This is a genomic window from Marinobacter suaedae (assembly GCF_030519635.1).
Classification (GTDB): domain Bacteria; phylum Pseudomonadota; class Gammaproteobacteria; order Pseudomonadales; family Oleiphilaceae; genus Marinobacter; species Marinobacter suaedae.
Window position 1 is genome coordinate 1,445,962 of record NZ_JAUMIS010000001.1, and the last position, 57,671, is coordinate 1,503,632.

The 57,671-nt window shown below is 60.3% G+C and carries 47 protein-coding genes, 1 tRNA gene and 1 riboswitch (2 of these 49 only partly in view); of the genes, 25 read left to right on the forward strand and 23 right to left on the reverse strand.

Features of this window, described 5'->3' with window-relative positions; genetic code table 11:
• The 3 genes from recB to QVZ43_RS06620 all read right to left on the reverse strand — a co-directional run.
• On the reverse strand, positions 1-3,589 hold the 5' portion of the coding sequence (recB, locus tag QVZ43_RS06610) for an exodeoxyribonuclease V subunit beta (RefSeq protein WP_302909309.1). Its footprint begins 140 nt before the window's first position; only the first 3,589 of its 3,729 coding nucleotides appear in the window; the start codon lies at positions 3,587-3,589; the stop codon falls past the left edge of the window.
• Complete coding sequence (gene recC / locus QVZ43_RS06615) at positions 3,586-7,161, reverse strand: exodeoxyribonuclease V subunit gamma (RefSeq protein ID WP_302909310.1); 3,576 nt, start codon at positions 7,159-7,161, stop codon at positions 3,586-3,588. Before recC ends, recB begins: the two co-directional genes overlap by 4 nt.
• Positions 7,162-7,363: 202 nt before the next feature.
• Positions 7,364-7,654: a DUF6482 family protein gene (locus QVZ43_RS06620; protein ID WP_223795082.1), complete on the reverse strand. Its 291-nt coding sequence runs from the start codon at positions 7,652-7,654 to the stop codon at positions 7,364-7,366.
• Between the two features lie 141 nt (positions 7,655-7,795).
• Between QVZ43_RS06620 and QVZ43_RS06625 the strand changes: the two genes are divergently transcribed.
• Both QVZ43_RS06625 and QVZ43_RS06630 read left to right on the forward strand, forming a co-directional pair.
• Complete coding sequence (locus QVZ43_RS06625) at positions 7,796-8,236, forward strand: DUF4864 domain-containing protein (protein ID WP_302909311.1); 441 nt, start codon at positions 7,796-7,798, stop codon at positions 8,234-8,236.
• A gap of 279 nt (positions 8,237-8,515) precedes the next feature.
• Positions 8,516-10,054, forward strand: a complete 1,539-nt coding sequence (locus QVZ43_RS06630) for a phospholipase D family protein (RefSeq protein ID WP_302909655.1) — start codon at positions 8,516-8,518, stop codon at positions 10,052-10,054.
• 54 nt (positions 10,055-10,108) lie between these two features.
• Here the strand turns inward: QVZ43_RS06630 and QVZ43_RS06635 are convergent.
• From QVZ43_RS06635 to def, 8 genes are all read right to left on the reverse strand, one after another.
• Positions 10,109-10,185, reverse strand: a tRNA-Pro gene (locus QVZ43_RS06635).
• Positions 10,186-10,199: 14 nt separating this feature from the next.
• Positions 10,200-10,778, reverse strand: a complete 579-nt coding sequence (gene gmhB / locus QVZ43_RS06640; RefSeq protein WP_302909312.1) for a D-glycero-beta-D-manno-heptose 1,7-bisphosphate 7-phosphatase — start codon at positions 10,776-10,778, stop codon at positions 10,200-10,202.
• Between the two features lie 30 nt (positions 10,779-10,808).
• A complete protein-coding gene (gene glyS, locus QVZ43_RS06645; protein WP_302909313.1) occupies positions 10,809-12,890 on the reverse strand; it encodes a glycine--tRNA ligase subunit beta in 2,082 nt (693 codons plus the stop codon).
• Positions 12,891-12,892: 2 nt separating this feature from the next.
• On the reverse strand, positions 12,893-13,918 hold the full coding sequence (glyQ, locus tag QVZ43_RS06650) for a glycine--tRNA ligase subunit alpha (protein ID WP_223795088.1): 1,026 nt from the start codon (positions 13,916-13,918) through the stop codon (positions 12,893-12,895).
• Positions 13,919-14,049: 131 nt separating this feature from the next.
• Complete coding sequence (gene trkA / locus QVZ43_RS06655; RefSeq protein ID WP_223795089.1) at positions 14,050-15,423, reverse strand: Trk system potassium transporter TrkA; 1,374 nt, start codon at positions 15,421-15,423, stop codon at positions 14,050-14,052.
• The gene (gene rsmB / locus QVZ43_RS06660; protein WP_302909314.1) at positions 15,420-16,721 is read right to left on the reverse strand and encodes a 16S rRNA (cytosine(967)-C(5))-methyltransferase RsmB; all 1,302 of its coding nucleotides are present in this window, start codon (positions 16,719-16,721) and stop codon (positions 15,420-15,422) included. Before rsmB ends, trkA begins: the two co-directional genes overlap by 4 nt.
• 1 nt (position 16,722) lies before the next feature.
• Entirely contained in the window at positions 16,723-17,658 is a 936-nt protein-coding gene (gene fmt, locus QVZ43_RS06665) for a methionyl-tRNA formyltransferase (protein ID WP_302909315.1), read from the reverse strand.
• Between the two features lie 102 nt (positions 17,659-17,760).
• Positions 17,761-18,264: a peptide deformylase gene (gene def, locus QVZ43_RS06670; RefSeq protein ID WP_223795092.1), complete on the reverse strand. Its 504-nt coding sequence runs from the start codon at positions 18,262-18,264 to the stop codon at positions 17,761-17,763.
• Positions 18,265-18,666: 402 nt separating this feature from the next.
• On the opposite strand from def, the gene QVZ43_RS06675 reads away from it, so the two are divergent.
• From QVZ43_RS06675 to aroE, 5 genes are all read left to right on the forward strand, one after another.
• On the forward strand, positions 18,667-19,689 hold the full coding sequence (locus QVZ43_RS06675) for a LysM peptidoglycan-binding domain-containing protein (protein WP_223795093.1): 1,023 nt from the start codon (positions 18,667-18,669) through the stop codon (positions 19,687-19,689).
• Between the two features lie 73 nt (positions 19,690-19,762).
• Complete coding sequence (gene dprA, locus QVZ43_RS06680) at positions 19,763-20,932, forward strand: DNA-processing protein DprA (RefSeq protein ID WP_223795094.1); 1,170 nt, start codon at positions 19,763-19,765, stop codon at positions 20,930-20,932.
• 43 nt (positions 20,933-20,975) lie between these two features.
• On the forward strand, positions 20,976-21,548 hold the full coding sequence (gene tsaC, locus QVZ43_RS06685; RefSeq protein ID WP_302909316.1) for an L-threonylcarbamoyladenylate synthase type 1 TsaC: 573 nt from the start codon (positions 20,976-20,978) through the stop codon (positions 21,546-21,548).
• 8 nt (positions 21,549-21,556) lie between these two features.
• Positions 21,557-22,486 (forward strand): oxygen-dependent coproporphyrinogen oxidase, encoded by a 930-nt coding sequence (gene hemF / locus QVZ43_RS06690; RefSeq protein WP_302909317.1) that lies wholly within the window; start codon positions 21,557-21,559, stop codon positions 22,484-22,486.
• Complete coding sequence (gene aroE / locus QVZ43_RS06695) at positions 22,476-23,303, forward strand: shikimate dehydrogenase (protein WP_302909318.1); 828 nt, start codon at positions 22,476-22,478, stop codon at positions 23,301-23,303. Before hemF ends, aroE begins: the two co-directional genes overlap by 11 nt.
• Positions 23,304-23,319: 16 nt before the next feature.
• Here aroE and QVZ43_RS06700 read toward each other — a convergent pair whose 3' ends face one another.
• Positions 23,320-24,459, reverse strand: a complete 1,140-nt coding sequence (locus QVZ43_RS06700; protein ID WP_302909319.1) for an ABC transporter substrate-binding protein — start codon at positions 24,457-24,459, stop codon at positions 23,320-23,322.
• On the reverse strand, positions 24,446-26,152 hold the full coding sequence (locus tag QVZ43_RS06705; protein WP_302909320.1) for a chloride channel protein: 1,707 nt from the start codon (positions 26,150-26,152) through the stop codon (positions 24,446-24,448). Before QVZ43_RS06705 ends, QVZ43_RS06700 begins: the two co-directional genes overlap by 14 nt.
• 237 nt (positions 26,153-26,389) lie before the next feature.
• Between QVZ43_RS06705 and QVZ43_RS06710 the strand changes: the two genes are divergently transcribed.
• On the forward strand, positions 26,390-28,960 hold the full coding sequence (locus tag QVZ43_RS06710) for a GcvT family protein (protein WP_302909321.1): 2,571 nt from the start codon (positions 26,390-26,392) through the stop codon (positions 28,958-28,960).
• Between the two features lie 136 nt (positions 28,961-29,096).
• Positions 29,097-30,209 (forward strand): choline metabolism transcriptional regulator GbdR, encoded by a 1,113-nt coding sequence (gene gbdR / locus QVZ43_RS06715; protein WP_302909322.1) that lies wholly within the window; start codon positions 29,097-29,099, stop codon positions 30,207-30,209.
• Here gbdR and QVZ43_RS06720 read toward each other — a convergent pair.
• The 3 genes from QVZ43_RS06720 to QVZ43_RS06730 are packed head-to-tail and all read right to left on the reverse strand — an operon-like array spanning position 30,201 to position 34,268.
• A complete protein-coding gene (locus QVZ43_RS06720) occupies positions 30,201-31,937 on the reverse strand; it encodes a formate--tetrahydrofolate ligase (RefSeq protein ID WP_302909323.1) in 1,737 nt (578 codons plus the stop codon). The two genes, gbdR and QVZ43_RS06720, sit on opposite strands and share 9 nt — an antisense overlap.
• The gene (locus QVZ43_RS06725) at positions 31,921-32,856 is read right to left on the reverse strand and encodes a methylenetetrahydrofolate reductase (RefSeq protein ID WP_302909324.1); all 936 of its coding nucleotides are present in this window, start codon (positions 32,854-32,856) and stop codon (positions 31,921-31,923) included. Before QVZ43_RS06725 ends, QVZ43_RS06720 begins: the two co-directional genes overlap by 17 nt.
• 50 nt (positions 32,857-32,906) lie before the next feature.
• Complete coding sequence (locus QVZ43_RS06730) at positions 32,907-34,268, reverse strand: glycine cleavage T C-terminal barrel domain-containing protein (protein WP_302909325.1); 1,362 nt, start codon at positions 34,266-34,268, stop codon at positions 32,907-32,909.
• A 214-nt stretch (positions 34,269-34,482) separates the two neighbouring features.
• On the opposite strand from QVZ43_RS06730, the gene QVZ43_RS06735 reads away from it, so the two are divergent.
• Positions 34,483-34,800: a PA4642 family protein gene (locus QVZ43_RS06735; RefSeq protein WP_302909326.1), complete on the forward strand. Its 318-nt coding sequence runs from the start codon at positions 34,483-34,485 to the stop codon at positions 34,798-34,800.
• A 37-nt stretch (positions 34,801-34,837) separates the two neighbouring features.
• On the opposite strand, the gene QVZ43_RS06740 is transcribed toward QVZ43_RS06735, so the two are convergent.
• Both QVZ43_RS06740 and QVZ43_RS06745 read right to left on the reverse strand, forming a co-directional pair.
• The gene (locus QVZ43_RS06740; protein WP_223795106.1) at positions 34,838-35,287 is read right to left on the reverse strand and encodes an Hsp20/alpha crystallin family protein; all 450 of its coding nucleotides are present in this window, start codon (positions 35,285-35,287) and stop codon (positions 34,838-34,840) included.
• Positions 35,288-35,463: 176 nt separating this feature from the next.
• The gene (locus tag QVZ43_RS06745; RefSeq protein ID WP_302909327.1) at positions 35,464-36,006 is read right to left on the reverse strand and encodes a gamma carbonic anhydrase family protein; all 543 of its coding nucleotides are present in this window, start codon (positions 36,004-36,006) and stop codon (positions 35,464-35,466) included.
• Positions 36,007-36,103: 97 nt separating this feature from the next.
• Here QVZ43_RS06745 and prlC point away from each other — a divergent pair, with 97 nt between their 5' ends.
• The 4 genes from prlC (at position 36,104) to QVZ43_RS06765 (ending at position 43,024) form a co-directional block, all read left to right on the forward strand.
• The gene (gene prlC / locus QVZ43_RS06750) at positions 36,104-38,149 is read left to right on the forward strand and encodes an oligopeptidase A (protein ID WP_223795108.1); all 2,046 of its coding nucleotides are present in this window, start codon (positions 36,104-36,106) and stop codon (positions 38,147-38,149) included.
• 56 nt (positions 38,150-38,205) lie between these two features.
• The gene (locus QVZ43_RS06755; protein WP_223795109.1) at positions 38,206-38,457 is read left to right on the forward strand and encodes a YheV family putative zinc ribbon protein; all 252 of its coding nucleotides are present in this window, start codon (positions 38,206-38,208) and stop codon (positions 38,455-38,457) included.
• 205 nt (positions 38,458-38,662) lie between these two features.
• Positions 38,663-38,875, forward strand: a riboswitch (cobalamin riboswitch).
• 110 nt (positions 38,876-38,985) lie between these two features.
• Complete coding sequence (locus QVZ43_RS06760) at positions 38,986-41,754, forward strand: ribonucleoside-diphosphate reductase subunit alpha (protein ID WP_302909328.1); 2,769 nt, start codon at positions 38,986-38,988, stop codon at positions 41,752-41,754.
• 208 nt (positions 41,755-41,962) lie between these two features.
• Positions 41,963-43,024: a ribonucleotide-diphosphate reductase subunit beta gene (locus QVZ43_RS06765; RefSeq protein WP_223795111.1), complete on the forward strand. Its 1,062-nt coding sequence runs from the start codon at positions 41,963-41,965 to the stop codon at positions 43,022-43,024.
• A gap of 123 nt (positions 43,025-43,147) precedes the next feature.
• Here the strand turns inward: QVZ43_RS06765 and QVZ43_RS06770 are convergent, their stop codons facing one another.
• Complete coding sequence (locus QVZ43_RS06770; RefSeq protein ID WP_223795112.1) at positions 43,148-43,378, reverse strand: DUF1653 domain-containing protein; 231 nt, start codon at positions 43,376-43,378, stop codon at positions 43,148-43,150.
• Between the two features lie 157 nt (positions 43,379-43,535).
• On the opposite strand from QVZ43_RS06770, the gene QVZ43_RS06775 reads away from it, so the two are divergent.
• The gene (locus QVZ43_RS06775) at positions 43,536-45,359 is read left to right on the forward strand and encodes a diguanylate cyclase (protein WP_302909329.1); all 1,824 of its coding nucleotides are present in this window, start codon (positions 43,536-43,538) and stop codon (positions 45,357-45,359) included.
• A gap of 64 nt (positions 45,360-45,423) precedes the next feature.
• Here QVZ43_RS06775 and QVZ43_RS06780 read toward each other — a convergent pair whose 3' ends face one another.
• The 3 genes from QVZ43_RS06780 to QVZ43_RS06790 all read right to left on the reverse strand — a co-directional run bounded on the left by QVZ43_RS06780 (position 45,424) and on the right by QVZ43_RS06790 (position 48,087).
• The gene (locus QVZ43_RS06780) at positions 45,424-45,810 is read right to left on the reverse strand and encodes a DoxX family protein (RefSeq protein ID WP_302909330.1); all 387 of its coding nucleotides are present in this window, start codon (positions 45,808-45,810) and stop codon (positions 45,424-45,426) included.
• A gap of 89 nt (positions 45,811-45,899) precedes the next feature.
• Entirely contained in the window at positions 45,900-46,550 is a 651-nt protein-coding gene (locus QVZ43_RS06785; RefSeq protein WP_223795115.1) for a hypothetical protein, read from the reverse strand.
• A gap of 208 nt (positions 46,551-46,758) precedes the next feature.
• Positions 46,759-48,087, reverse strand: a complete 1,329-nt coding sequence (locus QVZ43_RS06790; RefSeq protein ID WP_302909331.1) for an MATE family efflux transporter — start codon at positions 48,085-48,087, stop codon at positions 46,759-46,761.
• A 203-nt stretch (positions 48,088-48,290) separates the two neighbouring features.
• On the opposite strand from QVZ43_RS06790, the gene coxB reads away from it, so the two are divergent.
• The 4 genes from coxB to QVZ43_RS06810 are packed head-to-tail and all read left to right on the forward strand — an operon-like array spanning position 48,291 to position 52,580.
• The gene (gene coxB, locus QVZ43_RS06795) at positions 48,291-49,415 is read left to right on the forward strand and encodes a cytochrome c oxidase subunit II (protein ID WP_302909332.1); all 1,125 of its coding nucleotides are present in this window, start codon (positions 48,291-48,293) and stop codon (positions 49,413-49,415) included.
• Positions 49,416-49,472: 57 nt separating this feature from the next.
• A complete protein-coding gene (gene ctaD / locus QVZ43_RS06800; protein WP_223795118.1) occupies positions 49,473-51,056 on the forward strand; it encodes a cytochrome c oxidase subunit I in 1,584 nt (527 codons plus the stop codon).
• Positions 51,057-51,073: 17 nt separating this feature from the next.
• Positions 51,074-51,676, forward strand: coding sequence for a cytochrome c oxidase assembly protein (locus QVZ43_RS06805; RefSeq protein ID WP_302909333.1), 603 nt, complete (start codon positions 51,074-51,076; stop codon positions 51,674-51,676).
• Between the two features lie 16 nt (positions 51,677-51,692).
• Positions 51,693-52,580, forward strand: a complete 888-nt coding sequence (locus tag QVZ43_RS06810) for a cytochrome c oxidase subunit 3 (RefSeq protein WP_223795120.1) — start codon at positions 51,693-51,695, stop codon at positions 52,578-52,580.
• An 11-nt stretch (positions 52,581-52,591) separates the two neighbouring features.
• On the opposite strand, the gene QVZ43_RS06815 is transcribed toward QVZ43_RS06810, so the two are convergent.
• On the reverse strand, positions 52,592-52,795 hold the full coding sequence (locus tag QVZ43_RS06815) for a twin transmembrane helix small protein (RefSeq protein ID WP_223795121.1): 204 nt from the start codon (positions 52,793-52,795) through the stop codon (positions 52,592-52,594).
• 82 nt (positions 52,796-52,877) lie between these two features.
• On the opposite strand from QVZ43_RS06815, the gene QVZ43_RS06820 reads away from it, so the two are divergent.
• The 6 genes from QVZ43_RS06820 to hrpB all read left to right on the forward strand — a co-directional run.
• Complete coding sequence (locus QVZ43_RS06820; protein ID WP_302909334.1) at positions 52,878-53,633, forward strand: SURF1 family protein; 756 nt, start codon at positions 52,878-52,880, stop codon at positions 53,631-53,633.
• Entirely contained in the window at positions 53,614-54,255 is a 642-nt protein-coding gene (locus tag QVZ43_RS06825) for a hypothetical protein (RefSeq protein ID WP_302909335.1), read from the forward strand. The genes QVZ43_RS06820 and QVZ43_RS06825 overlap by 20 nt, the downstream gene beginning before the upstream one ends.
• Positions 54,256-54,320: 65 nt before the next feature.
• Positions 54,321-55,376, forward strand: coding sequence for a COX15/CtaA family protein (locus tag QVZ43_RS06830; RefSeq protein ID WP_302909656.1), 1,056 nt, complete (start codon positions 54,321-54,323; stop codon positions 55,374-55,376).
• Positions 55,373-56,293 carry a heme o synthase gene (gene cyoE / locus QVZ43_RS06835; protein ID WP_223795124.1) on the forward strand — a complete coding sequence of 307 codons (921 nt, stop codon included), beginning with the start codon at positions 55,373-55,375 and terminating at the stop codon, positions 56,291-56,293. The genes QVZ43_RS06830 and cyoE overlap by 4 nt, the downstream gene beginning before the upstream one ends.
• A 19-nt stretch (positions 56,294-56,312) precedes the next feature.
• Entirely contained in the window at positions 56,313-56,978 is a 666-nt protein-coding gene (locus QVZ43_RS06840; protein ID WP_302909336.1) for an SCO family protein, read from the forward strand.
• Between the two features lie 69 nt (positions 56,979-57,047).
• Positions 57,048-57,671: the 5' end (the start) of an ATP-dependent helicase HrpB gene (gene hrpB / locus QVZ43_RS06845; protein ID WP_302909337.1), read on the forward strand. The gene runs 1,866 nt beyond the window's last position; the window shows 624 of its 2,490 coding nt (coding positions 1-624); the start codon lies at positions 57,048-57,050; its stop codon lies off the right edge, out of view.

The following is a 57,671-nucleotide window of genomic DNA, read 5'->3' on the forward strand; positions in this document are numbered from 1 at the left end:
CCATATGCTCGTCGTAGCTGTAGTCTTTCAATCGGTCCTTCAGCAACCGGTGCAGGGCCAGCAGGTACAGCAGGTATTGCAGGTCGTAACGCTTGTCGAGAATGGCCTGGCCCATGGCCTGCTGGGTATAGGCGTTGTCGTCCTCACCCAGATGGTTGGATTTGTAATCCAGCACGTAATACCGCCCCTCGTGTTCAAACACCAGATCAATAAATCCCTTCACCATGCCGTTAAACCGGTTCTCTTCCGCCCGTGGGCGGTCGGCACCGTCCAGGGTGTTCTCGGTGGCAAGTTGGTCCAGGCGCCTGATCGAGACGTTCCGGCTTTCAAACCAGAACTCCAGTTCCGGCCGCACCGTGCCCAGATCCGTCAGGGCGGCCCGGGTATCGGTGGTGCGATCGAGTGGCAGGGGCGTCTGGATCAGCTCCAGCATCCATTGACTCAGGGAGTCGGCCCATTCACCCCAGCCCCGGGTGGTACAGCGACGGGTCACGTACTGACGAAAGTTTTCCGGATCACGCGCCACAACGGCAAAACCCTGTTCGCAGCACCATTCCAAAAGTTCGTGCAGAAAGGTCCCGGCTCCGGCTCCCCGGGGAAAGTGGTGCTGGCTGTAGGTGGAGATCGCCGGTTGAGCATCGACATTATCTACCTTGCCTTCTTCACGCAGGTTCTGGCTCTCCGCATCTTCCACCTCGCCACCAAACACCACGCCACTGCCGGACAGGCCGGTGTATTCGATAGTGGAATAACTGGCAATCCACCAGTCTTCCCGCGCCTCGCGCAGGGACTCCAGCGCGGGGCCCAGGGCATCCGGCGCCTGCTCGGTGTATTCCCCGTGGCTGGGTTCCGGTAACGGCATCAACTGGATGGCGGGCTCAGGTTGAACCAGGGGTTCGAGGCACTGTGCGAGCGGCTGATCCTTGTTGTTATCGCCACCGATCAGGTACCCCAGGCCACTGTCGGTCCAGTCCTTGATGGCTGCCACACCCACCCAGGTTGCATGGCGGGCACGGGTCAGGGCCACGTAGAGCTTGCGGATGTCTTCCCCCAGCCGTTCCCGGTCGGCCCTGGCCAGAAGTTCGGCAGACGGATCAAAGGCCGTCACCAGTGTGCCCTGCTCGTCGTGAAAACGAACATAGGCCCGGCTGCCACTTTCTGCCCGGAAGGCGGTGCCGAACGGCAGGAATACCAGTGGGTACTCGAGGCCCTTGGATTTGTGCACGGTGATGACCTTCACCAGGCCCGCATCGCTTTCCAGTCGCAGGCTCCGGTGCTCGTCCTCTTCGTCGGCCGCTCGCAGGATCTGGGTGTAGTGATGCACCAGGGCGTGCTCGCCGTCCATCTGCAGGCTGTCTTGTTGCAGCAGCTCGGCGATGTGCAGAATGTCGGTAAGTCTTCGCTCACCGTCGGCCCGCTGCAGGAGCTGGGCGGGAACCTCGAAGTCCATGAGCAGGCTACGGAGCATGGGCAGGACACCCTGGGTCTGCCACTGGTGATGGTATTGCTCGAACCGCTTGATTTCCCGTTCCAGAGCGACTTCATCGGTAAGCAGCCGGTCCAGGTCCCGCCAGGAGCGCGCGAGGGTTGGTGTGGCCAGGGCGGCACGGGCCAGCGACAGTTGCCCGGGCTCGGCAACTGCCTTGAGCCAGCACAGAACTTCCTGGGCTTCCCTGGACCGCAGGACCGAATCCCGGTCGGACAGGTACACGCTCTTGATTCGCCGACGACCCAGGGCGTCACGAACCGCCGCGGCTTCGTTGCGGTTATTGACCAGGATGGCAATGTCCTGTGGCTTGACCGGTTCCAGATCCTCCGGATCCTCATGCAGGGCAAATCCGGCCCGCCCCACTTGCCCCAGGCTCAGCACGCGTGCCACTTCACTGGCACAGGTCTCGGCAACCTGGTCGGTGGCTCGTCCCTTGGCCAGAGGCTTGGGAGCACCGTTTTTGTCTTCCTCGTCACTGTCGAGCGTCCAAAAGCTCAGGCTGGGCTGGGCCTCGCCATCAATGCACCACTGCCGCCTGGTGCCCTGTGCGTCGACGCCCTGAAACGGCAGCGGCGTGGTGTCGCCCCTGCCGAACAGGAACGCACCGTCGGAACGGTTCTGATCGGCGTAGTCGAAAACCCGGTTGACCGCCGCCACCATGGCTTCGGAGGACCGGAAGTTACGCCCCAGGGTCCAGGTTCGCTCCTGAACACCCTGGCGCGCTTCCAGATAGGTATAGATATCCGCCCCACGGAAACCGTAAATCGCCTGTTTCGGGTCACCGATCATCAGCAGGCAGGTGTCGGCGTCGTTGTCCTCGACCCGATAGATCCGGTTGAAGATCCGGTACTGGGTCGGGTCGGTATCCTGGAACTCATCAATCAAGGCCACCGGGAACTGCCGGCGAATGGTAGCCGCCAACTGATCGCCCCGGGGGCCATGCAGGGCGGTGTCGAGCCGGGTGAGCAGGTCATCAAAGCCCATTTCGGAACGTTTCTGTTTTTCCGATTCCAGTCGATCGGCGACCCAGACACTGGCGTGTTTGAGAATATCCGACCGGGCACTGCCGGAATCCCGGGCAAAGTCCTTCAGCTCGGCGATGGCGTCGAAGGCGGGATGTTCCGGGACCGGTCCTTCGCCCTTCAGAACGCCGGCCAACCCGTCCGGGGTCTGATTGGTGAAACCGGCGGACTCGATTTTATCGGGCAGCGCGTCCCCGGATTCGGCCCAACCGGTGAGCAGCCCCCAGGCCTTGACCATGGCATTCTTGCTGGCACCGTGCAGACGTTTGCCCTTATTCAGGTCGTCCAGTAGCTGCACTACCTCTGCCTGCCACTGCTGCCAGGGCAGAGCTTTCAGTTCCTGGGACCGTTCGCGCCGTTGCCGGACCAGCCGATCAATGGCCTCGCCCGGGTTGCCGGCGGGTGCTGGCAGCTTGTTCGCGTCCGATAACAGTCCCCGGATCGACTGCCTGAGGTCTTGCGGGGTTTTCCAGTGCCGCAGGGCTTCGTCCATCAGGCCTGTGTCCAGCGGGTAAATGAATGTTCGCCAGTAATCCCGAACCACATCGTCCAGCAATTCACCCTGGTCGGTTTCCAGGGTCAGCTTGAACAGGCTGCCACTGTCAAAGGCGTGTTCGCTGAGCATCCGGTTACACCATCCATGGATCGTGGACACCGCGGCCTCGTCCATCCATTCCGCCGCCAGTAACAGTTTCTTTCGGCATTCCGGCCAGGTGTCCGGGTCGGGATAGCTGTTGTCCCGAAGCTGGTACAGCAGCCTGGTTTCCGCGGTCGGTTCCTGAACCTCACCGGCGTCGGAAAACACCTCGGCGGCCTGGGTCAGCCGGGCCCGGATACGGTCCCGCAGTTCCTTGGTGGCGGCGTCGGTAAAGGTCACCACCAGCAGGTTCGGCGGCAGTATGCCGCTGGCCAGCGGGTTGCCGGCTGCCTGGCCGTGCCCCAGTACCAGGCGTACGTAGAGGATGGCGATGGTAAAGGTTTTGCCGGTACCGGCACTGGCCTCAATCAAGGTACTGCCGTTCAGGGGCAGGGTCAGGGGATCGAGGTTCGGACTCGTCTGGTTTGTCTCTGTGCTCATGCCTTCCCCTTGCTGGATTTCTTGGCGTGTTCCCACAGCGGCATATACAGGGCCCTGGCCAGGGGCTCGAATTCACTGCTGTCGAGAATGGCGTCGGGGTGATCAAAGCTGGCCGCCAGGTATCCCCTATCCCGCTCAAGGGCATTGAGGTAGGCCACTTCTGCCTCGGACCGGGCGCGCTCAGGATCTTCTTTCTGCAACCAGGGAATCCAGGCAAAGGCGGTTTCGGCGTGCACTGGCAAAGCCCGGGTGGTGGCCGCCATCCAGGCCGAGATCAGGGCCTGGAAATGGCGCCGGGCGGTCTCAGGCGGTAACGGCTCGAACCGGAAACTGTTGTTTTCTTCCTTGCCGAGGATGCGGGTTTCGAACGGCCGGTCTGACAGCTGGCCGGCCAGGTGAATCACCCAGTCTTTCAGCAGGTTGGGGTAGCGGATTTTGCCCGTTCTCCCGGCACCGGAAAGAAGACTGGAACCGGCGATTACCAGACGACACCGCTGGCCGCGTTCGTTTTGCCGCAGGTCGGCAATCAGGTCAGCAATCTCCACTTCCGCCTTCACCCCGCCCTCGTCGTTCTCAAAGGTGCTGGTGAATTCCTCCGGCTCGGCCAGCACCGCAGGCCAGTTGGCCAGTTCCCGTTGATAGCGATCGAACAGATTGGGCAGGCGAGGCTTCAATTCACTGCGCAGCCGGTGTTCGGTTACCCCCATACCCAGGTCGCCGCGCCGGGCCATCCGCGCCAGGGCCTGTTCCAGCCGGGCGTCCAGTTCTTCATGGCAGCCGGCTTTCAGCACCGCTTGCTGGATCAGTTCGTTGTCCAGTCGCCAGCGGTCCAGACCGGTCAGGTCAAAGGCTTCGTTGTCGGTGTCTTCCTCGGCCACTTCGTCGAAAAACACCTGCAGCCGCCGCTGGTAGAAGGTCTCGATCGGCCGTTTCAGGAAGTTGGCCAGATCGTTCAGGCTGATGGGCTCTTCTGGCTTCTGGTAAGGCAGGGGACCCGACGTGTCAGTACGGTTCTGCACACCGTGGGCGGTGCGCCACTCCCGCTCATAGGTAAACAGATTGCCCGCCTGCAGAATCGCCTTGAGGGGGCTGACAGGCTTCTCCTCGTGCCCACCCTGTTCATTGGCCAGCGGGAAATACGCCCGGCTGAAGGGTTGCAGAGGGTGTTGGGTGGTCAGCGCCCGGGTCACGGATGTCCCGGTTTCCCCTGCCGGGTGCCAAAGGGCGTCGATGTGGTCCCGCAGCTGGCTGACCAGCACCGAGGGCGGGCGTTCGGAATCGTCCCGGATACTGCGCCCTACCCAGCTGACGTACAGCTGTTCACGGGCCGACAGCAGCGCCTCCAGGAACAGGTAACGGTCGTCTTCCCGTCGGGAGCGATCCCCCGGGCGGTAGTCGTTGGCCATCAGGTCAAAATCCACCGGCGGCCGTGAGCGGGGGTAATCGCCATCGTTCATCCCCAGCAGGCACACGTGGCGGAAGGGGATCGCACGCATCGGCATGAGGGTGGCGAAGTTGACTTTGCCGGCCAGGAAACGCTGATTCAGGCCGCCTTCATCCAGACCCGCGAGCAGCACATCCCGGACAATATCCAGTGGCAGTGGTTCTGCCGTCAGCCCGGCAGCAGCGGTATCGTCGAGCCACTGTTCGACCTGTCGGCGAAAACGGTTCAGCAGCAGCAGATCGTGCCCTTCCGCTTCCTGGAAAAAAGTTTCCAGCATAGCCGAGACCTGCTGCTCCCACGCTGCTGCTGAGCGGTCTTCCTGAAGGGCTGACCAGAGGCTTTCCAGGCATCCGAGAAACTCCGCCAGACGACCGGCCACGGCCGCTTGCAGGCCAGCCACTTCGCCGTAGGGTTCGATACCGGCCCAGGCTTCATCGTCACCCATACCATAGCCCAGCAGCATGGCCCGCAATCCGGACTGCCAGGTATTGCGTTCCAGCTCTGCTGGCAGATCCAGGCTGGCGCGATGCTGCCCGTGCAGGCCCCAGCGGATGTTGGCACCTTCCACCCAGCGCCGGACCAGGGCAATCTCGGCTTCCTCGATCCGGAAGCGGGTTCGGATGCAGGGCACTTCCAGCAGGCTCAGGATCTCGCTGACACCGAAGCGACTGCGGGGCAGAGACAGCAGCGTTTCCAGCGCGATCAGCACCGGTTCATGGTGGCGCTGGCCCTGATCCGAGATGGTGAACGGGATGTGTCGTCGGCTGCCAGGCTGATAGCGGCCGAAGACCGCCTGGATGTGGGGTGCGTAGACGTTGATGTCCGGCACCATCACCATCACATCCCGCGGGCGCAGGCTCGGGTCGGCATTGAACTCGGCCAGCAGCTGATCATGCAGGATTTCCACTTCCCGTTGCGGGCTGTGGGCGTCATGGAATCTCAGGGAGCGGTCCCGGGCCGGATCCAGCCGTCGATGTTCCGCGCGGATGTCCGGCAGGGGCGTCAGGTTATAGATGTCGTTCTGCAGCTGGTGCAGGATCCGGGGGCTCTGCGGATCCCCGTGGGCCGAGAAAATGTCGATCTTCTGGTCCGGCGTCTCCAGCTGACCCCGGTATTCTTCCGGGTTATCGAATTCATCCAGCAGGCGGATGTAATCCCTGCCCTGTTTGCCCCAGGCCGCCAGCAAGGGGTTGGCGTGCTGGTGCAGCAGCTCCGGGTCGGTCACCGCTGACAGAGTGGGATGCCTGGCTCCCCTTTTCCGCTGAGCGTTCAACAGGTCCCGGTCACTGACAATATCCGCCCAGTAGAACTGGCAGGGGTTGTGGACGCACAGCACCACCTGGGTGAACCGACTGAGAACAGACAGTGCCTCCAGGGCCTGGCGGGGCAACGAGGAGACGCCAAACACCACAATGCGCCGGGGCAGTCGGGCCGGGTTGGACGGCGCGGGCAGTTGCCTGCCCAGGTCCACAAACCGGGTGTGAATGCGGGACCGGCTGGTGTGTGACAGTCCTTCGGTATCCTGCACGAGGGAGCGCCACAAAACGGCCTGCCAGCGGGTTTCCGGCTCCAGCGGGCGCTCTTCGCCCCGGGCGGAGATGGTGATGTCCCGTCCCTCTTCCCACGCGGCCAGCCAGTCGGCACGGAATACCTGGTACTGGTCAAACAGGTCCGCTATTTTTTCCGCCAATTGATAGATCCGAAGGGCGGTGTTCTGGCCATCCATGAACCGCGCCAGGGGGGAAAAGGACGAATCCTGTCCTTCCAGGTCTGGCAACATCCGGTACAGGCGCCACAACAGTCGTTGTTTATCAAAGGGAGATTGCTCCGGTACCTCACCCTCGGGTAGCACCGCCCGGTAGGCCTGCCAGATAAATCGGGCCGGGAACAGGAAGTCCATACCGGCGGCAATGCCCAGCCCGCCTTCGGAGCCATCCTCGGAACGTTTCTCGGCCAGCGCCAGCTTCAGCCACTGGGCGATCCCGTTACTTTGCACCAGAAAGGTTTCGCTCTCCAGGGGTGGTAATGGGTGCTCCCGGCACAGGAAGACCACCGCCCGGCGGAGGTCTTCCAGGTGGTTGGCGTGAATGGCGTAGAAGCCAGGCTGGGTGGCGGAGTGGTTGGCCATGAAACTCCCTGTGCGGAAAACCTGCGTGCGACTCTATACAGGGTATCGCAATCGGGAAGAAAATCAGACCGTTATCCGACCCAATAAATCTGAACGTCAGGGCGGGGGCGGTCGCATTGAACGGCTGTGCCTGAGCACAAAAAAGAGGGTCATGGCGACCCTCTTCTGATTGCTTCGAACAACTCGGTCAGCGACCTACAACCTACAAGGGGACTCGCATGGATTCGGAGGTGGTGACCGGCATGCCGATCATCTCATCGGTGCCGGTCGGCGGTATGACTTCGGTCTTGGTGACCGACATGCCGTGAAACGCGTCGCGGGCTGCGCAGGCGCCGGAAAACATCATGACCCGATCCTCTTCATCGGTCAGCACGTAGCCGTGCCCTCCCACGTAAAACCGGGCCATGTAGTAACGCCCCTCCATCGACACAATCTCTAACATATCGATGGTCTGCTTTTTCAACGCTTTCATTGAACTCAACTTCATATGCATCGAGAGTCTCCCGCTTGCGGTTGAACCATGAAGACTTATACGGCGGTGATTCGTTGTCAGGTCAAAAATTGACCAGAAAACGATCTGAATGATTGGTGATGGCGTAAACTGAAGTGAGGCTGCTTAGAGGAGGGTTTGGTCATGCAAACCACACGAGCTGCACACCGAGGCTGGTCGGTACTGCCCTTTCTGATCGTCAGCGCCTGGACACTACTGCCAACTCTGCTGCACGCCGAAGATGAAACCGATGTGGCGATTCGAGACGCCATCATCCGGCAAATAGAAGCGTTCGCCAACGACGATGAAGAGGGAGCCTGGACGTATGCCTCGGAAGGCATCAAGCGCCGATTCGAGTCGTCAGACCAGTTTGTGGACATGGTTCGGAAGCATTATCCGGCGGTCCATGGGGCGAGCGGCATCGAGTTCGTTAAACGCATCCCACACGGCGCCTTTGAGATTCAGACCGTGAAAATCAGCGGGCCGAACGGACTTCACTGGGATGGCTACTATCGAATGGTGAAAATCCGGGGAGAATGGAAGATTGCGGGCGTGCGCCTGGCGCCGTCTGACCCCGGAATATGACCCCGGCATCATTGATGATTGATATCTGGAGGAGTGAGCGAGGCGAGCAGGATCAGCTCGCCTCGTGCCGGTTTTCCCCGTTGAGTTATCTCCCCAACCTTGGCCACGAACGCGTCCGACAACCTGTTGATGCAAAAGGTGGTCGATCAGGCTCTCCATGACAAACCAGCTGGCAGGGACTAACTTGAAAAGGTGAATCAGGAGATCATTCCTTGTCGCCAGCCGGCGTCAACGGTGCAGAGGAAAGGTGCCGTGCCCCATAATTCAGTGTTTCGCTCAATGCCTGTTCTGGCCTTGTTGATGGCTGTTGCCGTTGTGTCCGGCTGTGCACTCCCGGCGATGACCGATCGCCCGGGCAGCAGTGCCCTATCGTTTCAGTACACCTCGGATACCCGGCTGGGCGGTGCCATTGCCCCGGCGCTGGAAGACAACGAAGGGCTGAGTGGCATCGTGCCCCTGGCGGACCCTTACGATGCCTTTGCGGCCCGGGTGCTTCTGGCCGAGGGCGCCGATGCCTCGCTGGATGTTCAGTATTACATCTGGCAGAACGACATTACCGGCACCATGTTGCTCTACTCCCTTTACCGGGCGGCCGAGCGTGGGGTTCGGGTGCGCCTGTTACTGGACGACAACGGGATTGGTGATCTGGACGACGCGCTCGCCAGTATGGACGCCCATCCGAACATTGAAGTCCGGCTGTTCAACCCGTTTGTCACCCGCAGCCCCAAATGGATGAATTACTTTGTCGCCTTTCCCCGCCTGAACCACCGCATGCATAACAAATCGTTCACCGCCGACAACCAGGCGGCCATTATTGGTGGCCGCAACATCGCGGATGAATACTTTGGGGTTGGCGAAGGTGCCCTGTTCACCGATCTGGATGTGCTGGCGGTGGGTCCGATCGTGGATCGGTTGTCATCGGATTTCGATATCTACTGGGCATCGGACTCAGCGTACCCGGCAAACCTGATACTGCCAGAACCCGAGGACGATCAGCTGTGGGAAATCATGTCCAATGCCCAGGCACTGGAAGCCAGTGACGAGGCACTCGAGTATGTCGAGGCCGTGGAGCGCTCTAACTTCTTACAGAATCTGCTGACCGGCGATCTGGCGTTCACCTGGGCACCGGTAACCATGGTGAGCGACGACCCGTCCAAGGCACTTCAGGAAGCGGATAAGGAAGATCTGCTCAGTGAACAGCTGAAGGTTGCCCTGGGCGAGCCGGCCGAGCTGGTGACTCTGGTGTCCCCTTATTTTGTGCCGGGCAAACGGGGTGTGGATATCTTCCGGAAACTGGAAGAGCGAGGGGTGGATGTGCGGATCCTGACCAATTCACTGCAGGCCAATGACGTAGCCATGGTGCATGCCGGTTACGCCAAGTACCGAAAACCCCTTCTGGAAGCGGGGGTGGAGCTGTATGAGATGCGTCCCCAGGGGGACCGTGAATCGGTTGAACGACGCCTCACTCAGGGACTATCCGGCAGTTCCTCGTCCAGCCTTCATGCCAAGACCTTTGCCATTGATGGTGAAACCCTGTTCGTAGGCTCGTTCAATTTCGATCCCAGATCCACCAACCTGAATACCGAACTGGGGTTTCTGATCGAAAGTGAAAAGCTGGCCGGTCAGCTCGATACCTACTTCGATGAGCGGGTACCCATGGTGGCTTACGAAGTGATGCTGGATGACGATGGCGATCTGGAATGGATCGAGCGTAACGGTGACGAGGTGGTCCGTCATGACCATGATCCGGAGAGCGGCCCGTTCAAACGGATGATGGTGATCTTTTTCTCACTGATGCCCATCGAATCGATGCTGTGAGAAGGAACCTGACGAAGAGCAGGTAACGGAAAAACTAAAGAAGGGAGGGAATAGTGGTCGGCGTGGCAGGATTCGAACCTGCGACCCCTTCGTCCCGAACGAAGTGCGCTACCAAGCTGCGCCACACGCCGATCAACGGCCGGTATTATACGGATTCGATCTGCTTTTGCCAGCCCTCGGACGCCAAAAGGGCATCGGCAAAACTACGGAGGTTATCGAAGACCGGGACCTGGACGCGGGGAATCGGGCGTTCCGCCAGATGACGCTCGGTATCCAGGCCGTTCCCGGTCCTCACCAGCGCCACATCACACCCGGCCGACACACCTGCCTCGAGATCCTTGCGACTGTCACCCACCATGATGGCGCCGTTCAGCGAGTCCAGACGGTAATGGGTACGGATCTGTTCCAGCAGACCGATCCGGGGCTTCCGGCACCGGCAATAATCATCGGGATGGTGGGGGCAGTAGGTAATCAGGTCGATGCAGCCGCCGGCCGCCTCCACCAGACCTTCCAACTTGTCGTGCATGGCGTCCAGGGTATCCACGTCGTAGTAGCCCCGGCCGATGCCGGACTGGTTGGTGGCAATGGCGATGCGGTGGCCGGCGTGACACAGCCGGGCCACCGCTTCAATGCTGCCGGGAATCGGGTGCCATTCATCAGGCGAGCAGATGTAACTGCCATCGTACTGATTGATGACCCCGTCCCGATCCAGGATGATCAGCATGCGCTGCTACTGCTCCGGTCGTCCTGGCGCTTAACTGTTGGACGGCAGGAGGGAAATGTCCGCCACCCGCAGGAACAGGTTACGCAGACGGTTCAGCAGCGCCAGCCGGTTGTTCCGGATCGCCTCGTCGTCCGCCATCACCATCACTTCATCGAAGAAGTTATCCACAGTTTCGCGCAGGCTGGCCAGGGAACGCAGGGCACTGGCGTAGTCACCCTGCTCGAACAGGGGCACCACGGTGTCGGCTTGCTGGTCGATCTGCTCGGCCAGGGCTTTTTCCGTTGCATCCTGAAGCAGGCTGACATCCACGGATTCACCGACAGCATCCCCACCCTGCTTGGTCAGGATATTGGACACCCGCTTGTTGGCCGCCGCCAGGGCTTCGGCCTCTGGTAGCTGGCGGAAACTTTCCACCGCCTTGATCCGACGGTCGAAGTCCAGCGGACGAGTCGGGCGACGGGCGTGTACCGCCAGGTAGACTTCGGCGCGAATGCCCTGCTCTTCGTAGTGGGCACGGAAACGCTCGAGCATGTAATCCACCACCGAGGCGGCGGTGTTGCCCTCGGTCAGCACCGTGAAGTTGTCCTCGGCCCACTCGCAGCAGGTCTGCAGGTCCAATGGCAGTTCGCGCTCAATGATGATGCGCAGAACACCCAGGGACGCACGACGCAGGGCGAAGGGATCGCGGGTACCGGACGGCGGCTGGTTGATGCCAAACAGGCCCACCAGGGAATCCAGGCGATCGGCCAGTGCCACGGCACAGCCTGTCAGGGTGGTCGGCAGGTCGTCGCCGGCGTGGCGCGGCATGTACTGCTCGTTCAGTGCCTTGGCTACATCCTCGGCTTCACCATCGTTGATGGCGTAGTACTGACCCATGATGCCCTGCAGATCGGTGAACTCCAGAACCATCTCGGTGACCAGGTCGGTCTTGGCGAGCATGGCGGCGCGCTCGGCCTTCGCAGGATCGCCACCGATAGCTTCGGCAATTTTCCTGGCCAGTGCAGCGACACGCACCGACTTGTCGTAGATGCTGCCGAGCTTTTCCTGGAACACGATCGGCTTGAGCTGGTCGATACGCTCTTCCAGCCTGGTCTTGCGATCGGTCTCGTAGAAGAAAGCGGCGTCCGACAGGCGCGGACGAATCACTTTTTCATTGCCTTCAATGACCTGCGCCGGGTCTTTGCTCTCGATGTTGGCCACGGTAATGAACAACGGCATGATCCGGCCATCGCCATCCACCACGTGGAAGTACTTCTGGTGCTCTTCCATGGAAGAAACCAGTGCTTCTGCCGGCACTTCCAGGAAGCGTTCCTCGAAACGGCCCATCAGCGGAACCGGCCACTCGTTCAGTGCGGTAACCTCGTCCAGCAGGTCATCGTCGATCACCGCGGTGCCACCGGCTTCGTTCTTGGCCAGCTGGGCCACGCCCGCACGGATCATATCCCGGCGCTCGGCGAAGTCAGCAATCACATACCCTTCCTGCTTCAGCACCACTTCGTAATCACTGGGGGTAGGGATGATCAGGGTCTTCGGGCTGTGGAAGCGGTGACCACGGGTCTGGTTACCGGTGGTCAGGCCCATGATTTCGGCATCAATGACCTTGTTGCCGAACAGCATCACCACCCAGTGCACCGGGCGAACAAATTCAGTGCGGTGGGCACCCCAGCGCATGCGCTTGGGAATGGGCAGCGCCGCGAGGGATTTTTCCACCAGCTCGGGCATCAGGTCTTCGGTGGCCCGGCCCTGCTCCACCGTGCGATACACCACCCAGGCGCCCTTGTCGGTTTCCAGGGTGTCGAGGGCATCCGGGGTCACACCCAGGGAGGTGGCGAAACCGGTCAGTGCCCGTGTCGGGTTACCGGCATCGTCGAAGGCGGCTTTGACCGCCGGACCGCGTTTTTCTACCGGCTTGTCCGGCTGGGCATCGGCCAGATCACGGATCCGAACCGCCAGCCGGCGTGGCGCGGCGAAGGCTTCTAACCTGCCAAACTCGATGCCGGCTTCTTCCAGGCCCTTGGCGATACCCTGAGTGAAGGCATCAGACAGCGGCTTGAGTGCTTTCGGGGGCAGTTCTTCCGTACCCAGTTCGACCAGAAAATCCTGAGTTGCCATGATTATGCGTTCCCCTTTTCCTGCTGTGCTTGCTTCGCTTTCTTACCCTTCTTCTTTTTGGCGGCGTTATCGGCGGCCTCGGATGCGGCCAGAACCTCCTGCCGGAGGTTGTCTGGGGCAAGCGGGAAGCCCAGCTGCCGTCGGCTGTCGAAGTAAGCCTGGGCTACGGCCCGTGCCAGGGTACGTACGCGCAGGATAAAGCGTTGACGCTCGGTCACGGAGATCGCGTGACGGGCGTCCAGCAGGTTAAAGGTGTGGGAGGCCTTGAGAACCTGCTCGTACGCGGGCAGGGCCAGACCGGCTTCGATCAGTCGGGCGCTTTCACGCTCGTGGACATCGAAGCTGTGGAACAGGAATTCGGTATCGGCGTGTTCGAAGTTGTAGGTAGACATTTCCACTTCCTGCTGGTGGAACACATCACCGTAGGTGACCACGCCCTCGGGGCCTTCGGTCCAGACCAGATCGTAGACGCTGTCCACGCCCTGCAGATACATGGCAATCCGCTCAAGGCCATAGGTCAGCTCACCGGTGACCGGATAGCATTCCAGGCCGCCGACCTGCTGGAAGTAGGTGAACTGGGTGACTTCCATACCGTTCAGCCAGATTTCCCAGCCCAGTCCCCAGGCGCCCAGTGTGGGCGATTCCCAGTTGTCTTCGACGAAGCGGATATCGTGAACCAGCGGGTCCAGCCCCAGGGCCTTCAGGGAGTCGAGGTACAGCTCCTGAATGTTGTCCGGAGACGGCTTAAGAACCACCTGGAACTGGTAGTAATGCTGCAGGCGGTTGGGGTTTTCACCGTATCGGCCATCGGTCGGGCGACGACTGGGCTGAACGTAAGCGGCGTTCCAGGTTTCCGGGCCGATGGCCCGCAGGAAGGTGGCCGGGTGGAAGGTACCGGCGCCCACTTCCATATCCAGGGGTTGCAGCACAACGCAGCCGTGCTTTGCCCAGAAATTCTGAAGAGCCAGGATCAGACCCTGAAAGGTCTTGATGTCCGGAGTAGTCGTTTTCGTTGCCTTGTCTGTCACGACGAATGCCTATAGATCGGTCTGTGTGTGGCGCCCGCCGGTCAGAAAAGCCTCGGGCACTCTGAAAAAAGGCGCATTATACGCTCGCGCGGAAGGGATTTCTAAGATGGGTCCTGCACTTTGATTTTCAACTAGAAGAAGGTGAGCCCGACCTGGAACAGTTTTTCAACATCCCGAACCCGTGATTTGTCCACCAGGAACAGGATGACGTGGTCATCCGGCTGAATCCGCAGGTGGTCATGAGCAATAAGCACTTCGTTATGGCGAACGATCGCCCCGATGGTGGTGCCTTCGGGCAGGGAAATCTCGTCCAACCGACGCCCGACGACCTTTGACGACCGGTGATCGCCGTGGGCGATGGCCTCAATGGCTTCGGCCGCGCCCCTGCGCAGTGAGTGAACGTTTACAACGTCGCCCCGGCGCACGTGGGTCAGCAGGCTGCCGATGGTGGTTTGCTGGGGTGAAATGGCCACATCGATATCGCCGCCCTGGATCAGGTCAACGTAGTCCGGGTTGTTGATCAGGGTGAAGACTTTGCGCGCACCCAGCCGCTTGGCCAGCAACGAGGCCATGATGTTGGCTTCGTCATCGTTGGTGACCGCGCAGAACACATCGGTGTTCTCGATGCTTTCTTCCAGCAGGATGTCCTTGTTGGCCGCGTTCCCTTCCAGAACCACAGTCTTGCGCAGGTTTTCCGACAGCATCACGCAGCGCTCGTGATCCCGCTCCAGCAGCTTGACCTGGTAGCGGTTTTCCAGGGTCTGGGCCAGTCGTTGCCCGATGTTACCGCCGCCACAGATGAAAATCCGTTTGTAGTTTTTTACCAGTGGCTGGAGCTCGCTCATCACCGACCGGATGTGGTTGGTGCCGGCAATGAAGAACACTTCGTCGCCATCCTCAATCACCGTATCCCCCTGGGGCATGATCGGCCGGTCCTTGCGGAAAATGGCCGCTACACGGGTATCGATACGGGGCATGTGGGTACGCAGGTAGGACAGTTCGTGGCCAACCAGCGGGCCACCTTCGGTCGCCCGGATGGCGACCAGTCGAGCCAGACCCTTGGAAAATTCCAGCACCTGCAGGGCGCCCGGGTATTCGATCAACCGGGTAATGTGCCGGGTAACCAGATGCTCCGGGCTGATCATGACGTCGATGGGGAAGCCGTTTTCACCAAACAGTTCGTTGCGGGCCAGATAGGCTCCGGCACGAACCCGGCTGATCTTGGTGGGGGTCTTGAACATGATGCTGGCAATCTGACAGGCCACCATGTTGGTTTCGTCACTGCTGGTAACGGCAATCAGCATGTCTGCGTCCGCAGCGCCGGCTTGTCTCAGAACACTCGGGTAGGAGGCCCTGCCCTGAACGGTTCGGATATCGAGTCGGTCCTGCAGCTCGCGCAGGCGGGCACCGTCGCTGTCGATCACGGTGATGTCGTTGGCCTCGTTGGCCAGGTTCTCGGCCAGTGTGCCACCCACCTGGCCGGCACCTAGGATCAGGATCTTCATGCGTCGGGTTTCTCCAGCACAGCGTAGAAGAAGCCATCATGGCTGTCGGGGTCGGGCAGCAACTGCCGGCCCGAGCCCATGTCCCGCCCCCAGGCAACGTCCGGCTCCACAAGCTGGACGCCGTCTTTTTGTTTGCGGAATCGTTGAATTATACGGTGGTTTTCCTGGGGAAATACCGAACAGGTCGCATACACCAGTCGCCCACCGGGCTTAAGAATATCCCACATGGCATCCAGCAGGCCCAGCTGAATCGCGGCCAGGGGGCTGATATCCGATTCCCGGCGCAGGAGCTTGATGTCCGGATGACGCCGAATCACACCACTGGCGCTGCAGGGAACATCCAGCAGAATCCGGTCGAACGGTTTGCCATCCCACCATTCCCCGGTATTGGCGGCATCGGCCTGCTTCAGGGTGGCATCCAGGTCCAGGCGGTCGAGATTTTCCTGCACGCGGGGCAGACGCTCGGCCGACTCATCAATGGCAACCACCTCATTCAAACCATCGCAGGTTTCGAGGATGGCGCAGGTTTTTCCGCCCGGGGCCGCGCAGGCATCCAGCACCCGTTGACCCGGTGCCAGGTCCAGCAAGGTGGTGCAAAGTTGGGCGGCCTCGTCCTGAACACTGACCGCGCCATCGGCAAAGTACGGCAACTTATCCACGGGTACCGGCTGAGTCAGTTGAATGCCTTGGGGCGCGAAGCGTGTTGGTGCAGCCTCAATACCCGCCTCTTCAAGTAAATCCAGATAGGCATCGCGGGTCAGACGACGGGCGTTGACTCGCAGGGTCATCGGCGCCTGTTCGTTGTTGGCGGCCAGGATCTCTTGCCAGTCGTCCGGCCAGTTGTGGCGCAGCTTTTCCACCATCCATTCGGGGTGGCTGAATCGGCTGGCATTGTCCGCGGGCTCTGGTGCGCCCTCCCGTTCGGCGGCTCGCAGTACACCGTTGACCAGGCCGGTCAGGTGTGGCTTGTCCAGGGCACGGCAAGCTTCCACGGACTCATTCAGCACGGCGTAGGTCGCCTGCTGGCTGAATCGAAGCTGGAAAAGGCCGATCAGCATCAGGTGATGCACAACCCGATCCTGCTTGCGCAGGGGCTTTTTAAGCCGGGTTTGCAGTTCCCCGTCTAACCGGTGAAACCAGCGGCTGGTGCCAAAACAGAGGGCCTGCAGAGCGGGCCTTTCTTCCGGAGCCAGTTGCTGTAGCGCCGGGGGCAGGCACTGGGTCAGCGAGTGCCCGTTCTCAACCGCCAGTAGAACGTTGGCGGCTGCGGCGCGCAGGGGCAAGCCATGGGTGTCCATCTCAGCGCAGCTCCTCGCCGGGCAACAGTAACTGCTTGCCGCCGTTGATCAGGTCGTTGGCGCTCTGGGCCCGGGCACCTGGCAATTGCAGGCGGGTAATCCGTAGAGTACCGGTGCCGCAGGCCACATCAATACCGTCTCGTTCCCGGCGAATCACGGTGCCGGCCGGCTCATCGGACTGCTCGGCCAGTACTTCGGCCTGGTGAATCCGGATGCGCTGGTCGCCCAGGTCGGTAAAGGTGCCGGGCCAGGGATTGAAGGCGCGGATCAGCCGTTCGATGGCCGAGGCGTCCCGCGACCAGTCAATGTGCCCTTCTTCTTTCGACAGTTTGTGGGCGTAACAGGCGTCGGCATCGTCCTGGGCTTCGCCCGTCAAACCGCCCTGCTCCATGGCATCCATGGCTTTTACAATGGCCTGGCCTCCCAGTTCGGCGAGCCGGTCGTGGAGGCTGCCCCCGGTGTCCGTGGATTCGATGGGCGTGGTGACTTTCAGCAGCATGGCGCCGGTATCCAGGCCTTCATCCATCTGCATGATGGTAATACCGCTTTCTTCGTCGCCGGCGGCAATGGCTCGCTGGATGGGGGCTGCGCCGCGCCAGCGGGGCAGGATGGAGGCGTGGATGTTAATGCAACCATGGACCGGAATTTCCAGCACGGCCTTGGGCAGGATCAGCCCGTAGGCGGCGACAATCATGGCATCCGGCTTGAGGTCCTCCAGTTCCTGCTGGGCCTCCGGTGTTTTCAGGCTGACTGGCTGGAAGACCGGAATGCCGGCGTCCAGTGCGACCTGTTTGACCGGGCTGGGGATCAGCTTTCGGCCGCGACCGGAAGGACGATCAGGCTGGGTGTACACGCCAACAATGGTGTGGGGAGTGCCCAACAGGGCTTTCAGGGCGGAGGCAGCGAAGTCCGGGGTGCCGGCAAAAACAAGTCGCACGGTGCTGACGTCTCTGTTCAGTTGAAAACGAAAAGACCGGGTCTGTAACCCGGTCCACGATAGTTTTATTCAAGCCCGAGGGCCAGAACCGATCAAGTTCGATCAGGCACTCTTCTTGTGGAGCTTTTCCAGTTTCTTGCGAATCCGGTTGCGCTTGAGTGAGCTTAGGTAATCCACGAACAATTTGCCGTTCAGGTGGTCCATCTCATGCTGGATGCACACCGCCAGCAGGCCTCGGGCTTCCAGTTCGAACGGCTTTCCGTCCCGGTCCAGGGCCCGGATCATGCAATGCTCAATGCGGGTAACGTCTTCGTAGAAGCCGGGTACGGACAGGCAGCCTTCCTGCATGGCTTCCGGGTCGCCGTCCAGAACTTCGACTTCCGGGTTGATGAAGACACGTGGCTCGCTTTTGTCCTCAGACAGATCCATGACAATGATCTGCTTGTGCACGTTCACCTGCGTAGCGGCCAGGCCGATGCCGGGCGCATCGTACATGGTCTCGAACATGTCGTCGATCAGCGTGCGGATGTCGTCCGTTACGTCTTCAACCGGCTTGGCGATGGTGCGCAGACGTGGGTCCGGGTATTCGAGAATCTCTAAAATCATGGTGTATCTTCAGCTTTTGGGGCTTTAGCCCGGGACTGCAACGCAAGAAAAGCCCCGGTCACTTTGTAAATTTCTGCAAGCGCGTGAAGCAAGTCGCCAAAATGCGACCGTGTGCAGTGCAAACATGGTACGTTCGATCACATAATCGACTAAAAGCCGTGGATGCCAGAGCGCTCTTCGTATTGCGCCCATTATCCAACAATTCGTCGATTGAGTACAAACTGATCAGTTGATAGTTAAAATCTTTCGCAGGCGGGATAGAATCTACTCGAAGAACAAAAGATAACATCACAAATCCCAGTACATCTTCTATAGTATCGGGAAATAATCCAATAAGCTGCAGGCTCCAGACTGCGCACTAAAAATGCAAAGATTCAAGGCACGCGATCAAGGACTTATACAATGAGGAAACTGCTGTACTCACTGGCGGCGTCATCGATGCTGCTGTTCGCCTCCTGGACCCAGGCCGCCCCCGACTTTAAAACCGACCATCCTGAACGCTACACCGTGGTTAAGGGCGATACCCTCTGGGATATTTCCGGCCGTTTCCTGAACAATCCCTGGTACTGGCCGGAAATCTGGCACGTGAACCCGCAGGTTGAGAACCCTCATTTGATCTACCCGGGCGACCGCCTGGCGCTGGTGTACATTGATGGCCAGCCCCGCGTGACCAAAGTGGCGTCCAATAACGGCGTGGTCAAACTGTCACCGGAAGTGCGTTCCGAGCCCCTGACCAGCCCGATTCCGGCGATTCCGCTGGATGCCATCAGCAGCTTCCTGACCGACACCCGAATCGTGTCTCCGGAAGAACTGGAAGGCGCGCCTTACGTGCTGGAAGGTGAAGACAGCCGGATCATCACCGGTGCCGGTGACCGCATTTACGCCCGCGGCGACAAGCCGGCGGACAAGGTTGGCGTGTTCCGCCGCAGCAAGGAGTATGTTGATCCGGAAACCGGCGAGTTCCTGGGTCTTGAAGCACGCAGTGTCGCTGCCGGTAATGTGAGCGCCGAAAACGGCGAGGTCCTGACCGTTGATCTGACCAAGTCCAGCGAGGAAGTGCGCATTGGTGACCGTCTGCTGACCAACGTGAACCGTCCGATTTCCACCAGCTTCTCTCCCAGTTCTCCGAGCCAGGACGTGGAAGGTGTGATGATCGGGGTTGACGGTGGTGTTACCCAGATCGGCCAGTACGATGTGGTGGTGATTAACCGCGGTACCCGCGATGGTCTGGAGCCGGGCAACGTGATGGCGGTGCTGAAGGCCGGCAACCTGGTGCGTGACCCGGTCACCGGCGAAACCATCGAGCTGCCCTCCGAGCGTGCCGGCCTGATGATGGTGTTCCAGGCCTACGAGAAGATGAGCTATGGCCTGATTCTACAGGCGACCCGCGCGCTCTCGGTTGGTGACAAGGTAGTCAATCCCTGATCACCTGAACCCTCTGTGACCGTGCACGGCCGGGCCAGGATGGTCCGGCCTTTTTGTATTCAAGGACGATACCGTGACCAGACACCCTTCCCCGAAGGGCCGGGATGCCAAGCCCGGCGCTTTTGACCAGGACTCTGCTTCCTGGCTGTTATTAACCTGCCTGCCCGGCGTCGGGCCGAAATCCCGGGCGCAACTCCTTGAGCAGTGGCCCTCACCGATCGATTTGCTCTCCGTAACTCGGGCAACCCTGGGTGCCTGTGGCCTGCCAACCAAAGCCGTTAACGTCATTCAGGCCTGGCAGCGGCGCGACCGAAGCGACCCCGTGGTGAGCAAGGTTCTGTGGATCCTCGATCAGTGCAGCAAGCAGAACATTCAGATCCTTACCTTCGCCGACCCCTGTTATCCGGAACCTCTGAGACACATCCACGATGCACCCTGGGTGCTCTTTGCCCTGGGTGACGTGTCGTTGCTGCAGCGGGAACAGATTGCGATTGTTGGCAGCCGCAATGCGACCCCGTCGGGTTTATCGCTGGCACGACGGTTCGCCGCCGAACTGAGTGCGTGCTCCCTGCTGGTTACCAGTGGGCTGGCCCTGGGAGTCGACGGTGCGGCCCATGCCGGGGCGCTGGACGTGAATGCCCCCACCCTGGCGGTGATTGGTTGCGGGCTTGATAACCTCTATCCCGGCCGGCACCGGCCGCTGGCGCGCCGAATCCTGGAGCGCGGCTTGCTGGTTTCCGAATACCCGCCGGGGACGCCCGCTCGTCCGGCCCATTTTCCGCAACGCAACCGCATTATCAGTGGCCTGGCCCGGGGCGTGTTGGTGGTGGAGGCCGGTCTGAAGAGCGGCTCGCTGATTACCGCACGACTGGCAATGGAGCAGGGCCGGGAGGTGTTTGCCATTCCCGGCCCGGTGCAGAGCCCGGTGTCCCGTGGCTGTCATCATCTGATCAAACAGGGCGCAGCGCTGGTCGAGAGCGTCGAGGATATTGTCGCGGAGCTGGGTGCCAGCTGGCAGCAGTCCACGCCTCTCGGAAACGGGACGGGCGAAGCTAACCCCCTGAGTGGCCTCGAACATCGGGAAATCGCGGTCTTTGAGGCTTTAGGGTATGATCCGCAGTCCACAGACGCACTCAGCTTCACGACCGGTCTGTCTGCCGATCAGCTCATGCAGTCGTTACTGTTGCTGGAATTGCAGGGCCTGGTCACGACCGTACCCGGAGGTTACCAGCGAACGTCGTGAAGCGTGCGAGACCCACAATCCGGATTGATTCACGAACACAGACATGGCTGCTTTCTCTCCCCTCAGTGACTGGCAACTGCACCTGGCCCGCCGGACGATTCGTCAGGGCGGCGTGATCGCTTACCCGACCGAGGCGGTCTGGGGCCTGGGATGTGATCCCTGGGACCAGCTGGCGGTCGAGCGCATCCTCGACCTGAAGGCCCGCCCGATGGAAAAAGGCATGATCCTGGTCGCCAGTTCGGTTGATCAGGTGCGTTTTCTGCTCGATCCTTTACCGGAGGACCTGCAGCAGGAGGCCATCCGCCACTGGCCCGGCCCGGTTACCTGCCTGTTGCCGGATGTCTTGCAGCAGACCCCGGAGTGGGTTCGTGGTAAGCACAGTGCGATCGCGGTGAGGGTCAGCGATCATCCCGTGGTCCGGGCCCTGTGCGAGGCCGCCGGTATGCCGCTGGTATCCACGTCCTGCAATCCCGCCGGGCGGGAACCGGCCCGCTATCCCTGGCAGGTACACCGGTATTTCGCGGGTGCGCTGGACCGGGTTGTGCCCGGCCAGTTGGGGGGCAACCGTAAGCCAAGCCGCATCATTGATATTGTCTCGGGACAACAGCTTCGCTAGGAGAACCCATGCCACATCACGCCGACAGTTCTGCCGTTAAAGACTATCTGCTGGGGTTGCAGGAACGCATCTGTGTCCGGCTCGAATCCGTGGATGAAGGCGCCGGTTTTATCCGGGATTCCTGGGATCGCCCGGAAGGCGGTGGTGGCATCAGCCGGGTGATCTCCGATGGCAAAGTGATTGAAAAAGGCGGGGTCAACTTCTCCCATGTGATGGGCGACACTATGCCGGCTTCCGCCACGGCCCATCGCCCGCATCTGGCGGGCGCTCCATGGGAAGCCATGGGCGTGTCGCTGGTGATTCATCCCCATAACCCCTATGTGCCGACCTCGCACGCCAATGTGCGCTTTTTCATTGCTCGTCCGAAACACAGCGAGCCGGTGTACTGGTTCGGCGGCGGCTACGACCTGACCCCGTACTACGGCTTCGAGGAAGACTGCGTGCACTGGCACCGGATCGCCAAGGGCGCCTGTGAACCTTTTGGTGCTGACCTGTATCCGCGCTTCAAGGCCTGGTGCGATGATTACTTTTTCCTCAAGCATCGGAATGAACCCCGGGGAGTTGGCGGTTTGTTTTTCGACGACCACAACACCGGTGATTTCGAGCAGGATTTTGCCCTAATGCGGTCTGTGGGTGACAGCTACATCGAAGCCTACGAACCCATTGTCCAGCGTCGGAAGACGCTGCCCTTCGGTGAGCGTGAGCGGGATTTCCAGCTCTACCGGCGGGGGCGCTACGTGGAATTCAACCTGGTGTATGACCGGGGTACCCTGTTTGGTTTGCAGTCCGGTGGCCGGACCGAGTCTATCCTAATGTCATTGCCGCCCCTGGTGCGCTGGGATTATGCCCGGGTTCCGGAGCCCAACACCGAAGAGGCGAAACTGACCGAGTTCTTCCTGACCGGCCGGGACTGGCTGGAGGTAAGCGATGAACAATGATCTCTATGCAGTGGTGGGCCACCCCATCAGCCACAGCAAATCCCCCCGGATTCACAGCCTGTTTGCCAGCGAAACCGGTGAAGCGCTGGAATACACCGCCATCCAGGCACCCCTGGACGATTTTGCTGGCACCGTGCAGCAGTTTTTCGAGCGCGGCGGCAAGGGGCTGAACGTAACCGTCCCCTTCAAGGAACAGGCCTGGCGGCTGGCGAACCAACGCACCGACCGGGCGGAAAAGGCCGGCGCGGCGAACACCCTGTTTCAGGATGATCAGGGCCTGCTGGTGGCGGATAACACCGATGGCTGTGGCCTGGTGCGGGACCTCACGGTCAACCAGGGGATTCGCATGAAAGATGCCAGAGTGCTGGTACTCGGTGCCGGTGGTGCCGTGCGCGGCGTGCTGGGCCCCTTGCTGGCGGAAGCCCCGGCGTCACTGACCATCGCCAACCGGACCGTGGCCAAGGCCGACGGCCTGGTGAAGCTCTTTGCTGACGAGGCCGGCGGTTGTCAGCTGGCCGCCTGTGGCTTTGAGCAGGCCAAAGGTCCCTTCGACCTGATCATCAACGGCACCAGTGCCAGCCTGCAGGGTGATTTGCCACCGCTGCCGGCAACGGTGATCAGGGACGGGACCGCCGTCTACGACATGATGTACTCCCTGCAGACCACGACTTTCAATCAGTGGGCTCTGGACCGTGGCGCCAACCGGGTAATGGATGGGCTGGGCATGCTGGTTGAACAGGCGGCCGAGTCTTTCCGGATCTGGCGGGGCGTTACCCCGAACACCAGCGCCGTGATGGATGAATTGCGAAACGACTGAGACCGGCACCACCGACCTATGGCGTTTCGTCTTTCTCCGACAGCCAGGCTTTGAACCATCGCTCCCGCAGGTCGACGGTTTTCGAATACCAGCGGTGGTCCCGCATCAGGGCGTGGTCCATGTGGCCCGGCGCCGTCGGCATGTGGGGCTGCATCGCCACCCGGTTATCGGTGTGCAGGCCAATGCGCTTGCGGGCGGAATCCCGTGTGGGTCCGTAGCTGATCAGATTGGCGTGCGCGGCCATCCGGTCCGTGCGGGTGGCAAAGGCAATAAAAGCCTGCGCCTGCTCTGTCTGGGCGGTACCACGGGGAATGGCCCAACTGTTGAAACCGGTCAGCTGGCCATCCCAGATCACGGAAATGGGCACATCGTCCATCACCCTCGCGTGGAAGAATCGGCCGTTGTAACCCGTGGCCATGGTGGCCTGGCCACTGGCCAGCAGCAGGGCGGGCTCCTCGCCGTTCTGCCACCAGATGATGGAATCTCGAATGGAGTCCAGCCGCTCGGACGCCAGTTCCATTCCCCGGGGCGTGCTCAGCAAATCGTACACCTGCTCCGGCGGCACCGACAGCGACAGCAACGCCCATTCAAACAGCCCGGTGGGTGACAGCCGCAGCGCGCGCTTGCCCGGAAAGGTTTCCAGGTCAAAGAAATCCTCAACGCTGTCTGGTTTCTCGCCGGGAAAGGCCTCGTCGTTATAGGCAATCACCGTTGAAAATACCAGATGGGTGATGAAGCAGGGCTGGATGGCCCCTTTCATGAAATCCTCCTGCGCAGACGTACCATCGGGCGTTGGCAGCAGAATGTCCGGCTCGATCGGTTCCAAAAGTTCCTGTGCACAGGCCACGTCGGCGTCCGATTCGATCATGTCGATCACATCCCAGGTCACCTCGCCGCCGGCCAGATGCCGTTTCAGGGGCCGGATGCCGCCGTCATAGGGGACGGTCTCGATGGCAATGCCCGTTGCCCGGGTAAAGGGCTCGAAATAGGCGCGCCGCTGGCTATCCTCATAGGCCCCGCCCCATGTGGCCACGGTCAGCACCTCCGGTTCCGGTTGCTCGGCTTCGGTGTCAGGTGCCGGCTGTTCTGCTGCCCATCCCTGGGGGGGCAGTACGCAGGAGAAGAGCAGGATCACCAACAAGTCAGGCCCCTTCATTTTCCTCCTCCCGCAGTTCGTGCACGATCTCAAGGTAGGCCCGAATCACCGCCTCCTCGGGAACGACACCCAGTAACTGTCCTTCCCCGGACACCAGGGGCACGGCCTCGCCCAGGAACCCCCGGAGGAGTTCCATGGACTGCCAGACCGAGGTCTTCTCATCAAAGCGGGTAAAGTCCCGCAGCGCCAATCGCAGGATGGGGGTGTCCGGCGCGCTGTTAATGATGGCCTGCAAGCGAATGACACCCAACAGAATGCCTCTGTTATCGACAACCATGGCTTCGGCCCGCTGCTCCCGGACCAGCCGCTGGCGCACCGTCTCAACGGACTCCATACCCTGGGCGGTGGTGTACCGGGTGGACAGGTAATCGCGGATCGGGCGCGACTCAAGGATGGCCTTGTCCCGTCCGAGTGTCAGGTCAAAACCCCGGGCCCGGAGTTCCAGATCAAACAGGGAACGACCGATCGCCCGGTAGGAAACCACATTGGCGAAGACTACGGCGACCATGGCAGCAATGGTCAGGTCGTAGTTACGGGTCAGCTCGAATACGATCAGGATGGTGGTCAGCGGTGCGCCAATCACCGAACTGGCCAGGGCCATCATCCCACAAATGGCATACACCACCGGTCCTGAATAGGCGACGGGAACCAGGTGTGGCAGCACCGTACCGTAGAGTGCCCCAAACAAAATGCCGATCAGCAGGGCCGGACTGAACACGCCGCCGACAAATCCGAAGCCCAGGCACAGTGACGTCAGCACCAGCTTGGCCACGACAATCAGTGTGAGCTCGCTGATTCCAAAAGCGTTCTCAATGGTGGCAAAGCGCAGGGTTTCCTGCCCGATCCCCAGAATCTCCGGAATCCACAGGGCCACCACGCCAACCAGCAGTCCGGCCACGGCGGGGCGGGCCCATACCGGAGCAATGTAGCGCCGGCTGACCCGGGAACTGAGCCGGAGCAGCCTGAGAAAAACCCAGGCCAGACCGGCACACAGCACGCCTTCCAGGGCAAAGAGCAGGAACTCGTAACTGTGTTCAACCCGGGAGAACTCGACCAGAAACAGCGCCGGCCGGTCGAAAATCACGTTGGCGATGATATAGCCCGTGGCCGCCGCCACGGTAACAGGCGCAAAGGCCCGCAGGGAGTAATGCCGCAGAATGACCTCGTGGGCGAAGACCAGTCCCGCGATCGGGGCATTGAACGCGGTCGAGATGGCTGCCGCCACACCGCAGGCGATGGCGATGGAACGCTGGTGGCGGAGATTCAGTCGCAGCCGGCCCACCAGATTGCCGAACATGGCCCCCAGATACACGAGCGGTCCGTATTGCCCTACCGAGGCACCACTGCCCAGGGACAGCAGGGCCGCCAGGGTTGATGCCAGCCCGCTGCGAAAGCCCGGTGTGGGGCCCGGGGTCTGGGCCGCCAGTATGGCGTCCGGCGGTGCCAGCCCGCGCCGTTCCCGAATCAGGTAGCGGGTCACCAGGCCAACCAGCAGCCCGCCGAGTGTCGGCACCACCAGGGTGGCAAGCGCTACCAGCCCCGGCTGGTTCCCGGCCTGGACCCGTGCGTAGGGGGAAATCAGCAGCAGATCGTTCAGCCAGTGCACCGCCTCTACAAAGCCGATGGCCGCCAGCGACCCGGCGATACCGACCGCAATGGCCACCAGGGTGACCATGGCAATGCGGTACGTCATCTGTTGAACGTCATGGTGGTTCATACTGCAAGTAAAGTCTGGTTTGGCAAATGGCTCAACGAGGCGCCACTGGGGGCCTGAGGGTAAGCGGGTCGGCTCGCGGATTTGCGGTGCCGTTTTTGGACGAGTGCATGTCGTAATGAAATCACCCCGGGGACGGAATCAGGACCACATTGACAACAGGCGGGGCGCGTCCGGTCCGGGGCGCCATAGGATGCAGAAAACGGGAGGCCAAAAATGGCACAACTACCGAAACGTGCGAAAGTCGTGATCATCGGTCAGGGCGGTATTGTGGGATCCTCGGTGGTCCATCACCTGATCGAACAGGGCTGGGATGATATTGTCGGCCTGGAGAAATCCGCGATCCCCACGGACATCGGCTCCACCTCACACGCGTCGGATTTCTGTTTCACCACCTCCCACGACAAGCTGAATATCTACACAACGAAATACAGCCAGGACTTCTATGAAAAACGCGGCAACTACGTGAAGTGCGGCGGGATGGAAGTTGCCCGGGTAGACGACGACGAACGCATGGACGAGCTGCGCCGCAAGGTGGGCTCGGGCAAGGCGTTTGGCACCAATGTCAGCATGATTTCCCCGAGCGAAGCCAAGGAACTGTTTCCGCTACTGGATGAGAGCCAGATTCAGGGCGCCATGTGGGACCCGGACGCCGGACTGGTGGTACCCCGCTCCCAGAAAGTGGCCGGCGACCTGGTGGAGGAGGCGGTCGCCACCGGCAAGTTGCAGGCTTTTGCTTATACGCCCGCCACCCGCATCGACGTGCAGGATGGCCAGGTCCGGGGTGTTGAAACCGACAAAGGCTATATCGAAACCGAGTATGTGGTCCTGTGCATGGGGATCTGGGGCCCATTGTTAGCCTACACCGCCAACGCTGCCCTGCCACTGATGCCACTGGAACACCCGCTGCTGTTTTTCGGACCTTATGAAGAGCTCAAAGGCACCGGCAAGCAGATCGTCTATCCCCTGTTTCGGGACCAGGGCAACTCCGCCTACGTGCGGGATACCGGCGACCCCACCACCACCGAAGGTGGCCGGATCGAATGGGGCTACTATGAGCCAGACAATCCCAGACTGGTGTACCCCGGTGCCATCGCCGAACCCGAGGAGGCACGTATGTCTCCGTCCATGCGGGACCTGACCCTGGACCAGGTGATGGAAGCCTACGAAAAGGCCATCGAACTCACGCCGATCCTGGGCGAACTGGGCTGGGAGGAGAAACATTCATTCAACGGTCTGCTGTCAGTCACACCCGATGGGGGGTCGCTGATGGGTGAGTCCCCGGAGGTGCGTAACCTGTGGTTCTGTGAAGCGGTGTGGGTGAAAGACGGCCCGGGGGCCGGCAAGCTGCTGGCGGACTGGATGACCCACGGTAGCCCGGACATGGACCCTCACAGTGTCGATATTGCCCGCCACTACCCGCTGCAGAAAACCCCGGCCTATGTGTACGGCCGGTGCTATGAAATTGCCAAGAAGATCTACACCCCGGCGGTTCACCCCCGGGAGCCCTACGAGACCGGCCGCAAGATGCGCACCAGCCCGTTCTATCCGCGGGAAGTGGAGCTGGGCGGTTACTTCATGGAAGTGGCCGGCTGGGAGCGGGCCCACGGCTACGCCGCCAATGAAGCGACTCTGCTGTCCAAATACCGGGATCGTATTCCCTTGCGGGAGAACGAATGGGACGCCCGGCATTTCTGGGAGGTGTCCAACGCCGAACAGCTTGAACTGAGCGAGTCGGTGGGCATGATCAACCTGTCCCATTTTGCCATCTTCGACATTTCCGGCGCAGACGCCGAAGGCTTGCTGGAATTTCTGTCCGTGGCGAAAGTCGGGGGCACTACGCCTCTCGGCAAGGGTGTGTATACCCACTTTCTGGATGCCCGCGGCGGCGTGCATTCCGACCTGACCATCATCCGGCTGGCCGATGAAGAGTATCGGGTGGTGTGTGGTGGCGATACGGGCCACCGGGACTATTGCTGGATGACCCGCATGGCCCGCAAACACGGATTCCAGAACATTCGCATCGAAGACCGTACCGACAGTCTGGCCACTCTCGGGCTGTGGGGACCCAAGGCTCGGGAAACCCTCGCCAAGCTGGTCAGCAACCCGGATGAACTGTCCCATGAGAGCTTTCCTTTCGCCACCGCCCGGGAGATTGAAGTACAGGGCGTACCGGTATGGGCGTTCCGGATTTCCTATGTCGGTGAGCAGGGCTGGGAGCTTTACTTCCCGTTCAGTTACGGGTTGAAGATGTGGGATCTGCTGTACGACGCCGGTGTCACTCCGGTGGGTATCGAAACCTACGCCAACAGCCGTCGGCTGGAAAAAAGCCTGCGCCTGCAGAATGCCGACCTGGAGACAGAGTACAACCTGTACGAAGCTGGCCTGGCTCGTCCCAAGGTGAAGGACGCCGACTTCCACGGCAAGCAGGCTTATCTGGAGCAGCGGGAACTCCCCCGGCAGGCCGCCTATCTGTGCACAATGACCATGACCGAACATCGGGATTCGGCCGGCGTATTGCGTTACCCGGTGGGGCAGTGGCCCATCCTTGACCCGGACACCGGCGAGGTGCTGGTGGACAGCCATGGTCGCCGATCTTATAACACCAGCATTGTCTGGGGGCCATCACTGGCTAAAAATATTCTGCTGGGTTACCTGCCCGATGCCTATGCCCAGGAAGGTAGGGAACTGGTGTTGGAATACTTTGAAGAGCGTTACCCTATCCGGGTCGAGGCGGTGGGCTATCGCGCCCTGCTTGATCCGGACAACGAGCGGGTTATGTCCTGATCCCAGGGGCCCGGTCAGACGGAACCGGGATGACATTGCCGGGTCCAAAAGTTGCAACTATTGTTAGGGGCAGGTGGTCTGTTGTGCGTTCGCGTACAGGCTGCCTAAAGACCCTCCAACTTGAGGAGGTTGCAACATGTCCGTCGACCCGGACCCTCGCAGATCCCAGCCCTCCCATGCGCCCTATCGGGTCGGCTTCCTGCTGGTCGATAACTTCACCCTTATTGCTCTGGCGACTGCTGTGGAACCTCTTCGGATGGCCAACCAGATGGCCGGTACCGAGCTTTATTCCTGGTCGTTACTGACCGCTGGCGGAACGGCCGTGCGTGCCAGCGACGGCATGGTGGTCATGCCGGATGCCGGTCTCGGCGAAGAGGACCGCTTCGACCTGGTGATTGTGGTTGGCGGGGTGGATGTCACCCACAGTTTCTCCAATGTCGAAGTGCGCTGGCTCAAGCAGCAGGCTCGTCGGAACGTGTTGCTGGGGGCGGTGTGTACCGGAGCCTACATTCTGGCGAGCGCCGGCCTGCTGGATGGCCACGCCTGCAGTGCCCACTGGGAATGCCTGGAAGCCATTCAGGAGGACTTTCCCCGGGTGCAGACCAACAATCACCTGTTTACCCTGCAGAAAACACGGATGACCTGCACCGGTGGGACGGTGCCCATGCACATGATGCTGAGCTTCCTGGCCCGCCGTCATGGCGCCGAGCTGACCAACGCAGTGTCCCAGATGTTTGTGTGCGACCGGGTGCGTGAGGAGACCGAGCCCCAACCGATTCCCATGCTGCCACGTCTGGCCAAACTTCAGCCCCGGCTGGCGGAAGTGGCACAACTGATGGAGGCGAACATCGAGGAGCCCATCGAGCTGGGCGAACTGGCAGTCCTGGCGGGAACGTCAAGAAGACAGCTTGAACGGCTGTTCCTCAAACACCTGGGCTGCACGCCGTCTCGATATTACCTTCGTGTGCGCCTGAACCGGGCGCGCCGTTTATTGAAACAGACCTCCTGCTCCATTGTGGAAATCGCATCGGTATGTGGCTTTGTCTCGGCTACCCATTTCAGTCGTTGCTATCGCAAGATCATGGGGCGGGCGCCCCGGCAGGAACGGCTGGAAGCCTGGGGTACCGACTCGGACCCCGCAGAGCCTGCGGAACCCAAGCCGATATTGTCATCATCGGGGGAGGCGCTTCGCCGCGCCAGTACCGAGCCCACATACGGAACTATCAGGCAGCCCAACGAATCAGGTTAACCCCACGACCAAGCCATTTTCATCCAGTCCGATATCGAGTGCTGCCGGTCGCCGTGGCAGGCCGGGCATGGTCATGATTTCCCCGCACACCGCAACCACGAACCCGGCGCCGGCCGCCAGTCGTACTTCCCTCACCGGCAGGGTGTGTCCCGAGGGTGCGCCCATCATCGAGGGATCGACGGAGAAGCTGTACTGGGTTTTTGCGATGCAGACGGGCAGGTAGCCGTACCCCAGGGCTTCATACTCCCTTAGCTGCTGTCTTGCAGTGGCGGTAAATTCCACATGGCTGGCGTGGTAGATACGGGTGGCAATGGTTTCGATCTTTTCTGCCAGGGGCAGGCTGTCGTCGTACAGGAAACGGATTTCGGGCTTGCCCTCGTCCAGCTCGTCCAGCACCGCCTGCGCCAGCTCGATAGCACCATCACTGCCGGTGGCCCAGTGCTCCGCGGGTACCGCTTTCACGCCCAGGTCCCTGCAGAGGGCCTGTACCAGTTCGAGCTCCTCCCAAGTATCCCCGGGGAACCGATTGATGCATACCACCGGATTCAGGCCGAATTGCTGCAGATTCTGAATATGCCGCTCCAGATTGGCCGCACCGATGCGTAATGCTCCGGTATCGGGATCTGAAATCCGACTGCGGGGCACACCGCCGTGCAGTTTGAGAGCCCGAAGCGTGCACACCAGGACCGCCGCATCCGGCTGCAGACCGGAATGCCGGCACTTGATGTCGATGAACTTCTCTGCCCCCAGATCCGCTCCGAATCCCGCCTCAGTCACCGTAATGTCGTTCAGGGCCATGGACGCACGGGTCGCTGTCACTGAATTGCAGCCATGGGCGATGTTTGCGAAAGGCCCGCCGTGGATAAACACCGGGTTGTGCTCAAGGCTCTGCACCATATTCGGTTGCAGGGCATCTTTCAGCAGTACCGAAAGGGCCCCTTCCATGCCGAGGTCTCCCACGGTGACGGGGGTGTTGTCGGCTCGCCGCCCCACCAGCATGTTGCTCAGTCTCCGGCGCAGATCGAGCCGTCCTTCGGCCAGACACAGAATGGCCATGATCTCGGACGATACGGTGATGTCGAAACCGGTTTCCCGGGGAACACCGTGGGCCTTGCCGCCCAGCCCGCACACCAGGTTCCGGAGTGAGCGATCGGTCAGGTCCACCACCCGCCGCCAGCTGACCTGTCTCGGGTCGAGGCCGGCTTCGTTACCCCAGTGAATATGGTTGTCGATCAGCGACGCCAGCAGGTTATGGGCGGTGGTGATAGCGTGGAAGTCCCCGTTGAAGTGCAGGTTGATGTCCTCCATGGGGATCACCTGGGAACGGCCCCCGCCGGCGGCGCCGCCTTTCATGCCAAAACAGGGACCCAGGGAGGGCTCCCGCAGGCACACGGAGGAACTAACCCCAAGCCGGTTCAGGCCGTCATTCAGGCCTACGCTGGTGGTGGTTTTGCCCTCACCTGCGGGTGTCGGCGTCATGGCCGTGACCAGTACCAGCTTACCCCGGGGCGCCGTTTCGGAGGTGTCTACGTAGGCCATGTCCAGCTTCGCCTTGTAGTGGCCGAAGGGTACCAGGCTCTCGGCGGGCAAGCCGAACCGGCGCTGGGCCAGAAGCAGAATGGACTGGGGCTGCACCGAGCGGGCAATCTCAATGTCCGGTTTCGGGGCAATGTTGAGGTTTTCCAGCACCGGTGTGTCGGAAGTCTGTTCGTTATACCGGAAGCCCATTGGCCTGTCTCCTTTGGTCCTCCAGGGACCGACTGTGCTCTTGAATCCACTGCGCCGACTGGCGCAAACCTCCAAACGGAAACAGATGTATGCCCTTGAGCAGGGTGTCGGGGTTGTCGACGCAATACTCTGCCAGGGAACGGATCATGTCGTCGGGCGTCCAGGCCCTCAGCAGCCTGGCGCTGCCCGGGCGCTTGAGAAGCAGTTTGCTGGATGCCCCCAGGCCACACTGGGCGGCGTAGGCCATCAGGGTCTTGAGGCGGGTGGGGCCGGCCAGCCCGATGTAGACCGGCACCTGTTCCAGCAGGCTGCCCAGGCTTTGCAGCCAGTCCGTGATGATCTCAGGCTGGAAGGCGAACTGGGTGACCACCCACAGGCGGGTGCCCGTGCTGCGGGCGTATTCCTGTTTGATGTCCAGGGCCCGGATCAGGGTAGCCCGGTCAGCCCGGGGATGGCCCTCCGGGTGGCCCGCCACGCCAATGCCCTTGAAGCGGAAGCTGGACAGCACCCCGGATTCCAGGATGGCCAGAGTGTCGGGGAAGGGGCCGGCTGCCGGATCCCGGTCGCCGGCGATAAGCAGGAACCGGTCCACCGGGCTTTCCTGCAACTGGGCGAGCCAGTCTTCTAGCTGCCGCCGGCTTTCCACCATCCGGGCGGGCAGGTGCGGCACCGGCTCCATGCCCAGTTCGCGTAAACGAACGCAGGCGGCCAGTGTGTCGCTGAACTGCCCCTTCGGCAGGAAGGGGACGTAGACCGCCGTCCCTGGCGGCAGAAGTTGCGGCAGATCCTCGGTGGTGCTGATCTGCCGGGGCGAGGCTTCAATGGAAGCGGATTGCAACAGCGTCAGCAGGTGCCGGTGTACTGCTTCATCCCGGTCCATTGGTGGCGTCAGCGCGTGGAGTTGTTTGGCGAACGTCATAATGCATCACCTGCTGTTAACCATTGCTGTACTGCGTACTGCCTTGAAAGTCAGTCCGCGAAGTCGATGCCTTTGGCGCGTGCGCGCTCCCGGGCATTGGGATTGACCGACGGACGGAAGGGCACTTCCACCACTTCAGCCTCGATGGCGGTTGAACCGTCCGGGGCGGCATATTCCACTGGCAGATGCACGGTGAGCTTGGTGCCGATGGCGGTGTTTTCGCACGGCACCCAGGCCAGCGCAATATTGGTTTCCAGCTCTGGTGAGTACCAGGGCGAAGTGACGTAACCCACTGGGTCGCCGCCGCCTTCCGGGCTGATCAGCCAGAAGTCATTGGCATAGTCGGTAACCTCGCCACCGCCAAACCGCAGGCCTACCATCTGGTGGGAGAACGGCGGTTTCCCGGCTTCCACCTGATCCCGGACTTTCTCAAGCCGTTGTTTACCGATGTAATCTGCTTCCTTGTTCCTAGGTACCTGATAGGCCAGGTTGCACTGGAACGGCAGGGTCTCCGCGTCCACGTCCTGGCCCCAGGACAGGATGCCGGCGGCAATCCTCCGATGGTGGGCCGGGGCGATTACTCGCAGGTTATGGGGCTCGCCGGCTGCCAGCACGGCGTACCACACATCCTCGGCGTACTTGGTGGAGTCCTTCAGGTAGATTTCGTAGCCCTTCTCGCCGGTGAAGCCGGTCTGGGACACAATCACATCGTGCCCGGCCACCTGGCCTTCCATCAGCCCGTAGAAGGGAATATCGCGAACCTCATCGCCGAACATGTCCGCCATCAGTGCTTCGGATTTCGGGCCCTGGATCTGCAGCGGAGAAACGTCGATTTCGGCAATGCTCACGTTGAAGCCCATGCCGATGTTGACGCCCCGAAGCCAGAGCTCCAGGTCGCTGTCGGACAGGGAGAACCAGAACTCATCTTCGGCCACCCGCAACAGCACCGGGTCATTGAGAATACCGCCATCCTCGTTGCACAGGATGACGTACTTGCCGCGCATGGGCTTGATCTTGGTGGCGTCCCGGGTGATCACGTAGTTCACAAAGCGCTCGGCGTCCGGACCCTTGACCTGGATCTGGCGCTCAACGGCGACATTCCACATGGTGACGTCGTTCACCAGAGACTCATACTCCACCATGGCGCCGCCCTGCTCCGGGCGCACGTAGCCCCGCGGATGGTACATGCGGTTGTACACGGTGGCGCGCCAGCAGCCTGCCTCGTAAGCCAGGTGCCAGTAAGGTGATTTGCGAACCCGGGTGGAAATCAGCATCTCCACCGGTGTCGGGCCGGACTGGCGCAGGTTAATGGGCACCTTGCGGTTAGACTGGTCGACCGAGTCGGGTTGCCTTGCGGCGCCGGCTCGCTGTTGCGGATAATTCTGCAGTGCTTCCTCGAATTTGACGGCCATGGCTGTCTCCCCCTCCTCGGTGGGTTGTTGATAGCATCAATGTGACCGTGTTTGGGATTGGCAGGTGGAACCGAAACGACATGGAAGCGACCAAAAACGGCAAGGCCTTATAGCCGGGGCGAAGACGCTCATGCTGAATTCATATAACCCTAAATTTTTCAGGGCCTTATACTGTTGCGCCCAGACTGTTCGATAAAGCAATGAGGGAGCGATTATGAGTGGACCAGACAAACCCAAGGTCATTGGTGAGGAATGGAGCGATGAGCGGGTCAAAAGCTTTCTCGCCATTGACCCCTATGACAAAACCCTGAACCCTGATTTCCATGCCCTGCTGAAAGCCTATCAGGCCATGCGTGCGGAGGATTTTGAGCGCTTTATTGGGTTCTTCCGGGAGGCAGGGCGGAACCTGAATGCTGTCAATGAGCGTGGTGAAACCATTCTGGATCTGATTTCCCAGCATCGTCGCAGCGTGGACTATGCCGAGGCGCTGAAAAAGGCCGGGGCAAAACAGGCAGCAGCCGCCAGCCACTGACGCTGGCGACTGCCCGGTGGGCTAACATGCACCGGTTTTAGTGCACATCCACCTCGATGGCCTTGGGTTCCTTTGGCTCCGCTTTCTGCAGGGTCAGGGTCAGCAGGCCATCCTTGAAGGCCGCCTTCACACTGTTTTCATCCACGTTGTCGGGCAGTGTGAAGCGCCGCAGGAAGCTGCCGTAATAGCGCTCTACCCGGTGCAGCTTCTTGTCTGAGGATTCCTCCTCATGCTTGCGTTCACCCTCAATGCTCAGCACACCGTCGTGGACGGTCACCTTCACATCCTTGCGATCCATGCCTGGGAGCTCGGCCTCGATGGTGAAGGCTTCCGGTGTTTCCTTGATGTCCACTGCCGGTGCCCAGTCGCTGCGGCTGAACACGTCTTTGCTTTCTCCGCCGGAGCGGGACAGTCCGAAGACCCGGTTGTACCGGTTCATCAAATCCTCGAACTCATTGATTGGATTCCAACGGGCTACATTGCTCATGGGATACCCTCCTCTTCACGAATACGAATCTGAACGGTGTTGTCTCAGCTTCGCTCGCGGAACAGCTCCAACCGGTGGCGCCGGGGCCGGATGGTTATCCGTGAACTTCTGCTATTCAGGAATGTAGGTTCACCCAATCGCTTTTCAAGAGTCGAGTGATCAAATTTTGATCTGGGTCAGTTGTCGTTCTCTGACAGGTACTCGTCTTTCAGCTTGACGTAATTGGCGGCGGTGTAGGTGAAGAAAGAGCATTCTTTGTCGGTCAGCGGACGGGCCTCCTTGCAGGGTGAGCCCACGTACAGATGGCCGGATTTCAGTACCTTGCCCGGTGGCACCAGGCAGCCAGCAGCGACAATCACCTCGTCCTCAACCACCGCGCCGTCCATGATGATGCAGCCCATGCCCACCAGCACCCGGCTGCCTATGGTGCAGCCGTGCAGCAGGGCCTTGTGGCCGATGGTCACGTCATCGCCGATGGTGAGCGGGTGTCCGCCGGGGTTGAAGTCGCTGGCGTGGGTAATATGCAGCACGGAGCCATCCTGTACGCTGCAACGGTCACCAATACGGATGCGGTGCATATCGCCCCGGACCACGGTCATCGGCCAAATCGAGCAGTCATCGCCGGTTTTGACATCGCCAATCACCACTGCACTGGGATCTATCCACGCGCGTTCGCCGAATTGTGGCGTGTTACCCTTGTGAGAACGTACATTCGTCATTACATATACCCGTTAGAAGAATGAATTACCGGGAGGCTCCCACCCCATCGGAGTCGCCTGAAACTACCTTAGACAAACATTGCTGAGAAGGGGGCCTATGAACAACCCGTTACTGTCTGATGATCTGTTGCCGAAGTTCAGCCATGTCCGCACCGAGCACATGGAGCCGGCCATCGACCAGATTCTCAGCGAGAACCGCATGAAGATTCAGCAGCTGGCCGAGCAGGAGGAACCCTCCTGGGACACCCTCGCCCAGCCCATGCAGGCGCTGGACGATAGACTCAGCAACGCCTGGTCGGTGATTTCCCATCTCAACGGTGTGATGAACACCGATGAGCTGCGGGCAGTGTACAAAAAGTGCTTGGAGAAACTCACCGAATACAGCACCGAGATCAGCCAGAACGAAGCCCTGTGCAACGCCTATAAAAAACTGGCGGCGCGCGATGACTTTAAAGATCTGAGCGAAGCCCAGCGCAAGTCGGTGGAAAACACCCTGCGGGATTTCCACCTGGGCGGTGTGGACCTGCCCGAGGACAAGAAAAAGCGCTATGCGGACCTGTCCCGGGAACTGGCGGAACTGTCCAACAAGTTCAGTGACAACGTCTTGGACGCGACACAGCACTGGTACAAGCACATCACCGACGCCTCCGAACTGGCGGGCGTGCCCGAAAGCGCCCTGGAAGGGGCCAAGCAGGCCGCCGCCCAGAAAGACCTGGAAGGCTACGTGATTACCCTGGACTTCCCCAGCTTCTACCCGGTGATGACCTACTGCGACAACCGCGAACTGCGCCGTGAAGTCTACGAGGCCTTTGTGACCCGAGCCTCCGACCAGGGCCCGGATGCCGGTACCTGGGACAACACGCCGGTGATGGCGGAAATCCTGAAGCGCCGGCACGCCCTGGCCCAGTTGTTGGGTTTCGACAACTACGCCGAGCGTTCCCTGGCCACCAAGATGGCCCGCAGCGTGGATGAAGTGCTTGGCTTCCTGAATCAGCTTGCGGCCAAGGCCAAGCCGGTGGCGGAGAAAGAATACGCCGAACTGAAAGCCTTTGCCCGGCAGGAACACGGTCTCGAGGATTTGCACGCCTGGGACGTGGGCTATTACAGCGAGAAGCTCCGCCAGAAACAGTACGACATTTCCCCGGAAACCCTGCGCCCCTGGTTCCCTGTGGATAAAGTGATTCCCGGCCTGTTCCGTGTGGCGGAAAAACTGTTCGGCGTTCAGATTGAGGCGCGCCCGGACGTCGAAACCTGGCATGAGGACGCAACCGCCTACTGCATCAGTAAACACGGTGAGCCGGTGGCCTGGTTCTACCTGGACCTCTTCGCCCGTCAGGGCAAGCGTGGTGGCGCCTGGATGGCCGACTGCCGGGTACGCTGGCGCAATCAGAAAGGCACGCTGCAGTTGCCGGTGGCCTTCCTGTCCTGTAATTTCACGCCCCCGGTCAACGGCAAGCCGTCCCTGCTGACCCACGATGAGGTCACGACCCTGTTCCACGAGTTCGGCCACGGTCTGCACCATATGCTCACCCAGGTAGAGGTGCTGGATGTGTCTGGCATCAATGGCGTGGCCTGGGACGCGGTGGAGCTGCCCAGCCAGTTCCTGGAAAACTGGTGCTGGAACCCGGAATCCCTGGCGCTGATCGCGTCGCACCATGAAACCGGTGAGCCACTGCCGGAAGATCTGCTACAGAAGTTGCTGGCGGCGAAGAACTTCCAGTCCGGCATGGGCATGGTACGCCAGCTGGAGTTCTCCCTGTTCGATTTCCGCCTGCACGCGGAGTTCACTGAGCAGGCGCCGACCAATCCACTGGATATGCATCGCCAGGTCCGTGAGGAAATCGCCGTGGTGGAAGCGCCGGAATTCAACCGCTTCCCCAATGCCTTCTCCCACATCTTTGCCGGTGGCTATGCCGCGGGTTACTACAGCTACAAGTGGGCGGAAGTGCTGGCGGCGGATGCGTTCTCCCTGTTCGAGGAAAACGGCATCTTTGATCCGGACACCGGCAAGGCCTTCCTGGAAAACATCCTGGAAAAAGGTGGCTCCCAGGAGCCCATGGAGTTGTTCAAGGCCTTCCGGGGCCGTGAACCCGAGGTGGATGCCCTGCTCAAACAATCCGGCATCACGGACGAGGCCGCCTGATCCCCTGTATACCGGCAGTCGTAATGACTGCCGGTGAATGTATTACGGAGTAAGTTATGCCGAGTCCCAAGCGCTTTATTGCTGGCGCCGTTTGTCCCCGCTGTGCGGAGATGGACAAGATCAAGATGCACACCACGGACGAGGGCAATCAGGTGCGCGAGTGTGTGGCCTGTGGATTTTCCGATGCGGTGTCCGAGCAGAAAGAGCCGCAGGTGCCGGAGCTGGAAACCCGGGTGAACAAGCGCACCAACACCGATGACCATACGGTTCAGCAGGTGGTGTTTTTCAAGGCGGGGCAGGAGGACTGACCGCTTTCTAGCGTTATTGGTTTGGGGCGGCGAGGGCCTGGACGGCCTTTTCTTGCGGGAAAAGAACTCGCTGCGCTCAGACAACTTTCCCTTCAGAAAAGACCGTCCAGACCCTCTCGATCTGGTTTTTCGTTTTTCTTCCAAAGCACGAAACTAAAAGTGAGGCCGGCCTCAGGGTTAGGTTGCTCCGTTCAAAATACCTCTATATAGTGCCTCTATCCTTGGTTAGACACCATATGTTGTTTTGTGAGCAGCTTGGTGTCGGGAATCCGGTGAGAATCCGGAACTGACGCGCAGCGGTATTGGGGAACGAGCGTGGCATGAAGACACTGGCGCAAGCCGGGAAGTCGCCACGCAAGGCCGAATCGAACGATTCACGCCCCTGAGTCCGAAGACCTGCCAGGGATACGAACTGCACCTTCGCGACTCAGGGTGAGCAGACCGGTTATCCCCAGCCGTTTTTACGGCGTGGTGTGCCCCTGCGTACGCGATGGTGAAGGAACCTAACGCGTATTCAGGAGTGAACGCATGTCCAGCTCAGCCCTGGCGGAATCACAGCCGCCCTATTCATCCGACACCGAAACCCTGCAGGTCATCAAGCGCAACGGTACCCCCGTTGGCTTTGATCCAGCCAAGATCACGGTCGCCGTCACCAGAGCCTTCCTGGCCGTGGAGGGCGACCAGGCCGCCGGCTCTGCCCGTATTCACGATGTTGTCGAGCGGGTTACCGGTCAGGTTGTCCAGGCCATTGGCCGCCGTTTGAAAGCCGGTGGCAAGGCCCACATCGAAGACATTCAGGATCAGGTGGAACTGGCGCTGATGCGGGCGGAGGAGCAGAAAGTCGCCCGCGCCTATGTGCTTTACCGGGAAGAGCATGCCCGGCAGCGGGCCCATGACCTTCCGGTCGAAGCTCACCCCCACCTGACGATCACAACGGCGAGTGGCACAAAGGCGCCGCTGGATCTGGGGCTGATGAAACGACAGGTGGAACAGGCTGCCCATGGTCTGGATGGCATTGACGGGGATTCACTGGTCGAAGATGCACTGACCAACCTGTACGACGGCATCGTCGAGCAAGACGTGCTCTCTGCCCTGGTGATGACCGCCCGCAGTCGCATCGAACAGGAGCCCGATTACAGCGCGGTCACCGCACGCCTGCTGCTGGAACAGTTACGGCTGGAAAGTGCCCGGGCTCTGGATCTTTCCACAACTCTGCCCCTGGCAGAGCTTTATCCACAGGCTCTGAGCACATTCATCGCGGCGGGTATCCGTTACGAGTTGCTGGATGAAGCCCTGGCTGCCTTTGACCTGGAGCGTCTGGGCGCGGCCCTGCAATCGGAGCGGGATCTGCAGTTCGGGTTCCTTGGCCTGCAGACCCTGTACGATCGCTACTTCCTGCACTGGAACAACGCCCGCCTGGAGCTGCCCCAGGTGTTCTTCATGCGGGTGGCTATGGGGCTGGCTCTGCGGGAGGATGACCCGAACGCCCGCGCCATCGAGTTCTATAACCTGTTGTCCTCGTTCGACTACATGGCCTCCACGCCCACCCTGTTCAACAGTGGCACCCGGCACTCCCAGCTCTCTTCCTGCTACCTGACCACCGTGGGCGACGACCTGTCCGACATCTATGGGGCCATCCGCGACAACGCCCTGCTCTCCAAATGGGCCGGTGGCCTGGGCAACGACTGGACGCCGGTCCGGGCACTGGGCTCCCACATCAAAGGGACCAACGGCCAGAGCCAGGGCGTGGTGCCGTTTCTGAAGGTGGTGAACGATACCGCCGTGGCGGTGAACCAGGGGGGCAAACGGAAGGGAGCGGTGTGCGCCTACCTGGAAAGCTGGCATCTGGATATCGAGGAATTCCTGGAGCTGCGCAAGAACACCGGGGACGAACGCCGCCGGACCCATGACATGAACACCGCCAACTGGGTGCCGGATCTGCTCATCGAACGCATGCGTGAGGACCGGGACTGGACCCTGTTCTCCCCCAGCGACGTAGCGGATTTGCACGACCTGTACGGCAATGACTTCAGGGAACGTTACGAGCACTATGAAGCGCTGGCGGAACAGGGCGAGATCACTCTGTTCAGGAAACTTCCGGCCAAGCAGCTCTGGCGCAAGATGCTCACTGTGCTGTTTGAAACCGGCCATCCGTGGATCACCTTCAAGGACCCCTGCAACCTGCGATCGCCCCAGCAGCACCGGGGCGTGGTGCACAGCTCCAACCTGTGTACCGAAATCACCCTGAACACCAGTGCCGAGGAGATCGCCGTGTGCAACCTCGGCTCGGTGAATCTGGCGACCCACATCGCCAATGGCGAGCTCGATGTGGAGAGACTGGAGCGCACCGTGAACACCGCAGTACGCATGCTCGATAACGTTATCGACATCAACTATTACGCGGTACCCCAGGCGCGCCATTCGAACCTCAGGCATCGCCCGGTCGGCCTCGGCCTGATGGGTTTTCAGGATGCGCTCTATATGCTCGGCCTGCCCTACACCAGCCGTGAAGCGGTGGAGTTTGCGGATGTGGCCATGGAACAGCTCAGCTACTTCGCCATCCGCGCTTCGGCCAACCTGGCGGTCGAGCGGGGGGCTTACGAGAGTTATGAGGGTTCCCTCTGGCACCAGGGCATCCTGCCCATCAACTCCATTCGGCTGCTGAAGGAAGCCCGCCGGGAAAGTGACCTGAAACTCGATACCAGCACCCGGCTGGACTGGACGCCCGTGCGTGAGCTGATCGCCCGGTACGGCATGCGCAACAGTAACGTCATGGCCATCGCGCCCACGGCCACCATCTCCAACATCGTCGGAGTGTCCCAGTCCATTGAACCCGCCTACCAGAACCTGTTCGTGAAATCGAACCTGTCCGGCGAGTTCACGGTGGTGAACCCGTCCCTGGTGCGAGACCTGAAAGCCGAGGGTTTGTGGGACAAGGTCATGGTCAACGACCTCAAGTATTTCGATGGCTCCGTGCAGCAGATTGACCGCGTCCCGGATGAACTAAAGGCCCGTTACGCCACCGCCTTCGAAATCGATGCCCGATGGCTGGTGGAAGCCGCCGCCCGCCGTCAGAAATGGCTGGATCAGGCCCAGAGCCTGAACCTGTACATGGCCGAACCCAACGGCAAGAAACTGGATGCGTTGTACCAGCTGGCTTGGGAGCGAGGCCTGAAAACCACCTATTACCTGCGCTCGTTGGGCGCCACCGGTGCTGAGAAATCCGCCCCGGTACAGGCCGCTCCGGCGCCGCAGGTGTGCTCCATCGACAATCCGGACTGCGAGGCATGTCAGTAAGCCGTTTCCTGTTAGGAGCAGGCGGTCTGATTTCTGAGCCCGAATCAGACCGGGGGCTCTTTCGGGACACGCCCACGAGTACGTCCCTGTAGGGCTCGACGCTGGCCGTCCATGGCCAGAGACGGTCCCGAAAGAGCCCCCGGCCCGCTTCTTCGGACATCACAGTTACCGCGTAAATGTCAGAAACATATCATTGAGGACGAATACCATGCTCGATTGGAACGACGACGCCACCGCCACAAAACCCAACGCTAGCCAACCCGGCGGACCGCACCCTGTCAACGTTGACGACAAACGGGTGATCAACGGCGACACCGACATCAACCAGCTCGCACCGTTCAAGTATCCCTGGGCCTGGGAGTACTTCATGAACGCCAACAAAAACCACTGGACCCCACTGGACGTGAACATGGCCCCGGACGTTCACGACTACCACCACCGCCTCACCGATGCGGAAAAGCACGTGTATGAAAATGTACTGGCCTACCTCACCACCTCCGACATCCTGGCCATGCGCAACATCGGCCTGGCGGTCATGGAAAAGATGAGCGCGCCGGAACTGCAGATCTACCAGGCCCGGCAGGTGTACGAGGAAGCCATGCACACCTGGGCCTACCAGCATTGCATCGAAACCCTGAATCTGGACCAGAGCGAGATCTACAACCGCTACCGGGTGGTGCCCGCGATCAACGGCAAGATCCAGATTGCCAACCGCCGGCTGGACGCCGCCATGCGCCCGGACATGAACCTGCGCAACCGGGACGACCTGCAGCAATTCATCATGTCCTACCTGTTCTTTGCGGCTGTCTTCGAGGGTACCTGGTTTTACAACGGCTTCAGCCCCATCTTCGCCCTGCAGCGCCGGGGTCTGATGCGAGGCACCGGCGAGCAGCTGCAGTACATTCTGCGGGACGAGGCCATGCACTTCTCCTTCGGACTGAAAGTCGTCAACCAGATCGTCGAGGAAGAAAACATCCGCTTCGACCCGCAGGCCGTGCGCGCCATGTGGGACGAGTCCGAAGCGGCGGAAACCGCCTACGCCAGCTACATCCTGCGGGAACCGATCCTGGGTTATTCCGCCGAGTACCACAGCGAACAGTTCCGCTTCGTGGCCAACCGGCGGGCCCGGACCGTCGGCCTGGACGAGCCGTTCCCGGGCGCGAAGAACGTCTCGCCCTGGCTGGATGAGCAGGCGGCCTTGCGAAAGGAAAAGAACTTCTTTGAAACCCGGGTGATCGAATACCAGACCGGTGCGCAGCTGCAGTGGTAGCTCCCTGAACCTCGCGCAGCCTGCACCGGGCAAGCTGCGCGTATTGACTCAGACTTGATGGATTAAAGCACCATGGCCGCCAGCCAACCGAAGCCCCAGCGTCGCGCCACCGCCCAGCCCGTTTCAGGCGTCTCCTATCCGTGCGAAGCGGGGCACCTGTTCGCCTGCCAGTTCCACGGTTTCCCGAAACATGGCCAGAGGGCGAACCCAAAGGCTGAAGTCACCGTATAAACAGCGGTATACAACAAGCCACTCCTCGGTTTCACTGTGCCGGGCCAATTCAATGACCTGGTAATCCCTGCCCTTGTAGTGCCGGTAGCGTCCGGGCTCCAAACTGGGCTTGTGGTCGTTCATAAGTCATCCCTCTGCCAGTTGGTGGATGGTGTCGGATGTCGGACGGGGGTACGCGTAAGCGTCTAGACTTAGGGGTGTTTCCTAGATGTGTCGAATTTCTGTTCAGGCCTTCGGAAGTGTAGTCCAAGTGGTTGGGCCGTAAAACCGGAAACTGAATATGAAGCAACCTGTTGCCTCCTGGCCATGGTTCACAGTGGTTGTGCTCCTGCTTCTGGGCACCGTTCGGCAGGCGTTTGCAATCGATCATTATGCCTGGCTGGCGGACGATGCCGACGGACTCACCATTGAACAGGTGATGGCACTGGACGAGAGCCACTGGCAAAGCGCCAACCTGGACCACGTGCTGAACCTGGGGCTCAGGGAGGACGCGGTCTGGGTACGGGTGCCGGTGCCACAAGATCCGGCGCTGCGAATCCTGGAGGTCGGATACCCGCTGCTGGACGAGGTGGATATCTACTGGTCCGCCAACAACCATGTCCTTTTGCGTTATCTCACGGGGGACGCCCGACCTTTCAACAGCCGTCCCCTTCGGCACCGGAACTTTGCCTTACCGATTCCCATCGTTGAAGAATCACTGACCGCGTACATCCGGGTGCGTAGCGAGGGCATTCTGCAGATTCCCCTGAATCTGCTAACCCCGGAAGAGTTTATCTCCGCCGAGCAGGTGTCCTATGGCTGGCAGGCCATGTTTGTCGGTTTCATCGCGGCCCTCGCCCTGTTCAATCTGCTGTTGTTCCAGATTGTTCGCCAGCCTACCTACCCCTGGCTGGTACTGACACTGCTGTCCGCCGGTCTGGTGCATCTGCATCTGCATGGTTTGCTGTTCCAGTGGGTATGGCCCGGGGCTCCCTCCATCAACCGCTATTTCACCGGGCTAATCATCGGCGTGGCTCTGTTTTCCGCGACCATGTTCACAATTCGCTTCCTGTCCGTTCGCCAATACAGTGCGATGGGCTATCGGATCCTGCTTCTGGTACTTGCAGGAGCCATCCTCAGCGTGGCTATTGGTATGGCGGGGTACTACCGGGAAGGCATATTTATGGCCTCGCTGATTACCGCCGTGGGCATGCCGGCGGCCTGGGTGATCGGGATGTATTTTTGGGCCCAGAAGCGGCGGGCGGCCGGCTTTTTCGTTCTGGCCTGGACGCCCCTTCTGGTGGGCCACCTGATTCTGGCGGCCCATCAGTTTGGCTACCTGACGCCCTCCTTTCTCACGGAAGCAGGGCCCCAGATCGGGGTCGCTCTGGAAGTTATCCTGTTGTCTTTTGCCCTGGCCCACCGGGTGCACCTGGAGCGGCGTCGCCGGCTGAAAGCGCAGGGAAGGGCGCTGGATGCCCAGAAGCAGACCAACCGAAACCTGGAGGAACGGGTTCGGGAGCGTACGGAGGAGCTGGAACTGGCCAATGAACGCCTGCGAACCATCAGCCTGACCGATGGATTGACGCAGCTGGCCAACCGTCGCCAGTTCGATGAGCAGCTGACGGAGGAATGGGGCCGGGCTGTTCGTCACGGGCAACCGGTGAGTCTGCTATTGCTGGATGTGGATCACTTCAAATCTATCAACGACCGCTATGGCCATCCTGTCGGTGATGATTGCCTGATCACGGTGGCGGCCATTTGCGCCAGTGAAATAAAGCGCTCGGGAGACCTGCTGGCCCGCTACGGCGGGGAGGAGTTCAGTGTGCTGTTGCCTTCCACGACCGAAGAGGGCGCGGTGCAGGTGGCAGAGCGCCTGCGGGAAGCCATCGAAATGGCCACCGTCCGTCCGTTAAGCGAGGACGATGTGGTGATCGCGCTGACAGCGAGTTTGGGGGTGGCGACCATGGTGCCGGTCCGAGACGAAAGCCCGGATGAGCTGATACGGCGAGCTGATGTGGCGTTATATGCGGCCAAACGGGATGGCCGCAATCGCGTCATGTCTCACGGTGCGCTTCAGGCTGCGGCGCCTGTGACGTCTGAACACGACCCCGGTATTTATTAACCTCCCTGGATCCCGACCATGGCGGTGGTTCCTGGCCGTTGTCCATTCTCGACCTCAGTTCGGATCAGTTTTTCAGTTTATAGCGGCCAGGGCCGAGGAAAATCAGTGCGATGGCAGTAAACAGGAAGAACCCCTGCAGCTCCAGCGCCCAACCGCCACCGCGCCCCAGCGACAGTAGCTGATGGCTGTGCACCAGTGCGATGGCAACCAGCATATTGAACACGATGAGCAACGCACCAATTCGGGTGTGGTAGCCCAGAATGATCATCAGAGGAGCGATCAGTTCGCCAATGAAGACGCCGTAGGCCAGGAAAGCAGGCAGCCCATGACTGGCTAGCTCACCCTCGATAAAGCCGACTCCGTTCAGCAGCTTGGCGATGCCGTGGAACAGCATCAGCCCGCCAACGGTCAGACGAATAAACAGTTTTCCCAGATCGGCATTTTCAAGCAAGGTCAGAGTCTCCCGGAACCAGTGTATCGGAAAGCCGCAAGCATACCGGTTGGCTGGTCAGGATCAAAGGTTTCTGAAGGCGGTGGGAATCAGATCAGGCCGGAGCGCAGGGCAAAGCGGATGTGGTTCCGGGCTAGCAGGTTTTCCCAGTACTGGCGCATCCAGTTCCAGGCTGCGTTGTTGGCCTGCTGGACAAAAGGGTCCAGGTTCAGGTGGTAATAATCGGGCGTGCCGGCGATCTGCATCACGGTCAGCGCGATGGAATCGTCCAGTTCGTTGGCAAAGGGTTCGCCAATCAGTTCGTGAGCCAGCAGGTTTGCCCGGGTCGCCTCCACATCCACCAGATCGGCGGCACGGATGGACCGGTTGTTCTCGTACATCTCTTCCATCAGGCGATGGCACAGATAGGCGCGAATGAGCAGGCCATCCAGACCATCGTAGCGAAGAAGTAACACGGAGGGCTGGGTGAAATACTGGGTGGCGGTTTCGATAAACGGTTCAAACAGCTCCAGGGAACCCGCTTCCTGGGCGCAGGCGTGCACGCATTCGATCAGCCGTGGGGCCATCTCGATATACTCGACAGCAAACTGGAACAGGCAGGTCGCAGGCTGGTAGCCCTCAATCACGATGGATGAGGGGAGGTCGACGGCTTTCTCCCGCAGTTGCTTGAGGAAGGTGCCGGACCGTGCCTCCTTGCGCCTGGCCTGATCAATGATTTCTAAAACGACCTGTGGTGTCATTTCAGGAGATGCCGGTGTATGAGCTATTTGAGGTCGCAAGGTGCTTCCCGTTCTCTTTTATGGATGTCAGGCACGGCAATCGGGCCTTTACTGCCCGGTTAACAATCCCGGCGGCCCTGTCTTTTCTGACAGTGTAGCCAACAATTCAGGGCTTGCCGGCGGGTTTGGTAGAAAAACAGGCCACAAATGTTACGGGTTTGTGACATTGTCAGCGAGTTTGAAACCAACCCCCTGTTTTCGTGTAGGACCAGCATAACCATCCCATACTGAGAGCCCGGGCCAGCATCAGACAGATCAGGGAGAACCAGAGTCCATGGTTACCCCAGCCCGTGGTCAGCCACCACACCGGCAGGAAAACCCCGAGGGCGGAAAACAGCATGGTGTTCTGCATGTCCCGGGTGCGGGTGGCACCAATGAACACGCCGTCCAGGAAGAAGCCCCACACCGATGCCATGGGCAACAGCCACAGCCAGGGCAGGTATTGCCACGCGGTCAGGCGGATTTCCTCGATATCAGTCAGCAACGTAATCAGCGGGCGCCCGCCGGCTACGAAGATGACCGTCAGTAGCAATGCGCCCCACAACGACCAGCGCAGCGCACTGCGGAACACCATCCGGAAATGGCGGCGACTGCCCCTGCCAACGGCCTCACCGATCAGTGCTTCGGCGGCATTGGCAAAACCGTCCAGGGCGTTGGAAATTAACAGCAAAAAGGTAATCAGTACGGCGTTGGCGGCCAGGATGGTGTCGCCCTGGCGGGCACCCTGGGCGGTAAAGAAAGCCAGTACCAGCAGCAGGGCAATGGTGCGCACCATGATGTAGCGGTTAACCCGCAGGATCTTCAGGTAGTCAGCCAGTTCCCCCAGCAATGCCCGGGTGAACTGTTGTCCTTCCGGCATGCGGGATAAAACAATAAGGATACCCAGAATCGCCGCGCCATATTCGGCGATGACGGTGGCCATCGCCACGCCCCGGCTGTTCCAGCCAAAGACGGTGACAAACAGCACATCCAGCACAATATTCAGGCCGTTAGCGACAATCAGCATCAACATGGGCCCCCGGGGATACTGGGTGCCGATCAACCAGCCAACCAGCGTGTACTGGCACAGCACGGCAGGCGCGCTCCAGATCCGAATCGCCGCATACTCCGCGGCCAGCTCAGCCACATCCGGACTGGGATTCATCAACGTCAGGCCCAGAGATATCAGCGGCTGGTGAACCAGAATCAGCAGCAGGCCGATACCTACCGCCAGCAGCAGGGAGCGCACCAGCAGGGCCACCTGACCAAATGGATCCCGCTTGCCCCAGGCTTGTGCGGCAAGGCCCGTGGTCCCCATGCGCATAAATCCAAAGGTCCAGTAGAGGATGCTGAACAGGTTGGCACCCACGGCGACGGCACCAAGATATTCAGGACTGTCGAGGTGGCCGAGCACAGCGGTATCCACCAGCCCCAACAAAGGAACCGTCAGGTTGGTCAGCATTAATGGCCATGCCAGGGCCCAGAGTCGCCGGTCTGTCGCTGGCAGGTTTTTCAGCATATTCCTAAACCGAATAAGCAATCCGTTTTTTTATCAATTTTGCGTTTATTAGATTTTTTAGTGTTTTCAAAATCCCTGTCTATACTCAAATTGATGTATCCATAAGTAGGCTTCCACTCTGGTTTTTCCGGTGTGTGCGAACGCTGGTTGAATCGGGGGGATTTTCAAAACCCGACAATAATAACACTCTGTGGAGACACAGTATGCGCGTGCACGCTCAGCGGGCAGGAGCCCTGCTCGGCGGTCTTGCGTTCCCCGCCTGGTCCTTTGCGGACTGGACGCTGAACCTGACCCCGGGGGTTACCAGCACCAGTAATGAAATTTACAGCCTTCACATGATCATTCTCTGGATCTGCGTTGCCATTGGCATCGTGGTGTTCGGAGTCATGTTCTGGTCCATTTTTGCTCACCGGAAATCCCAGGGTCACAAACCTGCGAATTTCCACGAGAACACGTTGGTCGAAATACTCTGGACCGTTATCCCCTTTATCATTCTTGTAGTCATGGCGATCCCCGCCACGGCCACCCTGGTCGACATGTACGACACCGATGAATCGGAAGTCGATATCAAGGTCACCGGCTACCAGTGGAAATGGCAGTACGAATATATAAACGAGGATTTTGGATTCTTCTCTAACCTCTCCACGCCTCGAGCCCAGATCAACAACCAGCAGAAGAAAGGCGAGAACTACCTGCTGGAGGTGGATAACCCCCTGGTGATTCCGGTGGGCAAGAAAGTGCGCTTTCTGCTGACTGCCAACGACGTCATCCATTCCTGGTGGGTGCCGGAGTTTGGTGTGAAGAAAGACGCCATCCCAGGCTTTATCAACGAAACCTGGACCCGGGTGGACAAGCCCGGCATATATCGCGGCCAGTGTACCGAGCTGTGCGGTAAGGACCATGGCTTCATGCCAGTGGTGGTGAAGGCCGTACCGGAAGAAGAGTACACCATGTGGGTGGCCGAGCAGAAAGAAGCTGCTGCCAAAGAGCGTGAGCTGACCCAGAAAGAATGGACCCTCGAAGAGCTGATGGAGCGTGGCGAAACCGCCTACCAGACTGCCTGCGCGGCCTGTCACCAGGCAGATGGTAGCGGTATGCCCCCGGCGTTCCCTGCTCTGAAGGGGAGTCAGATGGTGCTGGAAGATATTGCAGGGCACATCGACATTGTCGTGAACGGCAAGTCGGGTACGGCCATGCAGGCCTTCGGCAACCAGCTGAGCGAGGTGGACCTGGCAGCGGTGATTACCTACGAGCGTAACGCCTGGGGTAATAACACCGGCGACATGGTCACGCCGAAAGAGATTTTTGATTACAAGAACGAGCAGTAATCAACGCCAGATAACAGACATCACCAGCCACGAACAACGGCGGTAACGGGGGTTTTCATGAGTGCGGTCGCAGATACCCACGCCCAGGAGCATCATCACGGTCCAGCCAAAGGCATCAGCCGCTGGCTGCTGACCACCAACCATAAAGACATCGGTACCATGTACCTGGTGTTCAGTTTTGCCATGTTCCTCCTGGGCGGAACCATGGCCATGGTTATTCGAGCAGAACTGTTTCAGCCGGGTTTGCAGATTGTTAACCCGGAATTCTTCAACCAGATGACCACCATGCACGGGCTGATCATGGTGTTCGGCGCGGTCATGCCGGCGTTTGTCGGTCTGGCCAACTGGATGCTACCACTGATGATCGGTGCGCCCGACATGGCCTTGCCACGGATGAACAACTGGAGTTTCTGGTTGTTGCCGTGTGCGTTCCTGATTCTGGTGTCCACCCTGTTCATGGAAGGTGGCGCGCCTAACTTCGGCTGGACCTTCTACGCGCCCCTGTCGACCACCTATGGGCCGCCCAGTACCACGTTCTTTATCTTTGCCGTCCATATCATGGGGATATCCTCCATCATGGGCGCCATCAACGTGATTGCTACCATCCTGAACCTGCGGGCGCCAGGCATGACCCTGATGAAAATGCCCCTGTTCGTCTGGACCTGGCTGATCACCGCCTTCCTGCTGATTGCCGTTATGCCGGTACTGGCCGGGGTGGTCACCATGATGCTGATGGACATCAACTTCGGCACCAGCTTCTTTGATGCCTCCGGTGGTGGTGATCCGGTGCTGTTCCAGCACGTGTTCTGGTTCTTCGGGCATCCCGAGGTTTACATCATGATCCTGCCGGCGTTCGGGGCGGTATCCCACATCATTCCGGCGTTCTCCCGCAAACCACTGTTCGGGTACGCCTCCATGGTGTACGCGGTGGGTGCCATTGCCCTGCTCTCGTTCGTCGTCTGGGCGCACCATATGTTCACCGTGGGTATCCCCATCGCCGGCCAGTTGTTCTTCATGTACGCCACCATGTTGATTGCCGTGCCCACCGGGGTGAAAGTGTTCAACTGGGTCGCCACCATGTTCCGCGGGGCACTGAGCTTTGAGGCGCCCATGTTGTTCGCGGTGGCTTTCGTCATCCTGTTTACCATCGGTGGTTTCTCCGGCCTGATGCTGGCCATCGCGCCGGCGGATTTCCAGTACCATGACACTTACTTCGTGGTGGCTCACTTCCACTATGTCCTGGTACCGGGCGCAATCTTTGGCATTTTTGCTTCGGCGTATTTCTGGCTGCCCAAGTGGACCGGCCACATGTACGACGAAACCCTTGCCAAGACCCATTTCTGGTTGTCATTCGTCGGCATGAACCTGGCCTTCTTCCCCATGCACTTCCTGGGGTTGGCCGGTATGCCGCGGCGGATTCCCGATTACGCGCTTCAGTTTGCTGACTTCAACATGGTATCGAGCGTGGGTGCGTTCATGTTTGGCGCCACCCAGCTCCTTTTCCTGCTGATCGTCGTCAAGTGCGTGCGTGGCGGCAAGAAAGCCTCCGCTAAGCCCTGGGACGGTGCGGAAGGTCTTGAGTGGACGGTCCCGTCGCCGGCGCCTTACCACACCTTCGCCACACCGCCGGAAGTGAAGTAAGGACCTCAGGGGGAGTTATGACTAGCGAGAAACCACAGGCAGGCCCGGCACGTCGAAGCACCACCCGAGTGGTGGGCTGGTGCATGGCCGCCGTGTTGGGGATGTTTGCCTTCGGTTTCGCGCTGGTTCCGTTATACGAGGTGTTTTGCGAAATCACCGGTATCAACGGAAAGACTGGCGGCCGCTATGAGGTAACCGAGGTTTCCGAGGTGGATGTAAACCGCACCGTGGAAGTCCAGTTCCTGGCCCAGAATGGCCCTGACATGCCCTGGGTATTCAAACCCGAGGTTCGCAGCATCAAGGTGCATCCGGGTGAGTCAGTGACCATCAACTATGTAGCGGAAAACCCGACGTCTGAGCCGATGGTCGGCCAGGCGGTGCCCAGTCTGTCTCCCTCTGAAGGTACCCTGTATTTCCACAAGACCGAGTGTTTCTGTTTTAACCAGCAACCCCTGGAAGCGGGTGAACGCACGGAAATGCCTCTGGTGTTCATTGTCGACCGGGAGCTGCCTGAACACATCACCAAGCTGACCCTGTCTTACACGTTGTACGATCAGGGCAAGCCGGTAAAGGTGTCGGCGGGTCAATCGAAAAACACAACAACAAATGAAAACGGCTAAGCCATCGGAGAGTGACATGGCGCAGAACCAGACTTATTACGTTCCGGAACAAAGCAAGTGGCCTATTGTCGCGACGGTGGGCCTGGGGCTGACCCTGTACGGCGTGGCCTCAATTATGGTGAATGGCAAGCAGGGCGAGAGCACCGGCGGCTCCTGGTTCCTGTTCATGGTTGGTGCCGCGATCATGGCCTACATGTTGTTTGGCTGGTTCGGCAACGTCATTCGGGAAAGCCGTTCAGGGCTCTACAGTCCCCAAATGGACCGATCGTTCCGCTGGGGCATGAGCTGGTTCATCTTTTCGGAAGTGATGTTCTTTGCTGCCTTCTTTGGTGCCCTGTTCTATGTTCGGGTATTTGCCGTGCCCTGGCTGGGCGGTGAAGGTGACCGGGGCAGTTCGGCCATGCTGTGGGAAGGGTTTGAAGCCACCTGGCCGCTGATCAACAACCCCAATCCGGAGGCCTATCCTCCGGCTGACAGTGTCATTGGCCCCTGGGGGTTACCGTTAATCAACACCATACTGCTGGTGACCTCGTCGTTCACGGTGACCGTTGCCCACCATGCCTTGAAGGCCGGTAACCGGGAGAAACTGAAGCTCTGGCTCGCTGGCACGATCGCGCTGGCGGTGGTGTTCCTGTTTGTCCAGGGTTACGAGTATATTCACGCCTACCGGGATCTGGATCTGACACTCCAGTCAGGCATCTACGGCAGCACCTTCTTCATGCTGACCGGTTTCCACGGCGCTCACGTGTTCCTCGGCGCCCTGATGCTGACCATCATGCTGATCCGGATCTACAAGGGCCACTTCACCGAGGACAACCACTTCGGGTTCGAAGCGGCTGCCTGGTACTGGCACTTTGTGGACGTGGTCTGGCTGGGATTGTTCGTCTTCGTCTACATCATTTGATCGTAAGGGCTTCAGGGAGTCGGATTCAGCGTCAGGCTCCCTTGCCACACTGCAACGAGAATTATCGCCAGGAGCAGTATGCTGAGCGTCACCCTGAGTGCCAGTGAGTTCACCACCCGATTGGTTTTGCCCCCGTCCTTGATCAGAAAAAACAGGCCGCTGAAAAGACTGACGACGACCGCAAGCATCAGTACCACAATGACAGCTTTAAGCATGGGAACTCCCGGCATTGGATGTGTTGTTGGCGGGTTGTGGGGCATTCGCCCTTCCCACTCACGAAGCACACTATAGCAGAGCATGTCTGAGCGATCGGAACATAAGCGCCAATGGCAGATTGACTGGCGGCTGATGGTGTTTTCCGGTGTTCTGCTGCCGCTGCTGATGGGCCTCGGGTTCTGGCAGCTGGATCGGGCGGGGCAGAAACAGGAGCTGCTGGACCAGTGGCAGCTTGACGTACTGCAGCTGTCCTGGCCTGAACTGGTTGAGCGTGAACTTGAGCCGGGGCGTCCGGTCACACTGGAAGGCCGGTACGACCGCAACAGCTGGCTTCTGGATAATCGAACCCGTGATGGTGTGTCTGGTTATGAGGTACTCACGGTGTTTCATCCAATCGAGGGACCATCGGTGGTCATTAACCGGGGCTGGGTTCAGGCACCCAGGACCCGTGACCAGCTACCGATGGTGGAGGCGCCGGAAGGCATTGTTGCGATCAGGGGCCGACTGAAAGGCTACCCGAATCCTCCAGTGCTTATGGAGGCTTCGGAGCAGGAGCAGGAGCAGGAGCAGGAGCAGAGCTGGCCACGTCGGGTTCAGGCTCTGCCCGGAGAGGCCGCCAGGCGTGTGCAGCCAGATTTACCAGAAGCCATTGTCCGACTGGCGAATCCCAGTGAACCAGGTGCTTTTCGGGCTGATTGGCAACCGGACCGGATGGGACCACAAACCCATTATGGTTATGCGACACAATGGTTTGCCTTGGCGTTGGCTCTCGTGGTATTGACCGTAGTTGCGAGTTATCGAAAGACAGGAGCCAATAATGACAACGACAATGGCTAACCAGGTCTCTGACCAGGAAGGTCCAACTCCAGAGCAGGTTCGTCGCGGCCGGCGTACTGCCATGCTGCTGTTTGGACTTGGTTTTGGACCGATGATCTTTGCCACCATCATGTTCTACACGGGCTGGTTGAATCCCGCCGGTCACACCAACAGCGGCACTCTCGTTCAACCCCCGGTGCCTGTTCAGACCCTTAATCTCGAATCAGCCTCCGGTAAGCCTTTGGCCGATCGCTTCGGCCCGGACAAGGCCGAAGCCAAGTGGATGCTGTTAGTGGTTGCCAACGATTGTGACAGCAGCTGTGAACAGCTCCTGTACCTGACCCGCCAGGTCAATATTGCCCTGGGCAAGAACGCGAACCGGGTTTCCCGGGCAGCGGCACTGGGCACGGTATCGGCCGATCTCGAAACCCGCTGGTCGGAGGAGTACCGGTTGATGGAACGTCTCGCGCCTGTCGGTGGGGGGAAGCCCGCCTGGCCTGAGGCTGTTGATCCGGAAACCGGCTCGTCCATTCTGCTGGTGGATCCTTTCGGTAACGTGATGATGCGCTACGGCACGGATCACACCGGTAAGGACATGCTCAAGGATCTGAAACATCTGCTGAAACTGTCCCAGATCGGATAGTCGCAGGCACGGAGGGAAGGGCTTTGAATCAATCGTTTTCCGTACCTCGCCCGGAAGCACAACCGATGGCGAAATGGGCGCTGGTGGCTGTGGGTCTGGCGGTCGTGGTTATCATGCTGGGCGCCTGGACCCGGCTCGTTCATGCGGGCCTGGGGTGTCCGGACTGGCCCGGCTGCTATGGTTTTTTGACCGTGCCGCAGAGTGAAGCTCACATTGCCATTGCCAACGCCCGTTTTCCGGAAACCCCGGTGGATGTGGAAAAAGGCTGGCCGGAGATGATTCACCGTTATGCCGCCGGGACTCTGGGTCTGGTGGTGTTTGGGCTGGCGGCCTATGCCGTTCGCCATCGAAAGCAGGGGTTACCGGTCAAGCTACCTGTGTTCATTGCCGGTTTTATTGTCCTGCAAGGGGCCTTTGGCATGTGGACCGTGACCCTCAAGCTATGGCCCCAGGTAGTGGCGCTTCACCTGCTCGGCGGGTTCACCACCCTGACCTTGCTTACTCTTCTTACCCTGCGGCTCCGGCGTCTGGCGCGCGGGCGGCCCAGGAGAGACAGCGGAACCCTACCCGGTCGTTTCGGGCCCTGGTTATACACAGGCCTGTTGCTGGTGGTGATGCAGATTGGCCTCGGGGCGTGGACGGCGGCCAATTACGCCGCTGTTGCCTGCACCGATCTGCCAACCTGTCAGGGCCAGTGGTGGCCAGAGGGCATGGACTTCCAGCATGGCTTTGATGTGACCCAGCAGGTGGGACCCAACTACCTGGGAGGTCAACTGACGGCGGATGGTCGGGTGGCTATCCATGTGACCCATCGGGTGGGCGCTATCGTGGTTCTGGGTTATTTCATGGTGTTGCTGGCGGCCATGTGGCGCAGCAGGCGGGAATCCGGCCTGACGGGCTCGATCGGCCTGGTCGCGGGGGTGTTACTTGCCCAGATTGGGCTCGGCCTTGCGAATGTACTGCTCCACATCCCCCTTGGGGTGGCCGTTGCCCACAACGCCATGGGTGCGATTCTGCTGCTTTCCGTGGTGCACCTGATCTGGCGCCATCATTTGCTTAAACAATCCCACACTGCCAGGGTGGCACACACAACAATGATAAATCAGGAGGTTACGGCATGAGCAAATCCGTGGACGCGCTGCCGACCCAAACCGTTGCGAGCGAATCAACGTCTTCCATTACCTGGCGAGATTATCTGGAGCTGACCAAGCCCCGGGTGGTGGCGCTGATGATTCTGACTTCGGTGATCGGGATGATGCTGGCCGTGCCTGGCCTGCCCGGCTGGGAGGTGCTGGTCTACGGCAACCTTGGAATCGCGCTGCTGGCCGGTGCGGCTGCGGTGGTGAACCATGTGGTGGATCAGAAGATTGATACCATCATGGCCCGTACCCGCAAGCGCCCCGTTGCCACCGGGCGGATTGCCCCGGTCGATGCCTTGCTGTTCGCCAGCTTGCTGGCGTGTGTCGGCATGGTGGTACTGATGTGGAAAGTGAATGAGCTGACTGCCTGGCTGACCCTGGCCTCGCTGGTCGGCTATGCCGGTGTCTACACCTTGTTCCTCAAGCGGGCCACGCCCCAGAACATCACCATCGGCGGCCTTGCCGGTGCCATGCCCCCCCTGCTCGGATGGACTGCGGTCACGGGTCAGGTAGAGGGCCACGCCCTGCTGCTGGTGCTGATCATCTTCGCCTGGACGCCACCCCATTTCTGGGCCCTGGCTATCCACCGCAAGGAGGAATACGCACAGGCCGAGATTCCCATGCTGCCGGTTACTCATGGCAACCGTTTTACTGAGTTGCATATCCTGTTGTACACACTCATTCTGCTGGCCGTGAGTCTGCTGCCCTTCGTGACCGGCATGTCCGGAGTCATCTACCTGGTGGGTGCCCTGTTGCTTGGGTTGCGCTTCCTGCACTATGCGGTACGTTTGCTGAAAGGAGACGACCGCCGGGTTGCGTTCAATACCTTCAAATACTCCATTACTTATCTGATGGCATTGTTTGTGGTATTGCTGGTCGACCACTTTGTGTTTTTCTGATTATTGATTCGGGGCCCTGATGAACCGCTCGATCCGCCTGACGTTGTTTGCTTTGCTGCTCCTGGTTGTCCTGGTCTTTGGCATGGCAGTCGGCAGACAGGCATTTCTGGTCGGGGGGCAGGAGCCCGAACCAGCCCCGGTGCTGGCGGAGCTGAACACCTACGTGTACGACCAGCCCCGTGATCTCGTGGAGTTCACCCTGCTCAATGAACAGGGTGAAACCGTGACCCGGGAGAGCCTGAGGGGGCGCTGGACCTTTGCCTTCGTGGGCTACACCAACTGCCCGGATATCTGCCCGGCTGCCATGGCCAACCTGCGCCGGACCAACCAGCTGTTATCGAAAGAGCTGCCTCAGCCGGACTACCTGCTGGTCAGTGCCGACCCGGAGCACGATACCCCCGAAAAACTCAAAGCCTACACCGACTTCTTTGGCCCCAACTTCCATGGCCTGACTGGTGACGTCGACACCCTCCGTTCCCTTGCCAAGAGTCTCAGCGCGGTATTCGTCCACCGGGAGGTCGATGGCGACTTGCTGGTTGACCACAGTGGCCACCTGGCGCTGCTGAACCCGGAGGGACAGCTGGCAGCGGTCATCCAGCCTCCACACCGTCCGGAAGCCCTGGTAGAAGCCTTCGAACGCATCTACGAATGGGCCCGGGATAACCGGCTTGGCGCAAGCAGCTGAGCCAGTTAGACTCGCCTCCATTCGCGGCCCTGTGCGGGCCTGAACCAACCGAACCTTGCGCCGGCCGCCGTGCTTCCCATAGAGCAGATTCTTCCCGACCTGACCGCCACCCTTGAGCAGACCAGCACCGCCTTGCTGCAGGCTCCGCCAGGTGCGGGTAAAACCACCCGTGTTCCCCTCGCCCTGCTCGATGCTCCCTGGCGTGGCGATGGCCGGATTCTGATGCTCGAGCCCCGACGGCTCGCCGCCCGCTCGGCGGCCCGTTTCATGGCGTCTTTGCTGGGGGAGTCGCCGGGGCAGACCGTGGGCTACAGAACCCGGCTGGATACCCGGGTCACCAGCGCTACCCGAATTGAAGTGGTGACCGAGGGTATCCTGACTCGCCTCATCCAGGAAGACCCGATGCTGGAGGATTACGCCGCGGTCCTGTTCGATGAATTCCACGAACGCTCCCTGCAGGCCGACCTTGGTCTGGCGCTGGTGCGGGAATCCCAGCAAGCCCTGCGTGAGGACCTGCGGGTGCTGGTGATGTCGGCAACGCTGGATACGGCCCCCATTGCCAGGGTGCTGGGCGATGTGCCTGTGCTGACCAGTGAAGGACGGGCGTTTCCCGTCGAGGTGTTGTACCGGCCGTTACCGCGTCAGGCACGCGTGGTGGATCAGGTGGTGGCGACGGTGCACGAAGCCTTGACC

Coding starts and splice junctions, on each gene's coding strand:
- QVZ43_RS06810 (WP_223795120.1), top strand. CDS start 51,693: ATGGCGCAGAACCAGACTTATTACGTTCCGGAACAAAGCAAGTGGCCT.
- QVZ43_RS06765 (WP_223795111.1), top strand. CDS start 41,963: ATGCTCGATTGGAACGACGACGCCACCGCCACAAAACCCAACGCTAGC.
- QVZ43_RS06705 (WP_302909320.1), bottom strand. CDS start 26,152: ATGACGTACCGCATTGCCATGGTCACCCTGGTGGCCATTGCGGTCGGT.
- QVZ43_RS06630 (WP_302909655.1), top strand. CDS start 8,516: ATGCCTGTTCTGGCCTTGTTGATGGCTGTTGCCGTTGTGTCCGGCTGT.
- QVZ43_RS06675 (WP_223795093.1), top strand. CDS start 18,667: ATGAGGAAACTGCTGTACTCACTGGCGGCGTCATCGATGCTGCTGTTC.
- QVZ43_RS06760 (WP_302909328.1), top strand. CDS start 38,986: ATGTCCAGCTCAGCCCTGGCGGAATCACAGCCGCCCTATTCATCCGAC.
- QVZ43_RS06710 (WP_302909321.1), top strand. CDS start 26,390: ATGGCACAACTACCGAAACGTGCGAAAGTCGTGATCATCGGTCAGGGC.
- trkA (WP_223795089.1), bottom strand. CDS start 15,423: ATGAAGATCCTGATCCTAGGTGCCGGCCAGGTGGGTGGCACACTGGCC.
- QVZ43_RS06785 (WP_223795115.1), bottom strand. CDS start 46,550: ATGACACCACAGGTCGTTTTAGAAATCATTGATCAGGCCAGGCGCAAG.
- cyoE (WP_223795124.1), top strand. CDS start 55,373: ATGAGCAAATCCGTGGACGCGCTGCCGACCCAAACCGTTGCGAGCGAA.
- QVZ43_RS06775 (WP_302909329.1), top strand. CDS start 43,536: ATGAAGCAACCTGTTGCCTCCTGGCCATGGTTCACAGTGGTTGTGCTC.
- QVZ43_RS06830 (WP_302909656.1), top strand. CDS start 54,321: ATGGCGAAATGGGCGCTGGTGGCTGTGGGTCTGGCGGTCGTGGTTATC.
- prlC (WP_223795108.1), top strand. CDS start 36,104: ATGAACAACCCGTTACTGTCTGATGATCTGTTGCCGAAGTTCAGCCAT.
- QVZ43_RS06725 (WP_302909324.1), bottom strand. CDS start 32,856: ATGACGTTCGCCAAACAACTCCACGCGCTGACGCCACCAATGGACCGG.
- gbdR (WP_302909322.1), top strand. CDS start 29,097: ATGTCCGTCGACCCGGACCCTCGCAGATCCCAGCCCTCCCATGCGCCC.
- ctaD (WP_223795118.1), top strand. CDS start 49,473: ATGAGTGCGGTCGCAGATACCCACGCCCAGGAGCATCATCACGGTCCA.
- rsmB (WP_302909314.1), bottom strand. CDS start 16,721: ATGGACACCCATGGCTTGCCCCTGCGCGCCGCAGCCGCCAACGTTCTA.
- QVZ43_RS06700 (WP_302909319.1), bottom strand. CDS start 24,459: ATGAAGGGGCCTGACTTGTTGGTGATCCTGCTCTTCTCCTGCGTACTG.
- glyS (WP_302909313.1), bottom strand. CDS start 12,890: ATGGCAACTCAGGATTTTCTGGTCGAACTGGGTACGGAAGAACTGCCC.
- QVZ43_RS06625 (WP_302909311.1), top strand. CDS start 7,796: ATGCAAACCACACGAGCTGCACACCGAGGCTGGTCGGTACTGCCCTTT.
- QVZ43_RS06840 (WP_302909336.1), top strand. CDS start 56,313: ATGAACCGCTCGATCCGCCTGACGTTGTTTGCTTTGCTGCTCCTGGTT.
- QVZ43_RS06820 (WP_302909334.1), top strand. CDS start 52,878: ATGTCTGAGCGATCGGAACATAAGCGCCAATGGCAGATTGACTGGCGG.
- QVZ43_RS06620 (WP_223795082.1), bottom strand. CDS start 7,654: ATGCATATGAAGTTGAGTTCAATGAAAGCGTTGAAAAAGCAGACCATC.
- QVZ43_RS06790 (WP_302909331.1), bottom strand. CDS start 48,087: ATGCTGAAAAACCTGCCAGCGACAGACCGGCGACTCTGGGCCCTGGCA.
- QVZ43_RS06805 (WP_302909333.1), top strand. CDS start 51,074: ATGACTAGCGAGAAACCACAGGCAGGCCCGGCACGTCGAAGCACCACC.
- QVZ43_RS06770 (WP_223795112.1), bottom strand. CDS start 43,378: ATGAACGACCACAAGCCCAGTTTGGAGCCCGGACGCTACCGGCACTAC.
- def (WP_223795092.1), bottom strand. CDS start 18,264: ATGATTTTAGAGATTCTCGAATACCCGGACCCACGTCTGCGCACCATC.
- QVZ43_RS06745 (WP_302909327.1), bottom strand. CDS start 36,006: ATGACGAATGTACGTTCTCACAAGGGTAACACGCCACAATTCGGCGAA.
- QVZ43_RS06825 (WP_302909335.1), top strand. CDS start 53,614: ATGACAACGACAATGGCTAACCAGGTCTCTGACCAGGAAGGTCCAACT.
- hemF (WP_302909317.1), top strand. CDS start 21,557: ATGCCACATCACGCCGACAGTTCTGCCGTTAAAGACTATCTGCTGGGG.
- QVZ43_RS06755 (WP_223795109.1), top strand. CDS start 38,206: ATGCCGAGTCCCAAGCGCTTTATTGCTGGCGCCGTTTGTCCCCGCTGT.
- tsaC (WP_302909316.1), top strand. CDS start 20,976: ATGGCTGCTTTCTCTCCCCTCAGTGACTGGCAACTGCACCTGGCCCGC.
- QVZ43_RS06730 (WP_302909325.1), bottom strand. CDS start 34,268: ATGGCCGTCAAATTCGAGGAAGCACTGCAGAATTATCCGCAACAGCGA.
- recC (WP_302909310.1), bottom strand. CDS start 7,161: ATGGCCAACCACTCCGCCACCCAGCCTGGCTTCTACGCCATTCACGCC.
- gmhB (WP_302909312.1), bottom strand. CDS start 10,778: ATGCTGATCATCCTGGATCGGGACGGGGTCATCAATCAGTACGATGGC.
- QVZ43_RS06735 (WP_302909326.1), top strand. CDS start 34,483: ATGAGTGGACCAGACAAACCCAAGGTCATTGGTGAGGAATGGAGCGAT.
- QVZ43_RS06720 (WP_302909323.1), bottom strand. CDS start 31,937: ATGGGCTTCCGGTATAACGAACAGACTTCCGACACACCGGTGCTGGAA.
- aroE (WP_302909318.1), top strand. CDS start 22,476: ATGAACAATGATCTCTATGCAGTGGTGGGCCACCCCATCAGCCACAGC.
- QVZ43_RS06740 (WP_223795106.1), bottom strand. CDS start 35,287: ATGAGCAATGTAGCCCGTTGGAATCCAATCAATGAGTTCGAGGATTTG.
- QVZ43_RS06815 (WP_223795121.1), bottom strand. CDS start 52,795: ATGCTTAAAGCTGTCATTGTGGTACTGATGCTTGCGGTCGTCGTCAGT.
- coxB (WP_302909332.1), top strand. CDS start 48,291: ATGCGCGTGCACGCTCAGCGGGCAGGAGCCCTGCTCGGCGGTCTTGCG.